Below are 46,462 nucleotides of genomic sequence, written 5' to 3' on the forward strand. Positions count from 1 at the left end.
TCTTCCGATCTCAGCAAAACGTCTCCCCGCAGTTTCGTTGCACCCCAGAAAGGCTGGGGTACCGTTCTACGCAGCGCACTCCTGGTTTCTCTTTGCACGGTGAGCCTCGCGGGCTGCGCCAATATGAGCCCCACCCAGCAGTCTGCCCTGAGCGGCGGGGCTATTGGGGCGGCAGGCGGCGCAGTCATCGGCACCATTGTTGGTGGCAGCCCGGCTTTAGGGGCAGCCATTGGTGGTGCTACCGGCGCAGCAGCCGGGGCTTTGTTGAGGAATGGGCGATGAGCGCGGCCTTTCAAGAGGGTTTCGATCTCATCGAACGGGTGCCGCAATTCTTACCCGACGTTGAGGGTTCGGTGATTACCGAAATGAGTCGCCTTGGTGCCAGCTTGGTCTATGTGTATGTGCCGCCGCGCGACGTTACCGGCGGACGTGCGACAACGGAGAACGACTCGCACACCTTGTTCTGGGATTTTCCCGGACTTTCGCAAACCTTTCTGCGCTCTTCCTTCACCTTGGCGATGTTTCTGCCGGTACGCTGGCTGCTCCGCGAAGATACCTTTGGGGTTTGGATGCACACCACAATCCCCAGGATTCCCAGCGAGCTGACGGGATATCCGGCAGCGGAGGCCATCCTCGAGCGCTTGGCCAAGAATGTGCAAGTTGCGTTTGACCGCGTCTGTGGGCTCTAGGCGGGGATCCTGTTGCCGTTTACCTACAGGCAAGCGCAGTACGCAAAAACCGGCGGACTAACCCTCCGCAAGGGGAGCCAGATTACGTCCGAACCCGTTACTGCGCGCAATGCAAATGGGCTGTTCCGCCATGGCGAGCATTTCGCGGTCACCACGACTGTTGCCGTAGGCATAAGCAAGGCGCTCTATGCCCAAGTCTTCGCGCAAGCGACGGGCCTTTTCCGGCCCCCAGCAATTTTCTCCGGCGAGTCGCCCGGTAATACGGCCTTGCGCGTCGGTCTCGATGCGGGTTGCGAGCACGGCAGCGAAACCCTCCTGTAGCGCCCAAGGTCGGGCGTATAGCTCCAAGGTGGCAGTCACCAACACCAAGGAATGGCCGCGGGCGCGATGCTCACGCAGACGCGCGAGAACCGCCGGACGCAAGAGCTGCGGCAGACCATGGCGGGCAAAGTGCTCAGCTGCCGGTGCAATTTCCTCCGGCAGCCTGCCGGCAAGGGCCAAACGCAGTGCCGTCTCCTTGGCTTGCACATTGCTGCGCCAGCCCATTCCGTAACCCACCAGCACCGGCGCAGTGCGCAGTAGCAGGCCAAGGGCAGGCAGATTTCCTTGCTGTGCCCAGAGAAAATAGAGCAATGTTTCCCTACGGGTCAGGGTTCCATCCAAATCAAAGGCGACCCATTGTTTCATTCGCCAACGACCTCCGTCGCTACCGCCGTGCGCCAACCATGCAGCTCCGTGTGCAAACGGTGCAGGGCCTCGAGGGCGGTTTCGGCAGGCGTTACCGTACCCAGCATACGTCGCCACAACTTGGCACCGGGATGACCATAATAAAGGCCATGCAGATGGCGGGTGAGGCGCGGCGCTGGCAGGGCATCGCCCCACTCGGCAGCGTAGGCAAGTAAACCATCCCAGACTTCTGCTAGGTTCACTCCCTCCTGCCGCCGTCCGAGGGCCAACTCCAACTCTGCGAGCAGCTGCGGAGAATGATAGGCGGCCCGGCCAATCATGACGCCGTCAACGTCCTCCCAAACCGCCAAAACGTCGGCAACGCTGCGTAACCCACCGTTCAGCTCGATACGTAGCTGCGGAAAATCACCTTTGAGGCGTCGTACCCAATCCCAGCGCAGAGGTGGTATTTCGCGGTTTTCGGCGGGATTGAGGCCCTTGAGCCAAGCATTGCGGGCGTGGACTACGAAATGCCGACAGGCGCCCTCGCTCACCGTGGCCACAAAACGCGCAAGACCCTCGTAGTCCTCCTCCCGATCAAGCCCCAAACGATGCTTGACGCTAACCGGCAGTCCGCTACCCGCAAGGGCGTCGAGAAGCTCACGTACCAGAGCCGGCTCGCGCATCAAACAAGCTCCAAAGCGCCCCTTTTGTACCCGCGGCGAGGGGCAGCCAACATTGAGATTGAGACCAGAATAGCCATACTCTCGGGCGACGGCAGCGGCGCGCGCCATGGATTCTGGGTCATCGCCACCAAGCTGCAGGATGAGCGGCTGCTCGGAGCCACTGAAATCGAGGTAGCGGTGCGGGTCGCGCCCGCGGAGAATGGCCGGGGTAGTAATCATCTCCGTGTACAAGACGCAACTCGGACAAAGCAGGCGTAAAAAGGCACGGCAATGGCGGTCGGTCCAGTCGAGCATGGGTGCAACCGACAGGGTCTTTTCTTTCGCTACCGGTGTAATCGTTTGTTGGTCCATAGGAGGGCATCTCGCATCACCCCGCAACCCTAGCGCATTCTGCTTGCGGGTAATAGCGGGGCGGGCGTTTTTCCGCGCGCGGATCATTGACGACGGCGAGTTTTTCCGGATACTAGATGCAACTTTGTTGCATTATCCGCTTTGGAGAGGTCCATGATCCCTGCAATAGCACTCGATAAACCAAGTAGTTACGCACTTATGGTCGATGCTGCTGCCGACCTTGCGGCGATCTATGATCCGGACGTGCAGTTGGTGGTCTGGCAACGGCCGCTGAATGCAGAGCTGCGCAGTTACTGGCAGCGCGCGGCCGAAGCAGGCAACGTCGGCCGGCGCATCGTTGCTCGTGACGGTGCCCTGCCCGAAGATCTATTGCCGGACTTGCCGGGCGTAGAGACGGCCTGGAGCGAGCTGCGCTTTGTGGACTGGTTGTTCCGCGACCTGTGCGAGGTACGTACCCTGGGCGTACGTATCGAATGTAGCCAGGATCGGGTTTGCCCACGTTTTCATGTCGACCACGTGGCGTTGCGGCTGCTTTGTACCTGGAAAGGGCCGGGCAGCGAGTGGGTAGACGACGCGCAAGTAGACCGCCGCTTTCTCGGCGCTGGCAGCCGGGGTCTACCCGATGAGCAATCGGGTCTACTGCGGCCGGGTGCAAAGATTTGGCAAATTCCCGAACAGGCGATTGCGCTGTGTAAGGGCGATGCTTGGGCGGGTAACGAGAGGCGTGGCGTGGTACATCGTTCGCCCGCCGTGGCGCCCGCAGATGGCGCGCGGGTACTACTCGCTCTAGACCTACTCGAAGACTAAAAGGAAAAACCATGCGTTCGCTGCGCAAATTCACCTTAGCCCTCGGCACCCTTACCGCTGCCTGTGGAAATTGTATCCATGCCGCCACCCTCAGCCAGTCTATCCCGGAAGAAAATCACGTCCATTGGTGGAACGGCCTTTCCCTCGTCAACCACCTCGATATAGAGGGCGTTGCCAACCTCAGCGGCGGCCAAACCCGCGGCAGTACCGCCACCGGACTCTGGAAGGGCGCCCTGGCCCTGCATACGGACAAGGCAGGCTGGTGGTCAGGAGGGCTCTTTCTGGTCGAAGGGCTGGTGGCTAACAGCGGCAATCCCAATGCCTATGTGGGCGACCTGCAGGGGGTTTCCAACCTCACCACACCCTTTGCCCACATCTCTCGGCTCTATAAGGCCTATTATCGCCAAACCAGCGGCCCCCTCACCGTGCGCGTGGGCCTGATCAACCCCAACGACTATTTCAATACGACCGGTGTTGCCGCCGATCTCTTCAATGCCTCCTATGGCATCTACCCCATCATCAGCCTCAACCTACCCTACACCCCGACCTACCCTTACTCGAGCCTGGGGGTTATGGCGAACTATCAAGTGGACGATACGACTTTCCAGGTGGGGATCTTCAATGCCGATGGCTACACCCCCTTCCGTCGCCCTTGGCTGAGCGACGGCCAAATCTACTATGGCGAAATCGACCAAGCCCTGCACTGGGGACCAGGCACGGTAACCCTCAAGGCAGGAAGCTATTACAACCATGTAAGCAGTGATTACCTGCAAAACGCCAACGACCCCAATGCTGCAGCCATCGGTATCGCGCCCTCGCAGGGGGGGTTCTATGGCGCTGCCGAATATCGCTGGAAGGCTGCAGGAATGGACTGGGGCAGCTTTGTGCAAGGCGGCGGGGCTCCCAACGACGCCTCGGTATCGCCGGTCAATGCCTATGTGGCCGCTGGCCTGCGTCTGCGTAATTTTGTACCCAACTCGCCCAAGTCTACCCTCAGTCTAGGCTTCGATCGCGCGTGGCAGCGGCAAAGCGGCGCAGAAACTGCGATCGAAATCAACTTTCGCCAGCCGGTATTCAAGGATTTCTACGTACAGCCGGATCTGCAATATGTGGTCAATCCCGGAGCCAATGCCGTAGGTGCACAAGTCCCCAATGCCTTGGTAGGTATTCTGCGCATCGGCTGGCGCGGGAGCCTGACCGGCTGAAAGTGCGTATCCGAGAGCCGAGAGCTATCACCACATCCCGCAAAGACAAACCCGCCGCTGGCGCGATATACTGTACAAAGTTTTTTGGATCAGCACTCGCGCCATGCAAGCAAGGAAATTGCCACCGGAATCTGTGGCATCGTTCACTGACTGCCTTACCCTCTTGACCAAAACGGCGCCGTCATTGCGCCGCTCGGCAAAGATTGCGGAGGCGGAGTTTGGGCAGAGGGAGGCGTAGCCATGAAGAAATGGGTCTATCTCGCCATTATCCTGCTCGTCGTCGTCCTGTCGGTTTTGCCTGCCTTCTTTCACCAAGGACCCTACGGCGGCAAAACCCAGGGCTGGTACGAAAACCATCCCACAGAAACCGCCAAAGAACTCGCCTGGTGCAGGGAGAAGCCTGAGCGGGAGAAAACCACTTCTTGCCAATTCGCGCACAACGGCGCGGTCGCCAGCATGGCGTCGGACTGACCCCCCACCCACGCCTACCGCAGCACAGTTCCCTTCACGGAAACGACTACAGAATCGTTGCAAGAATGATTCTCATTAGATATGATCTTTGTCGATCATTACAGCATATCGAAGGGGGCGTTCCCTACCATGCAATTAGAATCCACAAGCTGCACCTTGGGCAGCCTCAAAGCCGGCAGTCGCGGGCGTATCCAAAATATACGTGCACCAGAGGATGAGCGTCGGCGCCTGCAGAACCTGGGGCTTCGCCCTGGGTCTATCTTCACCCTGCGCCTGGGGCCAGACCGGCGCGGTGTGGTGCTGGAAAGTGGCGGCACCCGCGTTGCCCTTGGCAAAGAATGGCTGGACCAGATTTTGGTCGTACCCACGGCACCGGAGGCCATATGAGCGGTCACTGTGCAGCAAACACGCAACCCATCGGCAAGTTGGCTGCCGACGGGTTGCCTTTGGTCGCCCTGGTAGGTAATCCCAACTGCGGTAAAACGACGGTGTACAACCTGCTTACCGGCACCCAGCAAAGCGTTGGTAACTGGCCCGGGGTAACGGTAGAAAAACGCGAGGGCTTGGCGCGTATTGGTAATGGAAACCGCACCCGCATCGTCGACCTGCCCGGACTTTACAGTATCTTGGGTGGCGGCGGTGAAGACCAATCCGTCGCCCGTCGTTTTTTGCAGGAAGGCGACGCCGATCTCATCGTGCAAGTCCTCGATGCCAGCAACTTGGAGCGCCATTTGCTCCTCACCGCGGAGCTCTTGGATCTTGGTCGCCCTCTCCTTGTCGTCCTCAACATGATGGATGAGGCCGCCAATGCTGGCTGGAACTTGGATCCCGAGGCCCTCGAGAAATTACTCCAACTACCCGTAGTAACCATGGTGGCTCGCAAGGGTCGGGGCCTTGCCGAGCTGCGGCAGGCAATTGCGGCAGCACTGAGCGAAAAGCGAGCTGCCCAATCCATCCGCTGGGAAGAACCCATCGAGGGAATCTTGGCTGCGCTGGCCGAGCAATTCGATGGCCCGGCTTGTCGCTCCCAAGCTTGGCAGGCCCTGGCGGATCGCCGTAAAACCCCCGATGCCCTGGTGGCGGCGCGGGACTTGGCAGCAGCGCAACTCCAGGCAAGCTCCGGTGAGGAACCGGCAGACTTTCTCGCCAGCCTGCATTTCGATTGGGCAGCGCGGATTGCAGGCAGCGTCGCCCAACGCGCCGGTGCCGCCGGTTGGCGTAGCCGTCTTACCCAAGCCCTCGATCACTGGGTTTTACACGAGATTTGGGGCGTGCCCATTTTCTTATTGGTGTTGTACCTTGTCTTTGTGGTGAGTTTTAGCGGCGGCAACGTCTTTTTGGATTTCTTCGACCAGGCCTCTGCCGCTTTGCTGATTAATGGCTTCGGGCACCTCCTATTGCAAGCGGGGGCGCCGGGCTGGCTGGTAACGGCATTGGCTGGCGGCCTCGGAGGCGGGCTCAATCTCGTCATCAGCTTCATTCCCCCTATCGGGCTTACCTTTCTCTTTCTGGCCTTTTTGGAAGACTCGGGCTACATGGCGCGGGCAGCTTATGTCATGGATCGTCTCATGCGTCGCTTTGGACTACCAGGCAATGCATTGGTACCGATGGTCATTGGCTTTGGCTGCAACGTGCCGGCCATCATGGGCTCGCGCATCATCGAAGACCCTCGTGGGCGAGTCCTGACGGTGCTAATGCAGCCTTTTATGTCCTGCTCTGCCCGACTCACCATCTACATGGCCTTTGCCGTGGTCTTCTTCCGCAGCAATGGCGGGCAGGTGGTCTTTCTGCTTTACCTCACCGGTATCCTCATGTCGCTGTTTACCGCCTGGCTCTTGGGCAATACCGCTTTGCGTGGCAGCGCCCGCGCCTTTGTCCTCGAGTTACCACCCTATCGACTGCCCAACTGGCGCAGTGTTGGCCTGCAGGCTTGGCAACGACTCAAGGTCTTCGTCTTGCGGGTGGGTAAGGTAATCGCCGCCATTGGCTTTGTGCTGTTCATCCTTCCGGGTATCGGCTGGACGCAAGGGGGGCTGCGTGCCACCGATATCGACCACTCTCTCCTTGCCCAAGGTAGCCGTGCCCTTACCCCCCTGTTCGCGCCCATGGGGATTCATCCCGATAACTGGCCGGCGGTGGCTGGTCTGGTAGCCGGAGCTGCCGCCAAAGAAGTCGTCATTGGTACGTTGAATGGCATCTACCAGCGCCAAGCCGGTGCCGATGCACTGGCGAGCTATCGCCACCCAGATATTGGCGCCCAACTCCTTGCCGCCGTGGAGACCATCCCAGAAAATGCGAAAAAGCTGGTGACCAGCCTGCAGGACCCCCTGGGCTTCAGCGATCTTGGCAACAAGGAGGCGGCGATAAACGACTCCGGCGCGAGCAATGATACCCTGACCGGCATCGCCCGCGACTTCACCCCCCTCAGCGCCCTAGCCTATCTCCTCTTTGTGCTGCTCTATATTCCATGCGCCAGCACTATGGGAGCCCTACGCCGCGAGATCGGTATGGGCTGGATGCTCTTTTCCATCGCCTATGGGGTCGGCATGGCCTGGGCGATCGCTACTCTGGTCTACCAACTAGGGACAGCGAGCGAGCATCCGGAAACGACAGCCCTATGGACGGGGCTCATCGTCATGGCGTTTGCCGCTCTCTACCTAGGGCTGCATCGACACGGACGGCGCACCGGCCCGCAGAGTTTGGGAGCGAAGAAAGCGTGAGCAACGCCCTCTTTGCCGTGCGCGATCTGCTGCGGGAGGGGGCGACTCTGAGCAGAGAAGAGATTGCGCAGCGCCTTTCCTTACCGAGTAGTACGGTCGAGGCTGCCTTGGAGCATTGGCGATCGCGGCAAAAACTACAAGTGCTACAGCCGCTAGCCGCGGCACCCGCCTGCAGTTCTGGCGGTTGTGGCGGGGGTGCTTGTGGGTCTTGTGGGAGCCGCAAGCCAGCACCCCCAGCGACGCAGTACCGATGGCGAGATTGGTCCCCAGTACAGTAAACGTAATACCGCGAAAGCTAAACAAGAATCGCTGCTGCGCTCGTTAAGACAGCCAATCGGATAGCTCATGGAGAAACGTATTTCCGCAAATCGTCGGTTAGCCCCACCCCAATATCCACAGCAGGCGCAGCATACCCAGGCCGAGCAGTACCAAGACGATAGCGATGACGGCATAGCGGCGCATGGGGAGCCGACATTCTCCCGCCTCGATGCTCGCCTGCGTGCCCCATAATCCCCAAAAGGCGAGAAGTAACCATGCCAGCCCAAAGGCGAGGAAGATGCTGTTACTGCCGGCCAGACGGTGGAGCAAAGGAATTTGTACGTGCAGCAAGGCGGAAAACTTCCGCAAGAGAAAGTCGAATTTTGCGAGTACAAAGGCAAAGGCAATACTGCTCAGAGCCGCACGTATCCAAGAGAGAAAGGTGCGCTCGGCAGAAAAATGAACACGAGGATCGTCCATCTCCTTGGCGGATACGGAAGGGCCCTGGGCAACATAGCGGATATCCCGCCAAAACAGGGGGATCACGGCAAAGAGAACAAAAACCGCCGGAAAAGTGAGCGCCTGATATAACGCCATAAAGAAAGGATGCAGATTTTCCACATGGAAAAAGCGCAGCGCCATGGCAAATTTACGCGCCAGAATACCGGCACCAAAGGCGACAATGGCGAATTTGATCAGGGAAAGATAACTGCGCTCCATGCTGAGGTAGAGCCGTGGCTCACGGATAGGCGGCAGTTTTTTGCGTAGCAGCATGGATGGATTCTCGCGTCTCCCCAACGGGAGACGCGAAGGCAAAGCGAATTACAGCTCTTTGGCGTGTTCCGCCAAGTAGGCAGCCACACCTGCGGGGTCGGCCTTCATACCTGCCTTACCTTTTTCCCACTGCGCCGGGCAAACCTCGCCGTGCTCTTCGAAGAACTGCAAGGCATCGACCATACGAATCATCTCGTCGATATTGCGGCCGAGGGGCAGGTCGTTGATTACCTGATGGCGCACCACACCGCTACGGTCGATGAGGAAGGAGCCACGCAAGGCAACCGATTCGTCTAAGAGCACGTCATAATCACGGGCGATTTGCTTGGTAAGATCGGCCACCATGGGGATCTGGATGTTGCCGATGCCGCCTTTGTTTTCGGGGGTATTCTTCCACGCCAAGTGGGTGAAGTGGGAATCGATGCTGCAAGCGATCACCTCAGTCTTGCGCGCGTGGAACTCGGCCAGCCGGTGGTTGAAGGCAATGATTTCCGAAGGACACACAAAGGTGAAATCGAGGGGATAGAAGAAGAGAACCGCGTACTTTCCCTGAATGTGTTGATGGAAATGAAATTTTTCGTTGATGCTGTTGTCCGGCATGACAGCGGGGGCAACAAAATCCGGGGCTTTCTTGGCAACGAGAACGGCCATGTATCATCTCCTTGAAGTGAGCGGTAGAGGCTACAAGCATAGCCCAGAGCGAGGCGTCCTGTCTCTACTTCATCAGAATCTGTACTTGTACTAAACTTGGAGCTCCTACCTATGATGATGGAGCAAGCACAGATGGCACATTTTTTTGTGAATATCACCCATGGCGCCAACGATCTCGATCGTGCCACGGTCGGCTTGGTACTGGCGAAGAATGCCTTGAGCGAGGGGCATGAGGTAACCGTATTTCTCTCCCTCGACGGCGTTCATCTTGCCCGCCAGGACGCCTACCTGCACGGCCTGCACGAACCCACCTTCCCGCCCTTGCAGGAGCTACGCGATTTTCTCGTTGAGCGCGGCGCCAAAATTTGGGTTTGTGCCGGCTGCTACAAAAAGCGCGGTCTGGAGGAGTCCCATTTCCTGCCGCAGGCAAAAATGGTCAGCGCCGGTGAGGCCATCAAGACCCTAGCCTCGGGAGTCGTTCCCGTGTACTACTAACTGGCGGTAGGCAAGGCGGCGGCGCCTAGGATAGAATACGCGGCTTATCGAGGCGTTGCCCAATTCTTAGACCAGGAGCCCCTGCCCATGACCTATGTGGTTACCGAGTCTTGCATCAAGTGCAAGTACACCGATTGTGTGGACGTTTGCCCGGTGGATTGCTTTCGCGAAGGGCCCAACTTCCTTGTCATCGATCCCGACGAATGTATCGATTGCACCCTCTGCGAGCCCGAATGCCCAGCCGGAGCCATCTTCCGTGACGACGATCTGCCGGAAGGGCAGGAAGATTTCGTCGACATCAATGCGCGCTTGGCCAAAGTCTGGCCGCCAATCATTCAAAAGAAGGCTGCCCCTGCCGACGCCGATGAGTGGGCCAAGGTAGAGAACAAACGGGCTTTGCTCGAAGAGTGACTGCCACACGGCGGAGTTGGCTGCGCTCCGCCACTTTTCGGCGGTTTTTGCAGCTCCTGCGACCGCACCGGGGTGCCATCTTTTTGGCTCTGGCCTTTATGGCCGTATCCGGGCTAGCCAGCGGTGCCAGTGCCTACATCGTCAAGCCCATTCTCGACCGCATTTTCATTGCGCGCGACGCCGAGATGCTGCTCTGGCTGCCGGCGGCAGTCATCCTCATCTATGCCCTGAAAGGTCTCTCCGACTATGCCGGGGGGGTGCTTTTGGCACGCATGGAAGAAGACATCCTGCGCCAGTTGCGCGAGCAACTCTATGCCCACACCCTACGCCTGCCCTTGCCGACCCTGCTTGGGCACAGCCAAGGCAGCACCCTCTCGCGGATGAGCCTGGATCTGACCCTCCTGCAGCAGAGTCTTTCGGTACTGGCGCGATTTTTCCTGGCGGCGGTGCAGATTTGTGTGCTCATTGGTGTGGCTTTTTACATGAGCTGGCAACTCGCCCTGATCAGCCTCGGTACCCTGCCCATTGCCTTTTACCCCCTGATACGTTTTGGGCAGAGCCTGCGCCGACGCGGGCACGAACAGCAAGAGCAGATGGGCGACATTCTCGGGCAATTTTCCGAGAGTCTGCGCGGGGTGGAAGTCATCAAGAGTCAAGGCACGGAGGACTTCGAGGCGCGGCGCTTTGCCGGCCTTGCCGCGGAATATTTTCGCCTGATGATGCGTATCGTGCGGATTCAAAAAGCGAGCACGCCGATAATGGAGCTCATTGCCGCCCTCGGCATTGCCGTTACCATCTACCTGGGGGGCGAAGCCGTGGTCAGCGGCAACATGAGCACCGGGGCCTTTTTTGCCTTTCTCACGGCCTTGGCAATGGTCTACGAGCCCCTGCGCCAGCTGAGCGCCGCCAATAATCAGCTGCAGCAGGGGCTCTCGGCGGCGGATCGTCTCTTTCATTGGCTCGACCAAGCCCCGGAGGCAACGACCGAATTCACGGGTACCCTACCCCACCTTGCTTCCTGGCGCTGCAGCGGCCTCTGCCTACGCTATGGAGAGGACGCCGTATTAGACGACCTTTCTCTGTCGATTCCCCAAGGCAGCTTTACCGCCCTGATTGGCGCCAGCGGCAGCGGCAAGACGAGCCTGCTGCGCATCATGCTCGGACTGCTGCCCCCGAGTGACGGAAACCTGTGGATCGGCACGCGCAGCGCCAAGGAGATGTCTTTGGCAGAGTATCGCCGGCATTTTGCCTATGTGGCGCAAGAGCCCCTGCTCTTTTCGGGTACGGTGCTCGAGAATATTGCCTATGCCGATGTGCATCCCGATCGCGAGCGCGCCGCCGCTGCCGCTCGCGCCGCCCATTGTTGGGAGTTTTTGGAAGAAATTGGCGGCTTGGAGGCCCCGGTGCAGGGGCACGGCACCAATTTTTCGGGCGGCCAGCGCCAGCGCCTGGCCATTGCCCGGGCGCTCTACCAGGAGCGTCCGTTTCTGGTACTCGATGAGGCCACCAGCGCCCTCGACAGCGAGAGCGAGCAGCGCATACTACAAACCCTGGCTGAATTGCGCGGGCGAGTAACCATCATCGTTGCTGCCCACCGCGAGGCCAGCCTCGCCCTGGCGGATCAGGTCATCCGCCTCGAACGCGGAAAAATCGTTGCCACCAACGCCGCGGTAAATGACGCCTGAGCTGCGCTTCGCCAGCCGCGTCGGGCCGGGGACCATAACGCTGCTGCCAGAGCGCTTGCTGTAGTTCTGCACGCGCCTCGGCGGCAAGCGGAAGTTGTTGTAGCCAAGGCCTTTCCCGGCCGGGCCGCAGGTCCTCGAGACCAGCGCGGCGCAAGAGCCCGATGGCACGGCGACGAAAACGCGTGGCGGCATCTTCCGGCGCCAAGGCTCGGCGCCGCAGCTGCCACAACAGCAGCAATAAGCCAACGAGGGCGAGGTACAGCAAAGGTCGCGTCGACGTCTGCCAAGGAGTCGTGGGAGTCGTGGCAGGAGACTGCGGGGTATGCTGCAATAAGGAGCCCGCCGCCAGCCAAACCGAACGCTGCTTGCTGGGGCTGAAATTGATTACCCAATTCAGCCACTCCCACTGCAGCCAGCTCCAAATTTGGCTGCCTGCCGAAAGACTTGCCACTGCGGAGCTCGCGTCGGCGGAGCTCTGCCCTTCCGCCGTTCCCGGGGTGGCATCGAGCAAGACCCAGCGGCCATGCAGCCAAGCCTGTACCCAGGCATGGGCCATATTCTGCCGCACCACCCAAAAATCCCCCAGGGAGTCGTATTGGCCGCCGTGATAGCCGACCACTACCCGCGCCGGTACACCATCGAGGCGCAGCAGGGTCGCGAGGCCAGCGGCGTAGTATTCGCAAAAGCCGGTATGACTGTGCAGTAAAAAATCCGCCAAGCTCTGCCCATGGGGATAGGCGGGCGGGGTCTGCAGGCTATAGCGGAAGCTTGGACCACGCAGCCAGGCAAGAATCCGTTGCACCGTTGCCGCATGATCGGTGCCACGTAGGGAGTCCGCCAGGGCACGAATCTGCGGGTCGACCTCGGGCGGTAATTGCAAAGCAGCCGCACGCGCGGCCGCGGAAAAACAAGTATCCTGCGCCCCCGACCAGGCGGTGTAGCGATAGGCTTGGTCATCTTCCTGCTGCAGGCGCCAGCCGGATGCGTTTTGTACCGGGAGGCTACTTTGCACCCGAAGGGGGGTGGTCAAGGCAAAAAGGTAGCTATGGCGCCCCGGGCTCAAGAGAATGTGCTGTTCCCATAATGGGGATTCCTGGGGAGTGCAGTGCAAAGGAGGTGTACCGGGTTGCCAATGCACACCGCCAGCGTCCTGCCAGAGGACGGCACCAACCCAATACATCTGCGCCGACGCCAAGTGCGGACCCTGAATCTGCGCGCGGAAGGCGACTGCAGGATCGTTCTGCAGCGACTGGATCTGCGACGGATTCAGGCTGGCAGAAAAACCGCTGACCGCCGTACCCACACTCCCACCCCAGTGCCAGAGCGGGGTCGGAGTGCGCGGCAGCAGTAAAAACAGCCCCCCCATGATGGGCAAGAGCAGCAGCACAAAGCCGAAGGCAAACCCTGCAAGCCGCAGGTAATCGCGAAATTCCGGCGCCCTTTCCTCGGCCGCGCGGGCGTCGAGATAGCCCTGCCAAAGAAGGGCGAGGAGCAACAGGAAAAGCTCGAGGAGAAAGTAGATACCAAGGGAGAGGTCGACTTGAATCCAAGCGGCAAGCCCCATACCCAGGAGCAGCAACGCGGCAATCTGAAAAAGATCGCGGATACCGCGTAATTCGAGAATTTTGACCGCAAAGAGGACATAGAGACTGGCCGCACCCATCTGCAGCCAGTTTCCCCATCCCGCCGTGAAGTTGGCTAAAAACAATAGAAAAATGGTAATCACGAAGCGGGTGATCGGCGATAGGCCAGCGAGCGGCAACTGCCCGCCGCGGCCAAGCACCCACAATAGTGCCAGCAACCAAAGCAGCGTCGGCCATTGCCAGGCCAAGGGCTGCAGCGCCAGAAAAAGCAAGGCACCAACGATGAGCAGCAAGAAGGGAACGAGGAGCGCTGGTTTCATCGCCGCCACCAACGGCGCCGTTGTACCGGCTTTGGCGCCGGCACAAAGGGCGCTTGTCGGGCCAAGGCCCAAAGGGCATCGCGATAGCCAACCCGGCCCCGACCGGTCCAGTCACCTGCAGGCAGCCGCAAGCACCACGCCGCCCCCGCCTGGAGGGCATTGTCGAGGGCGGAGCGGAGAGCCTGCAGTCGCTCCTCGTGCCCGAGCGCGGCCAAGGCGGGATCATGGTAATCCAGTTGCAGAACGGGATCTCGCTCTTCTTCCCGCAGCAAGACCGGAAGACCCGGCGGCTGCAGAAAACCTTGGCGCCAATCGCTACGACGCCAGAGTACCCGACTCAGAGCCTCATTGGGCAGGCGCGGCCGCAAGGCAGCCACCGCATCCCCACCTGATCGGCGCTGGCGGGGACCGACGCTCGTTACCGTCGCGATCGTTTCGCCGGATCCCGGACCTCCCGCCGCTGGCGCCACCCAGGGGAGATCTTCGGCAGGCAACACCAAGCGCTGGCCGCGCCAAACGAAACTGAAGGGGAAAGCCGAGCCCAGCCGCAGCTCCGGTAGCTGCAGCGGGCCGCGTTGCATCGGCCGCCAGGGAAGGCGTAGCTCCACCGTCGCTCGCCCCGGTAGGCGGGCAATCTGTGCCCGCGCCGTGGGTAGGCGTAGCTCGAGCAGCCATACCGTCCACACGCGCGGATTGCTGACCTGCAGGCGCAGTTCACCATGGGCTGCCACCTGCAGTAATTGGCCCGGAACCAAGCGCACATCGAGATATTGTAGATTGAGCAGCGCCGCGAAACCCGACAGGATCATCAGCGCCAACATCATCGAGACCAGCAAAAACAGCATGTTATTGCCGGTATTGACGGCAGCAAAGCCGATTGCCAGGGTAAACACGATAAACAGCTTGCCGGCGCGGGAGAGCTTGACCTCCCGCTCCTCTACGCGCCGAAACCCCAACATTTCTGCAGTAACTGCCCAAGTTGCTGCTGGGCATCGCCGGGGTCGCGCCAACGGAGGCGATGCCCGAGAACGGCGGGGGCCACGGCGGGCAGGTCGTCGGGAACCACAAAATCACGCCCAGCGAGAAAGGCCCAGGCACGCAAGGCCGCCTGCAGGGCCAAGAGCCCGCGCGGGGAGAGACCAAAGCGCAGCGCCGCATGACGCCTGCTCTGCTCCGCCAAATCGAGCAAGAGATCGCGGATTTCCGGGCTGAGAAAAACACGGCGGGCAGACTCCTGCCATTCGCAAAGGGCGTCACTATGCGCCACCGGCTCCACGCCCTGGGCGGGCAGGGCTTCGCCCAACAATAGCCTTTCCTCCGCCGCCCGGCTGGGGTAGCCGAGGGAGAGGGAAAGCAAAAAGCGATCGAGTTGATTTTCTGGCAGGGGAAAAACGCCGTCGAACTCCTCGGGATTTTGGGTGGCAATGACAAAAAAGGGCGAGGGCAAGGGGTAGCAGGCCCCTTCCAGGGATACCTGCCCTTCTGCCATGGCCTCCATGAGAGCCGATTGCGCCCGCGGTGAGGCACGATTGATTTCGTCCACCAGCAAAAGAGAATGGAAGATCGGGCCCGGCCGAAATACAAAGGAGCGCTGTGCGGGGTCGTAGAAATTACTGCCGAGAATATCTCCCGGAAGAATATCGGCAGTCATCTGCACCCGCGCAAAAGGGAGTTCGAGGGAGCGCGCCAAGGCCAAGGCCAGGGTGGTCTTCCCGAGCCCCGGCAAGTCTTCGAGCAAGACATGACCGCCGGCGATAAGGGCGGTCAGCACCAGACGAATCTGCCCTTCCTTATCGAGAACGATGCGGGAAAGCTGTTCGAGGAGTTGCCCTGGACCCGATGCTGCCCTCATTCCGCCACCTGCAGGCGACGCGCAGCGAGGGTTTCGTCGACCCGCTGTACCGGCAGATTCTGCGGCGCATTGCGCAGCAGGTCGGGCTCTTCGAGAGCCTCGCGCCGAATCTGCGCCATGACCTCGAGAAAACGATCCAGGGTCGCCTTGCTCTCCGTTTCCGTGGGCTCGATCAGCAGACACTCCGGCACCAATTGCGGGAAGTAGACCGTGGGCGCGTGGATGCCAAAATCGAGGAGGCGCTTGGCGACATCTAATGCACGGATGCCACTGGCCTTTTGCAGATCCTGCACCGAGACGATGAATTCATGACTCGCCCGCCGCTCGGGATAGGCGAGTTGGTAACCCAGGCGCCGTAGCCCCTGCTGCAAGTAATTGGCATTGAGAGCGGCGTAGGTGGCAACCCGACGCAACTCGACCCTGCCGAGACGGCGAATATAGGCATGGGCGCGCAGCAAAACGGCGATATTGCCACCGTGGGCACTGAGTTGGCCGATACTCTCGGGGCGGTCGGCAAGGCTCTCCCAACGGTAGGCTCCGAGGGTTCCCGTCACCCGGGGCACGGGCAAATAGGGCACCAGCCGCTCGCCCACGGCAACGGCGCCGGATCCCGGCCCACCACCGCCGTGGGGCGTGGCGAAGGTCTTGTGCAGGTTCAGGTGCATGACGTCAAAACCCATGGTGCCGGGTTTGACCCGCCCAAGAATGGCGTTGAGATTGGCACCATCGTAGTAGAGCAAAGCCCCGGCCTGGTGGACGAGGGCGGCAACCTCTTCGATTTGCCGCTCAAAGACGCCCAGGGTGGAGGGATTGGTGAGCATGATACCCGCCACATCCGGCCCCAAGGCCGCCGCCAGGGCATTGAGATCGAGGTCGCCATCGGCGCGGTTGGGCAGTTCGGTAACGGTAAAACCAGCCATGCGGGCGCTGGCCGGGTTAGTACCGTGGGCCGCGCCTGGAATCAGCATGCGCTGGCGAGCGCTATCGCCACGGGCACGGTGATAGGCGCGGATCATCGCTACTCCCGCCAACTCCCCCTGGGCTCCAGCCGCTGGACTGAGGCTCACCGCTGCCATCCCCGTCAGTTCCGCCAACCAGTCCTGTAATTCCGCCAAGGTCTGCAACAGACCCTGGGCAGCCGCCGCCGGGGTCGCCGGGTGCAGGCGACTGAAACCGGGCAGGGTCGCCAACTCGTGGGCGATGCGCGGATTGTACTTCATGGTACAGGAGCCGAGGGGATAGAACTGGGTGTCAATGGAAAAATTCTTTTGGCTGAGGCGGGTATAATGCCGCAACACCTCGAGCTCGGACGGGTTGGGCAAAGGCAGGTCCCGGCGCAGCAATTCGGCGGGAATATCGAGTTCCGGCAGCGCTTCCTCGCGCTGGTGATCGTAGGCAAAGATGCTGTCTTCCATCAGGCTGCCTCCAATGCCCGGGCGAGGGCGTGGGTGTAGGCGTCGAGATCTTCGTCTTCGCTCAGTTCGGTGGCCGCTACCAGAAGATCGTGGGGATTGGCGCTGGGATCGAGCTCCTGCGCGGGCACCCCGGCGAGGATGCTATCCGCCAAGAGACGGTCGCGCACGGCAGCAGCGGGTTGCGGCAGGCGTAGGAGGAATTCGTTGAAGATCTGCCCAGCATAGGGAGAGGAGACCCCGGGCAAGGCGGTGAGTGCAAGCTGCAGCTTGCGCGCTTGCTGGTGCGAGCGAGCCGCGGCACTGCGTAGCCCCGCCGCCCCGAGGGCGGCCAGATGCACCGTTGCCGCGGTAACGAGCAGGCCCTGATTGGTGCAGATATTGCTCGTCGCACCCGCGCGGCGAATGTGTTGTTCCCGCGCCTGCAGGGTCAGGCAGTAGGCGGTCTTACCGCCAGCATCAACGGTTTTGGCCACCAAACGCCCGGGCAGCTGGCGCACGTAGGCGCGTTTACAGGTAAGAAAACCAAAGTATGGGCCACCACCAGCCAGGGGCACCCCCAAGGGCTGCCCCTCTCCCACGGCGATGTCTACCCCCTCGGCACCCCACTCCCCCGGGGGCTTCAAGAGCGCCAGCGCCAGGGGATTGACCACGGCAATGCGTAGCAACTGCCGCGCCTCCGCCCAGCGCGCCGCGGCATCGACATCTTCCAAGAGACCAAAGCGATTGCTTTGTGGGATGACCAGGGCGGCGGCCTCGGGAAATTCTGCCGCGGGAAGCTGCAATCGACCGCTCTGCGCATCTTGCGGCAAGTGGCGCAGGCGGATGCCTTGCAAGGAAAGCAAGGAGTCGAGTACCCGCTGCCAATGCGGCCAGAGCCCCGCGGGAATGAGGATTTCCCGCGCTTGCGGACGCAGGCGCAGCGCCATGAGGCAAGCCTCGACCAGCGCCGTGGCACCGTCGTAGAGGGAGGCGTTGCTGATTTCCATGGCGGTGAGGCGAGTCATGAAGCTCTGAAATTCGTAGAGCAGCTGCAAGGTGCCCTGGCTTGCCTCCGCCTGATATGGGGTGTAGGCGGAGTAAAATTCCCCGCGCCGTGCCACTTCCCAAACGATGGCAGGGATGTGATGAGAGTACGCCCCGGCCCCGGCAAAACAGCGCAGTGGCGCTTGCACCGCGGCGCGCTCTTCGAGCAAGCGACGCAGCCTCGCCTCGCTGCACGCCTCGGGAAGATCGAGACGCAAAGATTGCAGGGCGGCCGGGATCTCGTCGAAGAGCTCGTCGAGTTCCTGCACGCCGATTGCGGCCAGCATGGCGGCGGTCTCCGCCGCATCGTGGGGGATGTAGGACATGGTCAGCCAGCGATGCTCTTTTCGTAGGCTGCGGCATCGAGAAGCTTGGCGTACTCGCTCTCCTCCGCCTCGATCTCAAAGATCCAGCCCTTGTCGTAGGGTGCTTCATTCAGCCACTGCGGGTTGTCGTTCAGGGCTTCGTTGACGGCAACGATCTTTCCGGAAAGGGGCGTGTAGAGATCCGAGGCCGCCTTCACCGACTCCACCACCCCGCAGGCACCCTCGGCGCGGACTTCTTGCCCCAGTTGCGGCATCTCGACATAAACCACATCGCCCAAGAGTTCCTGGGCATGGTCGGTGATGCCTACCCGATAACGCCCGGCGTCGCGGGGCGCAACCCACTCATGGGTGCTGCTGTAGCGAAGAGATGCGGGAATCTGTGTCATTGCGGAACCCCCTCCTGTGTGGGATAAACGGCGCGACCATGGCGCCAAAATGGCGGCTCGACCACCCGCGCTGGCACTTGGCGCTGGCGAATCTGCAGAAACACCGAAGAATCCGAGCCGATGGCTGCATCGAGACGGGCAAGGGCAATACCCTGCCCGAGGCTCGGGGCGAAGGAACCGCTCTGCACCCGCCCCACGGGCTGACCGGCGGTATCGACAACGCGGTAACCAGCGCGCGGGATAGCATCGCGGGGCAAAAGCAGGCCCCACAGACGCTGCCGCGGTCCGACGCGACGCTCCGCCTCGACGGCTGCACGGCCGATGAATTGTCGCTCGGGATCGCGCAAATCGACGGTCCAGCCGAGGTGGCTACGGTCGGGGCTGTCTTCTGGCCCCATGTCCTGCCCGTAGAGATTGAGACCGGCCTCGAGGCGCAGGCTATCGCGCGCCGCCAAACCGGCCGGGCGCAGCCCCGCAGCCACCAGGGCATCTGCCAAAGCCGGCAGAGCAGCATTGCTGGTGAGGATCTCGACACCGTCCTCACCGGTATAGCCGGTGCGCGCTATGAAGAGATCAGTGCCGGCGCTCAAGGAGCGAAAGCTGCGCAATGCCGCAAGCTCCGCCAGCCCAAGGACGCCGGCCACGAGTTCGACCGCCCGCGGCCCCTGGCAGGCCAGGATTCCCCAATCATCCCGCGGCTGAAAGCTGACCGCCTTCCCGGCCGCGAGCTGGCGCAAGTAGGCGGTGTCTGCCCCTGCCCCGGCAGCATTGAGGACGACACGATAGCGCTCGGGAGCAAGAAAATAGACGATCAGATCGTCGAGAATGCCGCCATCTTCCTGCAACATGCAGGTGTAGAGGGCCCGACCCGGCTCTCGATCGAGGCGGGCGACGTCATTGGCCAGAGCGCGCCGCAGCAGGGCGCGGGCGTCGGGGCCAGAAATATCGAGGGGCCGCATGTGCGAAACATCGAAGATGCCGGCGTTCTGGCGTACCGCTTGGTGCTCCTGCAGCTGCGAGCCGTAGTGCAAAGGCATCTCCCAGCCGGCAAAAGGAGACATCCGCGCGCCCTGGGCAAGATGCCAGTCATACAAGGCGGTGCGCTGCAAAGCTGCGGTCATGACGCTGCATCCCGCGCCTGCCGGGCAAGGGCCGCCAGGGTTTGCCGCCAGCCCTGGGGGCTCGCCACCGGGTCAGCAAAGGACAAGCGTAGGCGCTGGCTGCCCGACTGTAGATCCGCACCCTCGGCATCGAGGGCGAGCAGGCGTACCGCTTCTGGCGCCGCGCTGCCCGTTGCCCAGCGCCAATAGTCGTGCAGGGCATCGGCATGGTCGGCATTCATGTGCGCTACCGCACCTGCCTCTGCGAGTTCCAACTCCCGCAGATCGCCGGCAAGCAGGATGCTTTCCTCCGGCCCCATCCAGCCCATGCTGCCAAAGCCACCAATCCAGCGAATACGGCGGATATCGAAGCGGTAAAAATGAAAGTCGGGCATGTCGCGGTAGCCATCGGCACCGGGCATGAGGCAAAGCAGGCGACCTTCCAAGGCCGGATCGGGGTGCACCCGATGGATATCTCCCTGCAGGGTCAGCCGCGGCAACTCCATGAGATCGGCGCCCGGTTCCCACACCAAAAACGCAGCACGGGCATCCTTGCGCAGGTACTGCTGGTGCACCGCGAGGTTGGAGAAAAGAAAATGGGGGCTACCGGCATGATCGCAGGCGTAATGGACGACGGCGGTGTACGGGGTGCCGTCGGGGTCGAGGACGGCGATGGCACCCTGGTAGTGCCCGCGCAGAAAGGCACGTAGGGAATCGGCGCTATCGTCCATGATCAATCCCGAAAATTCTGGAATTGCAGGGGCAGGTCGAAATCGGCGCCGCGCAGGACGGCAATGGCGCTTTGCAACTCATCGCGGCTCTTGCCAGTCACCCGCAGTTGATCGCCTTGCATGCTGGCCTGTACTTTGAGCTTGCCATCTTTCAGCAGCTTGATCATTTTCTTGCCAATCTCCGCGCTCACCCCCGCTTTCAGGGTACAAACCTGCCGCTGCATACCGCCGGCGGCATCCGTCACCTTGCCAATTTCCAAGGCCTTGAGGTCGATGCCACGCTTGACCAAGCGCTGCGCGAGCAAATCGAGCATCTGCCCCAATTTGTACTCGTCTTCGGCGAGCAAGACCAGTTCATGCTCCTTGCGCTCGATGCTCGCCTTGCTCCCCTTGAAATCGTAGCGGTTACCGATTTCCTTGCTCGTAGTGTGCAAGGCGTTGTCGACTTCCTGTAAATCGATTTCGGAGACTACGTCAAAACTCGGCAATTCGTTGCTCCTCCAAGACATCAGGATGGACATGACCATGCTGCGTTCCTGCCCGACAACCGGGGCAATCGGTAACCCAACGCGCGCCGTGTGGGGTGATTTCCTTCTTCCAAAAGGGCGCCGAGGTCTTGAGCACGTCGATGAGATACCGGCAGGCATCGAAGGCGGCGGCGCGATGTCGGGACCACACCGCCACCAGGACGATGGGATCTTGCGGCTGTAGGCGCCCGTAGCGATGAATGATGAGGCTGTCGAGAATCGCGAAGCGCCGCCCCGCCTCCCGGGCCACCCGCTCGAGCTCGCGCTCGGTCATTCCCGGATAATGCTCGATTTCCATGGCCAAAATATCGGCGGCGTCGCTGTAGTCGCGCACGGTACCCAGAAAACTCACCACGGCACCCGCCTCGGGCTGGGCATGAGCGGCAATTTCGGCACCCTGATCAAAGGCTTCACTCTGTACGCGCACGAGCACGGCTTTACCCCCCGGTAACCGGCGGGAAGAAGGCGATTTCGTCGCCATCCACCACCGGCTCCTGCAAGTGCACATGGACCTGATTGCGCGCTGCCAGCAGGTGCGAACCCGCTAGGGAGACCCCCGTGCGGGCCTCCACTTGCGCGAGAATTTCCGCGACGGTAACCGGGGTGGTCGACGCTGCGAGTTCGAGCTCCCCGAGCCCCAGGCGCTCGCGCACGCTGGCGAAGAACTTGACGTGAATCATCGGCACGCGCACCCTTTGCAATCCATCGAATGATGGTAGACGTTGCCTTCCAGCCTTGCAAGACGGGGTCTGCAAATGTTTGTCGCCTATCTGCTCTTCCTCGCCGAGACCGGTACTTTGCTGCTTGCCAGTTTCTTTCTGCTTGCGGGATTTTCTGTTTGGCGCAAGCGCAGTAAGGGTTCCCAATTGGAGATCGTCGACCTCGGTCAGCGCTACGAAGAGCGTGCAACGCAATTGCTGCGCGCCCGACTCCCCAAAAAAGCCGCCAAGCAACTGATCAAAAAGCGCAAAAAATCGCGACAGGAAGCGGAGCAGCAGGCAGACCGGGGCTGCCTGTACGTCATCGATTTCAAGGGTGACTTGCGTGCCTCGGCGGTAGAAACCCTGCGCCAGCAGATCGATGTCGTCCTGGCCGCACGGCAGGAAGGCGACCGCGTTTGTCTGCGGCTGGAAAGTGGCGGCGGCATGGTCAATACCTACGGGCTGGCAGCAGCCCAACTCTTGCGCCTGCGCGAAGCCGGCCTGGAGCTGACGGTGCTCATCGACAGCGTCGCCGCCAGCGGCGGCTACATGATGGCAGCGGTAGCCCAGCGCATCGTTGCCAGCCCTTTTGCCTTGGTGGGCTCCATTGGCGTCATTGCGCAAATACCGAATTTTCATCGCTGGTTGCAGGAGCACAAGGTCGATTTCGAGCAATTCACCGCCGGCAAGTACAAGCGTACGGTCACCCTCTTTGGCGAAAACACCGACGAGGGACGCCAGAAACTGCGCGAGGAACTGGCGGAAATCCATACGCAGTTTCGCGAGCTGATTGGCCGCTATCGGCCCCAGCTCGACCTTGAGAAGGTCGCTACCGGCGAGGCTTGGCTGGGAGAGAAAGCCTTGGCCTTGGGTTTAGTAGACGAGCTAGCGACGAGCGACGCCTGGATTCAGCGCGCTGCCGAGGAGCAGAAGGTACTTGCCCTGCACTTTGCCACCCGCCCAGGCCTAGCCCAACGCCTGGGACTCAAGGCCCAGCAAGCCTGGGACGGAATCTGGTCAGCGCCCCGGTTCTGAGCGGCAGCGCCAGAGTCCAAAAGCAAAGACAAGCCAAGACAGGATCATGGCACTGCCGCCAATGGGCGCCAAAAAGGCATACTGCCGCCCCAGAATAGCCACCAGATAGAGACCACCGCTGAAGAGCAAAAGTCCCAGCAACATTAGCACACCAGTCCAAGTCCAGAGCCGCCGCTCGCCCCATTGCGCTGCTGCCAAGCCCAAGACGATCAGGCCAAGCCCCTGATAAAACTGGAAACGATTGGCGATATCATAGACGTGTAGCGCTCTTGCCCCCACATCTTTGGCCACCAAATGGTCGCCAGCAGCGGCCAATATCACCGCAGCCGCGCAAAAAAATGCTCCCCAAGCGGCCCAAAGAACACCAGTCTTTTCGCTCTTCTGCATCCCTTTTCTCCTAATCGTTACATAAATTCCTACGATAATACGGGGAGCCCGGCCCGTGCTATCCTTAGGGCCAAAGGAATTTTCTAGGAGCGAATACCCCATGGCACATCGTATCGTCATTCTTGGCGGGTCTGGTTTCGTTGGCCGGCACTTGGCAGAGCGACTCTGCAGCCAAGGTCACCAAGTGCGCATTCTTACCCGTAACCGCGAACGCCATCGGGAAAACCTCCTGGTTTTGCCCGGCTTAGAGCTGGTGCAAGCCAACGTCCATGATCCCATCGAACTCGAACGACAACTGGTGGATCGTGACGTCGTCATCAACTTGGTTGGCATACTGCACGAGCGACGTCCCGGACGCAGCGATCTGCCCCCGGCTCGCCATGGCGATTTCGAAAAGAATCACATCGAACTGCCGCGCCTCGTGGCCAACACCTGTGCTCGCGTTGGGGTACCGCGTTTGCTACACATGAGCGCCCTCGGTGCCAACCCAGTGGGGCCGAGCGGCTACCTTCGTTCCAAGGGCATTGGCGAGGAAATCGTGCGCCAGTCTGGCGAAAATAGCGCCGCTCTCGGCCATTTCACCTACCTCAATGGCCCCAAGCTGCTGTGGGGGCGGGGTCTGCACGTGACCAGTTTTCGCCCTTCGGTGATTTTTGGCGACGGCGACAGCTTCTTCAATCAATTCGCCAAGCTACTGCGCTCAGTGCCGTTGGTAATTCCTTTGGCCAAGGCCCAGGCCAAACTGCAGCCGGTTTGGGTAGAAGATGTGGTGAGCGCCTTCGTGCAAGCCATGGATGATCCCAAAACCTATGGCAAGGCCTATGACCTCTGTGGGCCCAAGGTCTATACCCTCGCCGAGATAGTGCGCTATACCCAGAGCCTGGTCGGCAAACACCAAGCCATCATTCCCCTCTGCGATCTTTTGGCCACGGCACAGGCCATGGTCTTTGAGCGGCTGCCGGGAAAGATCATCACCCGCGACAATCTGCGCTCTTTGTCGGTTGACAACGTGTGTACCCGCAACGATCTCTTGCAGATTTTTGGCATCGAGGCGAGTTCGGTGGAAAGTATCGTGCCAGAGTACATCGGCGGCGGACGGGCAGGGCGTTTGGCGCAGTTACGCAACCGCCGCGCCGGCAGTGCCTGAAGCTAATGCGAGGGAGGCAGCGGAAACTGCCGCAGTAAGCGCTCGCGGCTTTCGGCATCCAGTTCGAGAAGCACGGCGTCGAGGCCTGCGCGCGCGCGCGCGTCGCCTTGCAGGGCGGCAAGACGAAAGAGCTCGTAGGCGTAGTCGAGATTCCGCTCCACCCCCTGCCCTTGGTAGAAAAGCAGTCCGAGATTGAATTGTGCCGGTGCATCACCCTGATCGGCGGCGGCACTGTACCACCGCGCTGCCTCGATCAGATCTCTTGGCACCCCCTGCCCCTCTGCGTAGCGCACGCCCATATTGAACTGCGCTACCGGATCACCCTCCTGCGCCAAGCGACGCAAAGTCTCCAGCTCGTCGCGCAGACCAGCCATCGCCATCAGGTCTATGTATTTTTCTGCCATGGCAGTAGGGTACTAGAGCAAACCCCAGGCCGCCAGTTTTTCTGGCTCATGTTGTGACCAGACGGCGCGGTGCAGGGTAAGCATGGCTTGGCGATCGCTAAGCAAAATGTTGCGCTCGCGTTGGCTCAAGCTCTGTGGCCCCATGGTCAGCGCCTTGTTGCAGAGGGCGGCAGTCACCCCCCAGAGCTTGGCACGGTCACGCTGCAAGGCAGCATGCACGGCGTTGAACTGCGGGTTGACCACCGTCGCAACAAAGGCATCGCCGGCCATCTTGGGGAGAAAATCGACGTACTCCGGGGCCAACTCGCGCAGCTCCCGCGGCACCTGGATTTCTTCCGGGATCAAAAACAAGCGGTGACGACGCGCCCACAAGCCCCAGGAACTACGACTGCTGAATACGGCAATCGGTACCGATAGCGCCAAACCGAGAAAAATGGGTAGCAGCCAGGCAAAATGCCAAAAGCCGAGAAAGGGCTGTGCGGCAAAAAGAAAAAGGCAACCAACCAAGCTCAAGGGGCCGAAGTTGCGTAGCGCTACTGGCCAGGGGGTCTCCTGATCGGCACGCACCTGGGCACCCCACTTCACCCCTCGTCCAGCCAAGGTCTGCAGGACGAAGAGGCTATGGAAAACCATCCGGACGGGCGCGAGCAGGATAGCAAAGAGGCTTTCCAGCAATACACCGGCGAGCAGAGCAAGCGTGCCACCGAAATAGCGCGCCTGACCCGACCAGTGCACCCAAAACATCGCCAGAAACTTGGGACCGAGGAGAAAGGTCAGAGTGACGGCGAAGAGCCAGATCGGCAGCGGATTATCCAAGCCATAGTGAAACATGCTCATGTCATTGCTGGCACCGTCAGGATTCCAGAACAGGAAGCCAGAAATTGCTCCCAAGATCAGGAATAAGCCCCAAAGGGGCGCCGCCAAAAAAGACATGGCGCCATTGATGAAGAGAAAGCGATGGGCAGATCGCAAGCCATCTGCCGCCAGGAGCCGCAGGTGCTGCAGATTGCCCTGAGCCCAGCGGCGATCGCGCTTGAGATCATCGATGAGGGTGGGCGGCGACTCTTCCCAACTGCCGCCCAAGTCGGGCAGGAACCAGACCTCCCAGCCGGCCCGCGCCATCAGTGCCGCCTCGACGAAATCATGGCTGAGCAGCTGCCCCCCCAAGGGCGCTCGCCCGGGCAGGATCGGCAGGGCGCAATGCTCGGTAAAGGGCGCAACCCGCAGCATGGCGTTATGGCCGATGAAATGCCCATCCCCCAACTGCCAGAAACGCAGACCAGCGCTGAACAAGGGGCCATAGAGACGCTGGGAAAATTGCTGCACCCGCGCATAGAGGGTGGAACGGTTGACCGACACCGGCTGGGTTTGCAGAATCCCGACCTGGGGGTTGCCCTCCATGATCTGCAACAGGCGATAGAGGGTGTCGCCACTCATTACACTGTCGGCATCGAGCACCACCATATACTCGTAGTGATTACCCCAACGCCGACAAAAATCTGCCACATTTCCGCTCTTGGCATGGTTGTTGACAGGGCGACGGCGGTAGTGGATACGACCAAAGGCGTTGAGTTCCTCACAAAGGCTCGCCCAGGCCAGTTCTTCGGCGATCCAGGCTTGGGGGTCGCGACTGTCGCTGAGTAGAAAAAAATCGAAATACTCGAGTTTGCCGATGCGCTGCAGGGAACGGTAGCAGGCCTGCAGGCCAGCAATGGTACGCGTCGACTCCTCATTATAGATGGGCATGATGATGGCGACCCGCACGTCTTCTCGCGGATTGGTGCGAAAGCGCTCGGGATCGCTGTCACCCAACCGTGACGTTCCCCGCATCATCACCCAAAAACCGGCCAAAGCAGTCCAGAAACCGGCAGAAATCCAAGCAAAAAGGAGAACAAAGATGCCGAGGGTAAGGATCTCGAGCCACAGCGGTTGCGACAGGGCCAGCTCATGCTGCAGCAACACCCCCAAGCCCGCAGCAGGAACGATGATCTGCACCGTAAGCCAGCGCCGGCGCCCCTGACTCAGGGTCTCCCAGATCCGTGCGGACCGTTCTTTCATTGCGCACTACCCCAAAAGGGCACCAAGCGCCGGCGCTGATTCCAGAATTGGCGTAGGCTATGCGCCTGCCGTTGCAAAAAGGCCAAGAAAGAGCGCTGCATGGGTAAAGAGGCCATGGAACGGCGCTGCACCGCAAGCTGGTGACCGCGCAACCAGCGGCTCGGTTGATCGATCTCGACCGGCAACACCGAACGCAAGGTCAATGCGAGGCGCGCTTCCCACTCATCGCCGCGATGCAAGGTAGCAATACGATTCTGAAGGGTTGCAAAGAGACGAGCGCTACGCTGCGCCGGATCGATCCGATCGAGCTGCCGCAATTGTAAGGCGAGTTCGGCACGCAACCAGAGTCGCTGCGCGTCGTCAAAGGGCAAGCTCGCCAGATAGGCGTCCATACGGGCGAGGAGTGTGACGTCTTCCGCAGGCACGGACTCCAATTCCAAAACGGGAAAATTCTCCGTTACCGGACCCGATTGCCATTGATCAACAAACATCAGCGACCTCCTTTGGCAGGTTGCAAGAGGAAGGTCCAGGTATCGGTCATCACCTGGCCATCCAAAGTAAGATAAGCGCGCAAATTACTTGGCGTACTGGCGGCGGTTTGCACCTCAGCGCTGAGACGCCAAAAATGTCCGTCAGGAGAAAATTGCAATTTTTGGTCACGCACCTGCGCCCCGTCGGCGGCACTGAAATGCGCCTGCACCGCCATCGATCGCGGCAACTTGGCAAGGGCGCCATCGGCAAAGTCGATAACCACATGCTGCCATTTGGGGTCTTTGGTATCGTAGCCAAGGTAGGTAGCCGTCGGATGCGCCAGCGGAATCAGCCCGTGCTGGCTATTGAAGAAGCGCAGCTGATACGCGTAATGGTAGGGCTGCCCGGGCTGCGGCTGCGTCGCCGGAACCCAGAATACATCGATATTGTCCATGTCCGGGTTGTTGGTCGGCAACTCGACCAAACGTACCTCTCCTTTACCCCAATCGCCCACCGGGCTTACCCAAACACTAGGACGCCGCTGGTACTGGGTAGCGATGCCCTGATAGGCAGAAAAATCCCGAGGCTGCTGAATGAGACCAAAGCCCTGTGGCTGCTGCATGCTGTAGGTCGTGGTCTGGATCTGCAAGGGATTGTCGAGGGGACGACTGATCCATTCTCCATTGCCATTGGCAAGGACGAGCTCGCTCGAGTCGTGCTGGGCGGGATGCCAATCGCCCGCCCGCACTCCTCGCCCGTGACCATGCCAAAACATGCTGGTAAGGGGGGCAAGCTCCAGCACCTGCACCGGCTTGCGTAGGTAGATCGTCGATTCGACATCAACGACACAGTCGGTGCCCGGATGGATCACAAAACGGTAGGCCCCCGTCACCACCGAACTGTCCATCAGGGCGTAGACCGTCATCTCACTGCTACCGGGCGCCGGCTTCACCAACCAGATATGACTGTAATATGGGAAGATTTCGCCGGAGGGCTGAGCGGTATCGATGCCAATGCCGCGCGCCGAGGTGCCATAAACCGCATCCTTGCCGACGGCGCGGAAATACGTGGCGCCGAGAAAAGAGATGAATTCGTTATAGTTCGGCGGGGTATTTAGAGGATAGAGCAGGCGAAAACCGGCATAGCCGAGATCCTGCGGCAAGGAATCGGGATGGAGATCCCCAAAGCTGAAATCTGCCAGACGAAAAGGAACGGGCTTGCTCTGCCCGTTTTCGACTACCGAAATTTTCTCTGGCCGCGGGAAATATGATCCAGGCAGGTAGAATTGGACCTGGAAAGGGCTATCGCTATCGGACCAGAGAGGATTCACATCCTGAATCTGGGCATATTGCTCCGGCGTAAGCTGGGTGAGGAAGGCAGGGACCGGGGCGGGAGCGCCGTCATACGGAGCGCGCGCCAGTTCCTGCGCTTTCTTTTCTACTTGCGCAAAATCGAAGTCGCCGGCCACCGCCGCGGCCGTGCCCAAAGCAAAAAGCGCCGCGCCCAACAGCAGCCTGCGCCAGGAAGGAAAAACGATGGTATCCATGCACTCCACAAAGCAATTGGCATGCCATAGCGCAACTCTTTGCTTTTATTGGATACGGTGCCGAATAGGGGAGGAAAGCGTCGCTCTTTCCCGACAAGCTGCCAACAAAACAGTGAAATCTGATGAATTTGGTCGCAGTCGAACTCGGAATTTTAGTACATTAGAAAAACACGTGATGATGAACTGCTAGATCAAGGACTTGGATTCCCGTGGAAAAGAAGAGACTGTCGCCGAATCGCGACAACCCCTCCTCGCCGGGCCGAGTTTCCGACTACCGTTGCTCCGCCGTGTAGCCCTCTTCGCGCAGCGCCGCCTGCAGGGCGCTAAGATCTGCACTGCCCTCGACGCGGGCAAAATCCGGCAAGCGGACTTCCACCTTCTCGACGCCGGGAACTGCCTGCAACGCCGCTGTCGCAGCACGCACGCAGTGCTCGCAAGTCATTCCCTCTACTTTCAACTCCATCGTTGCCATGCTGCACTCCTCAAGTTGCGGATATAGCGTACACCGTACAGTACCGGCAGAGGTCAAGCGCCCTCAGCTCTGTAGCATCGAGTAAATCTCTGCTGCCAGCACCCCCAGCAGGATCAGGATGCCCAGGGTCAGGCCACTGCGCAGGGGGAAAAACCAGCTCGGCCAAGGATAACCCTGCCGTTGCAAGCGCAAATCTGCCAACCATTGGGCGACGAAGCCGAGCATCAATAGGAGAGTGGCCAAGAGCGGCGACCACCAGAGGGCAAAGAAGCCCCAAAGGGCAGGAATCACGCTCCATAGCAAAAGCGGCCCGGTCTTGTCGGCACTTTGGCTACGGTCGAGGGCCAGACCCCAGTGGATTGCACCCAAGAAGCTCAGGATGATGGCGGCATAGATGTTACCCAAGCTGACCGCGACAAGACCATAACCTTTGACCGTGGCCACATCGGCAATGAGCAGGGGTAACAGGCCGGTGATGCCCAAAATCTGAGCTAGACGTTTGCTGCTGTTGTCATGCATGGGCTCTCTCCTGAGTGGGGTCGAAGATGCAGTGGTTGCGCGCCGACGAGTGCTCGATCATAGCACAGAGAAGCTCGGCGTCGCCGCCGAGGGCGAGACTGAAGCGCGAGCGGGCGCGAGTGAGTGCGGTGTAGAGGAGTTCGCGCTGCAAAAGCTCACGATCTTCTTCGCCGGCCAGAAAAGCGCAGTGCTGGTACTCGGAGCCCTGGGATTTATGCACGGTGAGGGCAAAGACCGTTTCCAGATCCTGTAAGCGCCAGGGCGAGAACCAGCGGATGCCGCCATCGCCGCTCCCAAAGGCGACCTGCAAGTGGCGCTGGCCATCGGCCAGGGTAACCGGGAGTGTCATCCCCACTTCCCCATTCATGAGGCCAAGGGAATAGCGATTGCGGGTAATCATCACCGGTCTACCAGCAAACCATTCGCGGCCCGCTGTGATCTGGCCGGCTGCTTGCAGCAATTGGGTGATGCGCAGATTGAGCGCTGTTACGCCCCAGGGGCCATCGCGACGGGCGCAGAGCAGTTGGAAGTTGGTATAGGCCTGGAGACAGCGTTGGGCCAGGGCGTCGGGATCGAGCCCGGCCTGCTGGCCAGCCCGCAGCTGAGCGAGATAGTACAGATAGCCGGGGGCGTCAGGGTCTCCTTCCCAGCCATGCAAGAGGAGTTGGTCGAGGGCGGGTGCGCCGATGCGGGTAAAGAGGCGCAAGTCGGCCGCCTCCCAGATCTCCGCCAAGCCTTGGCTCTGCCCTAGGCGTATCCGCTCCGCCAAGCGGCCGATACCGCTGCTCTGCGCAAAACGATAGCTGTGGCGTAGCAAGACCAAGGACTGCTCCCGCTCGCTTCCAGGTTGCTCTGGCGCCGGCAGGCTGCAGCCGCAGGTGGCGGCGATCCACTGACGTGTCGCTGTCGAATAGCGTGCTGCTTCGGCATGGGCGCAGAGTTGCGCCAGCACGGCGCCGGCCTCGACGGAGGCGAGCTGGTCTTTGTCGCCTAGCAAAATCAGACGAGCTGCGGGCGGCAAGGCGTCGAGAACCCGTGCCATCATCTCCTGGCTGAGCATGGAGGCTTCGTCAATGATCAACAGATCGAGGGCCAAGGGGCGATGACGGTGCTGGCGCGCGCTGCCGTCGCTGCGCAGGCCGAGGAGACGATGCACGGTCTCCACCTCTTGCGGCAAATAGGGCAGAAGCGCTTGATATTCGCGAAGGTCCGGCGCGGTCATGGCGGCCGTCAGGGTCTGACTGAGGCGTGCCGCCGCCTTGCCCGTGGGGGCGGCCAGTCGAATGCGCAACAGGCCCTGCTGGCCCGGCAGCAGCCCCGCCTGCGCTAAGGCCTGCAGCAAGAGCAAGAGCCGCAACACCGTGGTCGTTTTACCGGTGCCTGGACCGCCGCTGATCACGCCCAGGCGCCGCGGCAGCATCAGCGCACAGGCAATGCGCTGCCAGTCTGGCTGCAGCGTCGACTGCGCAAAGAGGCGATCCAAGTGGCGGGCGACCTCCCCCGCCGGCGGCTGGGGCAAGGCTTCCAGGCGTGCCAAGACTTCTGCTTCGATTTTGCGTTCGTCCATCCACAGGCGGCGCAGATAGAGGCGGCCAGGGCGTAAGACCAGCGGGGTGTTGCCTTCTCCCGCACTGCAGAGCTCCGGGGCCTTGGCGTACCAGTCTTGCCAGTCGTCAAAGCCCTGCCAGAGGCCCTTGCAGGGGGAGTCGCTGAATTCGGCGGTAAGATCGAGATAGACCTGCCCCCGCCCTGCCGCCCGGCTGCAGAGGGCTGCGGCAAAGAGGATCGCCCGCGGCGCTTGTGGCACCTGCTGGCGCAGAAAAAGGGCAAATTGCGCGTCCCAGAGCCGCAAACAGCCTGTCTCGACGGCAGCGCAGAGGGCGGCTCGCAAAGCATCCTTTGTTGCCCCACCGGCACAGGCAAGCGCCGGGATCATTGGCCAGCCTCGCCGGAGAAGTAGGGTTCGAGGGCGTCGAAGAAGGCTGCCGCTGGCGCGAGGGCAATGCTGGCAGCTGCGCCTGCGGTAATGCCGCGCAGAAAAAGGGCCAAAGCAGCGCCTACGGATGCCGTTGGTAGCCGCTTTTGCAGCAGACGCCGCAGGGCAAAAAGATAGAGAGCCAACTGCAAGTCGTAGCGCTGCGCCAAAGCCGCCGCTTGCAGCTGGCCCGGGGCATAGGCGCCGGCGTCGAGCCCCAGGAAATTGCTTTTATAATCGAGAAGATAATAAGTACCTTGCCAGTAAAAGGCGAGGTCGATGAAGCCCTTGAAGATACCCCCCAGACGACGATTGGCGAGGCTTGGCCGCGCCGCCTCGGGCCATAGATGGCGACGCACGATGGCATCGAGGTTGCGACTATCGATGCAGTCGAGGGGTAGCCAAAACTCCATTTCGGCGCTGTATTCTTGCAGATCCTGCAGTCGGCAGACATCGCCATTGGGAAGCGCCAAGGGATGGGCAAGAATCCGCAATAGCCAAGCGAACAGGAATTCTTCGCGCTGCTCGCCAACTTCGCGCCGACGGATCTCTTGGCGCAGGGGCGCGGCATCGGCAGCGAGTCGGGCAAAGCCATACTGGGCCATCCAACGCAAGCAGTCGTGGAGCAGGATGCCGGTCTGGGCGCCGGGGGCGAAGATGAGCTGCGCCGCGACTTCGGGCGCTGCCCAGGCATGCTCATCCTCCGCCAATCGCTCCCAGACCCCCCGATGGTGCAGGGCTGTGTAACTGGCAATCCACCAGTCTGCCTCTACCGCCCGCGCCTCGGGTAACTCCTGCGGCTGCCGAGCCGAAGACTCCGGCGGGAGTCTTGCCGGGGCATCTCCGAGGGCAACATCGTAGAGCTCGGTTTCCGGTAGATCAGCGACTAGGGCCGCGAGGCGCGAGCGCAATGCCAGCGGCTCGGCATCGGCAAGGACGAGCTGGCCAAAGACCGAGTTGGCTGCATCCTTCTGCGCCCCCATACCGAGCCAGAGATAAAACTCGGCGCGGGTGAGGGCGACGTACAGTTTACGCGCATCCTCCTGCCGGCGTTCGGCCTCCCGCTGGGCTTGCCCTTGGGCATCGAGGGGCAGCAAGGTCCCGTTGTCGATCTGGAACGCCGCCTTGGAGGCGCCGCGGGCATTGAGCAAAAACGGCACAAACACCAGGGGATACTGCAACCCCTTGGCGCCGTGGATAGTGACGACGCGGAGCAAATTCGCATCGCTCTCGAGGCGCAGCAAGGCCTCATCGCCGCCGGCGCCATCTTGGCGCTGCTCCGCAAGGAAGCGCAGCAGGGCATGTTCGCCAGCCAGTTGCCGACTCGCGGCTTGCAGCAATTCGGCAATCTGCAGCAGGTTGGTCAAGCGGCGTTCGCCCCCAGGGCTTTGCAGCAATTTGGCGGGCACGGAAAAATCCTGTAACAAGCGGAAAAGCATGGCCAGCACCCCACGCTCCTGCCAGAGTTTTCCGTAGCCATAAAACTGGGCGAGCAGCCGCTCTTGCAGTGCAGCATCCTGCCGCCACGCGGCCAACTCCGCGAAGGTGAGTTGCAGGAGCGGCGCCGCGAGGGCGGCCTGCAGGCGCGCCTCGTCGCTAGGCGCAAGACAGGCGGCAAGCAAGGCCTCGAGATCTTCCGCCTCGGCTGTGGCATACACCGATTCTCGCTCAGACAGGTAGACACTCGCCACCCCACGGCGACCCAGGGCAGCACGAATTGCTTCCGCCTCGCCAAAATCATTCACCAAAACGGCCATATCCGCGGCGCGCAAGGGGCGCAAATCGCCATCGCGATCAAAACCCGCCTTTTTACTGCGGGCCGCCAGCAGTAATTGCACGATCCGCTCGGCGCAGGCCTCGGCCACGGCGGCGGTAAAGTCGGTCTTGCTCCACGGTACATCGGCCGCTAGATAGGCAATCTCCACAGCCGGGAGCGCCGTGCCGGCAAGGGTTGGCCGCTCCTCGCGCCCGGCGGCGCCCACCGGCAAGTAGGGCATGGGATCGTCCTCGCCCCGCCGCAAGCCAAAGAGCCCATCCTTGGCCTCGCGGTCGAGGCGGGTGAACAGCGCATTGAGGGCATCGAGCAGCGCCGCGCTCGACCGGTAGTTGCAGGCAAGGCGATAGATATCATTGGCGCAGGCCTGGCGCGCCTGCAAATAGGTGGGCAAATCGGCGCCACGGAAGGCGTAGATGGCTTGCTTGGGATCGCCAATGAGAAGCAGGCCGGGGTCGTCGTTTTCGGGCCGATAGATGGTTTCGAGGATGGCGTACTGCTGGGGATCGGTATCTTGAAACTCATCGACCAAGGCCCAAGGGTAGCGGCGGGCCAACTGACGCGCCAATACCGCCCCGCCCTCCGCCGTCAAGGTGCTCTGCAGTCGTCGCAAAAGTCCCGAAAAATCGAACTCGCCACGCTCCTGCAACTGCCGTTTCCGCTCGGCAATCCATGCCAGGGCGTGACTGAGCAGCGCGCCATGGGCAAGGTGGCGGGCCTCGGCGAGCTTTTCCAGCCAATTCGACAGCTCCTCGAGCAAGCCAAGGAAGGGGTGTTCCAGGCGTAGATCATCTTGCTTTCGTGCCTCTAGCAAGCCCGCAACGCTGAGGCGCTTCCAAGCAGAATCCGTCCAGTCGGGACCGACAAGGCCATCATCGGCACACCAATTACGCAGAGCCTGCAGCCAGGGGCCGTAGTAGCGTTTATGCAACTTGCGGCCATCAACCAACTGCTGTGCACAGAGCTGATCCAGCCACTCGGCAAAGGTATCGATCTGGGGGGCAATTTTTGCCCGGAGTTGGCGGACTGCCGCCCGCTGCTCTGCCAGCAGGGCGTTGATGAGCTCCCCGGGCACGGGGCCGGCACGCAGTTCTTCGGCATGGTCGAGATACGCCTTTATCTCTTGGGCTATGCCATCCGGGGCGAGAAGCTCTGTATTCCAGCTTTGCAATTCGCGTAACTGCTCCGGCGCCAAGGGCTGTAAATAGAGCCGAAAATAGTCCTGAATCAACTCGGCGGTACGGCTGTGCGCATCCTGCACGAGCTCGAAGGTAAAATCGCTGTTGGCGGCAAAGGCATACTCCTGCAAAACCCGCTGCACCCAGGCATGGATGGTGTAGATGGCGGCTTGATCCATACCCTCCGCCGCCCATTCCAGACGCTGGGCGAGTTGCGGCCAGGCACTCTCTGCATACTCGCCGCGCAGGGCTTGCAAAAAGGCGTCGGTGCTCTCCACGCGCCCGGCAAAAAACTCTCCCGCCTCGTAGAGGCGCTGACGGATGCGGGCGCGCAACTCCATCGTTGCCGCATTGGTGAAGGTCATCACCAGCAATTCTTCGGGCAAATAGGGGCGCGCGCAGCCATGGCCGAGCACCAGACGGAGGTACAAGGCAGCGATGGTATAGGTTTTCCCCGTCCCGGCACTGGCCTCGATGAGGCGACGCCCGGCAGTGAGAGGAAAGTGCAAGGGATCGAGAATCGGCGGCTCGCGCATCAGCCCAAAGCCTCCTTCCCTTGGGTCAAGCACTCCACGAGAGGCATGGCGAGGGTCTGGTAGCACTCGTCTATGGCTTCGAGCCCCACGGCGAGCAAAGCGTCGGCATCCGGCCAAACGCGGCGCAAAAACCAGTCGTGCTGCGCCAATGCCGGGTAGGCTGCCCGCAGACGGTCCGCATCGACTCGGCCCCCCGTATCGAATACCTTGCCCGGTAGAGAAAGTAAAAAAGGCAGGGGCTGCAAACGCCCCCGCTCGGCCGCGCTGATGATCTGCTGCAATTGCCGCTCGGCCTGGTCCTGCGTCAGCGGCGCCAAGCAGAAGTGATTCGTTTGATCAAGCAGGTGGCTATGGAGGACAACACCGTCAGCATGCAGGGCAAGGTGCTCGATCCAGTAGGGCCAGATCTTGTCCAAGCGCTGGTTGCTGTCCTTTTTGAGATGGCTCGCGGACCAACGCGGGAGAATGAGGCTGCCCGAGGTATCCTGGCGCAGGCCGCTGATCTCGCCTTCCACTGTGCAACCGGCGATAGAGAGGCTCAGCCCATGGGATGGCAGCGCCTCGGTAAAACGACTACAGAGGGCAGCATAGCGTGCCAGGGGCGCCTGCAAATCCTGTTGCAGTTGCTCCGCCAACAGGTCGCCGAAGGCGGCGGCGGGTAAATCCCCGCGCCGTCGTTGCCGCCGGGTGTAGTCTTCGATTTGCTGGCGGGCTCGCTCGACGTCTTCCGGGCTGCGCTGGGCGGCCTCGATCAATTCCTGGCGAAGCTGCCATTGTTGCAAACCATCGAGAGCGAAGGGCTCGAGATCTTCCGCCAAGTCCTCCCCCGCCAACGCCGGATACAAGCCCAAACCCTGCTGCAAAAAATAGCGCGCGGGGTTTTTGCCCAAGGCCTGCAAGTCGCTGAGTCGCCAGCTGTGCAGCGGCTCGGCGGTGATGGCGCTTGCGGCAGGGAAAGGATTGCTGGGTTGCCACCACTCCCGCGCGTAGCTGCGCGCCTCGCCCGCTAGGTAACGGGCACTGAAGGGCTGCAGGGGATGCTGTTGGGTCAGGGCATGCAAAAACGCCGGCCCCCGCAGGATGCCCGCCGAGGATTCTGCGCACCAGACCCGCGCCAGATGATCGCGCAGCTGTGCAACCAAGACCGAAGGCGGCTCTTCGGCGTCCGTGCGCGGGTTGCGGCCACTCCAGTAGATGTGTAAACGCTCGCGCGCGGAGAGCAAGGCCTCGAGAAAAAGGTAGCGATCGTCCTCGCGCCGCGAGCGATCCCCCGGACGATAATCGCCGCGCAATAGATCGAATTCCGGCTGTAGCTGCCGGCGGGGATAGTCTTTCTCGTTCATCCCCAGCAGGTAGATGTGGCGAAAGGGAATGGCGCGCATGGGCATCAGGGTGGCAAAGGTAAGGCCGCCCGAAAAAAAACCTCCCGCCTGGGCCAGCGCTCCTTGCATCTTATCTTGCCAGGCCGGCGCTACGATCTCGATGGAAAGCGGGGTCGTGAGCTGCGCCGCTTCGCATTCCTCCATCCACTCCTGTAGCGCCTCGCGCGCCGCAACCAAGGCCGCCTCGTCGCTCGCATCAACCGGCAAAAAGAAGGAGTTGAGAAGATTCTCGAGTTGATGCCGCCACTGCGCCGGAGGCAGCGGGCGCTGCAAACGCTGCTGCCAGGTCGCCAAGGACTGCAGCAATTCGAGGAAGGGCGCCAGGCGTTCGCCCTCCTCCAAGGGTAGATAGGCGGCCTCGATACCCCAGCAGTCTGCCTCGCCGCCCAGGGCATAGCCAAGAAAGAGGCGCTGCAAGGCAAAGAGCCACGTGTGCGCAGTCTCCTCCCCAACACCGAGGTCCCGCCGCTGATCGGCATCCAGCCCCCAGCGCGCGCCAGCGGACTGTAAGGTGCTGCGCAACAAGGGGAGGTCTTCTTCGGCGATGCGGAAGCGACGCCGCAGGGCCGGCAAGTCGAGCAAATCCCAAAGCATACTGGCGGGAAGCCGCGACTGCGGCAGCGCCAGCAACTGCGCCAAGATGCGAAGAAAGGCGGTTTCCGACTGCCCGGCCGTATCGACGATGCGGTAAGGGAGAGCGCGCGGATCGGGGGCAGAATAGCGGCCAAAAATGGCGGCGATGCGCGGCGCGAAGGTCTCCATTTCCGGGACCATGATGAGGATGTCGCGCGGGTGCAGGCTAGCATCGCGGCGCAGCGCCTCGAGGATTTGGTCTTGCAAGACCTCGAGCTCGCGCAGCGGACCATGGGCGACATGAAAGCGCAGGGAGTCATCGCCATCGACCCGCACCGGTGGCCACAAGGCCCGGCTCTCGCTGGCCGGGCGCAGTTGCAGAATATCGTCTTGTAACTGCTGCAACAGGGTTTGCTGCGGCCCGGGGCTAAAGAGCTCGACGCGCTCCTCGCCGCCCAACTCGCTGGCACTGATCTCCAGGGCGGCGAGATAATCGCGACCGGTCTTGCCCCAGGCAGCCAAGAGCGGGTGGCCGTATTCTGCCACGCTCGGCGCCTCGCTCGCGCTGTGCCGCCCCGGTTTGCGTCCGCGCGCCGCACGGCGCAGCAAATCGTACCCGCTGACGATATCCCCCCAATAGTAGAGGCTGGGGTCGAGGACCAGAATCAATACCGGCATCCGCCGCGCCAGGGCGGCAAGGGCCTGCAGGGTCTGCTGCGGCAGGGAAGAAATCCCGAAGACCAAGAGGCGCTGCGGCAAGCCACCGAGTTCGGCGCTGGGCAGGCGAGCCAAAAACTGCTGATGGATTTCGCCGCGGGAGACCCCGGGTGTGGCGGTTTTTTCGAGATCCGCACGCAAGGCACGCCAGAGCCTGGGCTGCCAGAGCTGCTCTACCGGCACGGGCTGGGCTTGCCCGTCGAGGCCGGGGAGGAGATTGCGCCCAGCCTCCCAGGCGCTCAGCCAGTCGGCGCGGTAGACCTGATACTGATCGAAGAGATCGGCAATACGCTGGGCGAGCTGAAAGCGCCGGCGACCATCGGCATCGCGCGCCAGATAGCGCTGCAAAGGCGCGTACTCGGGCGCCGAGAGCTCGTCGAGCAGACGAAAGATCCGCCAGCGTAAGCGCTCCTTGTCGAAAGGCGAAGTCTCCGGCACGGCGTCGATGCCCAAGACTGCTCGATAGGCACGCCAGAGAAACTGCGCTGGTAACAAAAATTCCAGTCCAGCGGCAATGCCCTGTTCGGCAAAGCCCAACTTCAACCACTCGGCAATGCCGTTGCTCTGCACCAGAATGGTCTCCGTCGCCAAGGGCGGCAGGGGCCGCCGCTCGCACCAGGCGCAGAGCAGCTGCCGCAAATCCTCGGCCCGCTGACTGTGCACCAGGGAGAGTCCGGGCGCCAGCATCTCAGCGGCCGGCAGCCTGCTTACCGGTGAGGCTCGGCCAGGCGGCACGTAGGTAATCGACCATGCTCCACAAGGTCATCCCCGCCGCCAAAACGAGCAGAATGATACCGACCTCCCGCGCCGCGATACCCCCCGCCAAAGGGCCGGCATACACCAGAAAGAGGATGGCAAGCATCTGCAGGGTGGCTTTGATTTTTCCCAGCCAAGACACCGAGACCTTCTTGCGCTCACCAATTTCTGCCATCCACTCGCGCAGGGCCGAAACGGTAATTTCCCGACCGACGATGATGCTGGTGAGGATGCCGGCGAGGGCAACGGGCATTTCGCCACTGGTGGAGATGAGGATCAAGGCTGTGGCCACCATGAGCTTGTCTGCCACGGGATCGAGAAAGGTGCCAAAGGGCGAGACGCCGTGATAGCGGCGGGCGAGATAGCCATCGGCCCAGTCGGTGAGGGCGGCAAGGGCAAAAACCGCCGTCGCCCCATAGCTACGCTCGGCGCCGCCGAGAAAAAAGAGCAGGACAAAAACCGGGATGAGCAGGATCCGCAACATGGTCAAGAAATTGGGCAGGCGCGTCATCACGTCCGTGCTCCGGTATGGAAATGATCGTAGATGCGCTGGGCGAGCTCGCGGCGAATGCCCTCCACCCGCTGCAGATCCTCGACGCCGGCATCGCGAATACCGCGCAAACCGCCAAAGTGCCGCAGCAAGGCGCCGCGGCGCTTGGGGCCAATACCGCCAATGGTATCCAACTCCGATTCCTGTCGCGCCTTTTGCCGTCGTGCCCGATGACCGCCAATGGCAAAGCGATGCGCCTCGTCGCGGATCTCCTGAATCAAGAGCAGGGTTGGGTCATCGGCAGCGAGTTGGCGCGGCGCCGGCCATTGCGGGGCATGTAAGGATTCCAGGCCAGGACGGCGACTGCTGCCCTTGGATACCCCGCAGAGCTGGATGGTGTCGATACCCAAGTCCCGCAGCGCGGCGGCGGCGCGTGCCAGCTGTGCCGGCCCACCATCGATGAAAACGATGTCGGGTAGGGTTTGCCCCTCCTCCAGCAGGCGCCCGTAGCGCCGCGCCACCGCCTGCTCCATGGCAGCGTAGTCGTCGCCTGGGGTAATGTCGCGGATGTTGAAACGCCGGTAGGCATCTTTGCGCGCACCATCGCCGTCAAAGACCACACAAGAAGCCGTTGCCGCCTCGCCGCGGGTATGGCTGATGTCGAAGCATTCCATGCGCTGCGGCGTCTCCTCGAGGCCAAAGAGTTCCTGAAGCAGCCGCATCCGTCGCCGTCCCTGTTCGCTGCTTTGCTGGCGCGACCGCAGGGCGAGGCGGGCATTGGTTTCAGCAAGCTGCATCCAGCGCTTGCGCGGCCCGCGCTGGGGCTGGTCGATGAGCACCCGGCGCCCGGCCAACTGGGCGAGCGCATCCTGCAGGGCCTGCCGATGGCGTGGCAATACATTGAGCAGCAGGTTGCCCGGGATTTCGCGATCGGCATAGTACTGCCCGAGAAAGGCTGCCATCATCTCGGCGGCACGCACCCCCTCGGCATGGCGGGGAAAGAGGGCGCGTCCACCGAGTTGGCGCCCGTGGCGCAGAAAACTCAGGTAGACGCACCACTGGCCACCCTCCTCCACCGCCGCCAGCACATCGAAGTCGCCACCGCCAGACTGGGCGACATATTGCCGCTCCTGCATCTTTGCCAGAGCAGCAATCTGGTCTCGCAGCCGCGCCGCCTCCTCGAAGGCAAGTGCCTCGGCGGCCGCCTGCATGCGCTGCTGCAAGGCCTGCAAGACCTCGTCGCTACGCCCCTGCAGAAATTGCAGCGTCGCCTGGACATCGGCGGCATAGTCGGCAGCACTGATATGCCCCACACAGGGACCGCTACAACGACGAATTTGATAATGCAGACAAGCGCGACTGCGGTTTTTGAAGACACTGTCTTCGCAGGTACGCAAGCGAAAGGCCTTTTGCAGCAGGACCATGCTCTCGCGCAATGCAGTCACCGCCGGGTAGGGCCCAAAGTACTGGCCCTTGGCCCGCTGCGCCCCGCGATGAAAGGCCATACGCGGAAATTCGCTGCCGGTTTCGATGAGCAGGTAGGGGTAACTCTTGTCGTCGCGCAACAGGATGTTGTAGGGCGGATGATGGCGCTTGATGAGCTGCGCCTCGAGCACCAAGGCCTCGGTCTCGGTGTGGGTGTGGATGACCTCGACCCGCACTACCTGCTGCAGCATGGCAACGGTCTTGGGGCTATGACGATTTTTGTGGAAGTAGGAGCCGACCCGACGCTTGAGATTACGCGCCTTGCCGACATACAAGATCTTCCCCGCCGCGCCGAGCATCTGGTACACGCCGGGGCCAGTGCTGAGTTGGCGTAAAAAATCCGGCAGAACGAAGGGCGAGTCTGCCTGCGGCAGCAGTTCTAGCGCTGCGGCTTCGTCATTCTGCGCTGGCAGCATCGAGGCGACGCAGGTATTCCCAAGTATAGATGCCGGTTCCATGTCCATCGCTGAAGTGTAACTGTACGGCGTAATTGCCAACAGGCTGGATATCCACCAGATCGATGTCTTCCTTGCCGGTAATCTCCTGGGCCTGGTCTGGGGTATGCCCCTTGCACTCGGCACAGGGGCATTCTACCCGCAGCAGCTCGAAAGAAAGACGACTGGTATGACCGTCGCTCCAGGCAATCTCCATCACCTTGCTGCGCATCAGCGGATGTATTTCGAGGGGCTGGCTTACCATCGTGGCCTCACTGGTCAGGATAAGGGCTCTAGGGTACAATCCGCGCCCAGCAAAGGGAATGCTTTACAGGACCGACCATGAAAATCTCCGCCTTCGATATCCGCCCCGGCAACATCCTGGAATACGACAAGGGCCTCTGGCGCGTGCTCAAGACCGATTTTGTCAAACCCGGCAAAGGCGGCGCCTTCATGCAGGTGGAAATGAAAAATATCGAAACCGGCACCAAAACCAACCAGCGCTTCCGCTCCGAAGAAAAGATGGAAAAGGCGGTGGTGGAACCGCGTAAAATGCAGTACCTCTATAATGACGGCAGCGGCTATATTTTCATGGATAACGAAAGCTTCGAGCAGATGACCCTGAGCGAGGACCTCTTGGAGGGCCAGATTGGTTATCTGCTACCCAATACCGAAATTCAAGTCAACATGCATAACGACCGCCCCATTGGCGTCGAATTGCCGCCGGTGGTCATTCTGGAAGTGGTCGAGGCCGAGCCCTCCATCAAGGGCCAGACGGCGACGGGCTCCTACAAGCCGGCGCGCATGGAAACCGGCATTACCGTACAGGTGCCACAATTCGTCAATAACGGCGAAAAAATCCGTGTCAACACCGTCGACGGCAGCTACATCGACCGCGCCTGATCGCGCCACGCTAGCCAAGAAAAAAGCCCGCGAAATGCGGGCTTTTTTGTAGGTAGACGAAGTGGTTTCAGGAGTTGCTGGGTGCCGAGCGGGGAATCACCCAAACAAAAATCTCGTTTTTGCCCACCAAGCCCAAGTTACGCCGCGCCAAACCCGATACCGCACCAGCATCATTCTGCAGGCTCAATACCTCGGCAGCAAGTTTGTCGTTGCGCTCTTGTAGTTTTTGCACAGCACTCTGCCGCTGTTCCAATTGCGTGTGCAACTGCGCGACAGTCCACCAGCTTCCCGTACCAAACCACAAGAAATACTGCAGCAAGAAAAGCAGCGCGAGAAGCGCGAGATCGACACGGCAAAGACCGCCTATGCAAGAGGCCACCGCACGCGCCGAACCCAAAGAACCCTCCCACACGACAGCCATAAAGCCCCTTGCTACAAAACGTTACTCAATGATCTGGACTTTTAGTCCAAATTGTAAAAAGCTGCAAGTCCCGGGAAGCGCGCGGCATCGGCAAGCTCCTCTTCAATACGCAGCAAGCGGTTATATTTGGATACCCGGTCGGTACGCGACAGCGAACCGGTTTTGATTTGTCCACAGCCGGTAGCGACCGCCAAATCAGCCAAGGTAGTATCTTCGGTTTCGCCGGAACGGTGCGAAACGATAGCCGTATACGCATGGGTCTTGGCCATTTCGATCGCCGCCAGGGTCTCGGTCAACGTGCCAATCTGATTCAATTTGATCAGAATACTGTTGCCCACCCCGCGATCAATTCCTTCGCGCAGGATGCTGGTATTGGTAACGAAAATATCATCGCCAACCAGCTGCAGACGATCACCAAGACGGTCGGTAAGTTGTACCCAGCCTTCCCAGTCATTTTGGTCCATACCGTCTTCAATACTGAGAATGGGATAACGATCGACGAGGTCGTTGAGATAATCCACAAACTGGCCACTATCGAGGGTTCGTCCTTCGCTGTGCAACTGGTACTTGCCGTCTTTGTAGAATTCGCTCGACGCCGCATCGATGCCCAGCCAGATGTCTTCGCCTGGGGTATAGCCTGCCTGGGAAATGGCCTCGACCAAAAGCTCGAGGGCAGCCTCGTTGGAAGACAGATTGGGAGCAAAGCCACCCTCGTCGCCAACGGTAGTGGCCAAACCACGGCCATGCAGTACCGCCTTGAGGCGGTGGAAGACCTCGACCCCCATCTGCAGGGCCTCGGAGAAGCTCTCTGCCCCCGCAGGAATGATCATGAACTCCTGCATATCGATGGCATTGTCGGCATGGGCGCCGCCGTTGATGACGTTCATCATCGGCACCGGCAACTGGATGGGACCCAAGCCTCCGATGTAGCGGTAGAGGGGCTGGCCGAAGGACCGCGCTGCCGCATGCGCACAAGCCAAAGAGACGCTGAGGATGGCATTGGCGCCCAGGCGGGATTTGTTGGCGGTGCCGTCGAGGGCGCAGAGCTCGGCGTCGATTTCTTGCTGGTTTTCGACTTCCATGCCCAGGAGGGCGTCCTGGATTTCTCCGTTGACGTTCTCTACTGCCTTGCGCACCCCCTTGCCGGCATAACGCTCGCCGCCATCCCGTAACTCGACGGCCTCCCGCTCACCGGTGGAGGCGCCGCTCGGCACGATGGCTCGACCCATGGCACCATTTTCGAGGGTTACCTCGGCTTCGACAGTGGGATTGCCCCGGGAATCGAGCACTTCCCGGGCATGGATCTGAACGATGGCGGTCATGGTAACAACTCCTCTGGATGGTTTTCGGGAAAATCTTGTGCTTTTACGGCCGTATCGATGCGCTGCAACACCCGCAACAGGGACTCCATTTGCCCCAGGGGCCAAGCGTTGGGACCGTCGGAGAGGGCACAGCGCGGGTCGGGGTGGGTTTCCATGAACAAGCCCGCCACCCCCGCGGCCACCGCCGCCCGCGCGAGCACGGGCACGAACTCGCGCTGGCCGCCGGAGCGATCCCCCTGTCCTCCCGGCAACTGCACCGAATGGGTCGCGTCGAAAACGACCGGGCAGCCGGTCTTGCGCATTACCGCCAGGGAGCGCATGTCGGAAACCAGATTGTTGTAGCCAAAGCTCACGCCTCGCTCGCAAACGAGGATCTGCTCGTTGCCGGTGGCCTTGGCCTTGGCAACCACGTTGACCATGTCCCAGGGGGCGAGAAACTGCCCTTTTTTGATGTTGACCGGCTTGCCCGCCGCTGCCACCGCCTGGATGAAATCCGTCTGCCGACACAGAAAAGCCGGGGTCTGCAGGATATCTACCGCCTCTGCGACTGCCGCTACGTCTTCTTTTTCGTGCACGTCGGTAAGCACCGGTACGCCGATCTCCGCACGCACCTTTTGCAAAATCCGCAGCCCCTCCTCCATCCCCGGCCCGCGAAAACTACTTCCAGAGGAGCGATTGGCCTTGTCGTACGAGCTTTTATAAATCAGCGGGATGTGCAGTCGGTCGCAGATTTCGCGCAGGGTGGCGGCGCTACGTAAGGCGAGCTCTTCACTCTCGATGGCACAGGGGCCGGCAATGAGGAAAAAGGGCTGCTGCAGGCCAACCGAAAAACCAAGAAGTTCCATCAGCGTCCCTCCCGGAGGCGATACTCTAGCGCGGCAGCAACAAAGGCGTCGAAGAGGGGATGCCCCTGGCGCGGATTACTGGTGAACTCCGGGTGAAACTGACAACCCAGAAACCACGGATGGTCCGGCAACTCTACCACTTCGACCAGGGCACCATCGGCAGAACGCCCCGAGAAGCGCAAACCCGCTGCTGCCAAGGGCTGCAGGTAGCGGTTGTTGAATTCGAAGCGATGACGATGGCGCTCCTCGATTTCCCGCCGCCCATAGGCGCGCTCGGCGAGGCTGCCGGGTTCGAGCACGCAGGTTTGCGCTCCCAGACGCATGGTGCCGCCCAGATTTCCCCCCTCCTCGCGGTAGGTAATCTGGCCGCCGGGATCGGTCCAGCGCTGCATCAGGGTAATGACCGGTTCGGGAGTGGCGGGATCGAGCTCGGTGCTGTTGGCAGCCGGCAAGTGCGCACAATGGCGGGCAAATTCCACCACCGCCAATTGCATGCCGAGGCAGATGCCGAGATAGGGGATTTTCTGCTCGCGAGCATGGCGGATTGCGCGAATCTTGCCTTCGGTCCCGCGCCCGCCAAAACCGCCGGGTACGAGGATGGCATCTGCTGCCGCCAAGCACTCCGGCCCCTTCTCCTCGATTTCTTCGGCATCCACATAGAGAAAACGAATCTTGCGCCGCGCCCGCAGCCCAGCGTGCAGCAGCGCCTCCGACAAGGACTTATAGGACTCCGTGAGGCCCACATATTTGCCGACCAAGGCGATGCACACCTCGCCCTCGGGGTGCTCCAGGGCATCGATGATCCCTAGCCAAACCGAGAGATCGGGCTGGTTGGCCTGCAGCTGCAGTTCCTCCACCACCAGGTCGTCGAGCCCTTGGGCATGAAAGAGCAGCGGGATGCGATAGATGCTATCGGTGTCGATGGCGGAAATCACCGCCCGATCGCGCAGATTGGAAAAGAGGGCGATCTTGGCACGGTGATCTTCCGGAATGGGACGATCGGCGCGGCAAAGCAAGACGTCGGGCTGAATACCAATGGCGCGCAGCTCGCGCACGGAATGCTGGGTCGGCTTGGTCTTCATCTCCCCCGCCGAGGGCAGGTACGGCACCAGGGTCAGATGCAAAAACAAGCTGTTACCCCGCGCCTCCTCTACCGCCATTTGGCGGATGGCCTCGAGGAAGGGCTGCGATTCGATGTCGCCCACCGTGCCGCCGATTTCGACAATGGCAACGTCTACTCCTGCCGCTCCCAGCCGAATTCGCCGCTTGATCTCATCGGTAATGTGCGGAATGACCTGCACCGTGCGCCCGAGGTAATCGCCGCGCCGCTCTTTCTCGATTACTGTCTGGTAGACGAGACCGGTGGTGAAATTGTTGCGCTTGCTCATGCGCGTGGAAAGGAAACGCTCGTAGTGGCCGAGATCGAGATCGGTTTCGGCGCCATCGGCGGTGACGAAGACTTCGCCATGCTGAAAGGGGCTCATGGTGCCCGGGTCGACATTGATGTACGGGTCGAGCTTTAGCATGGTCACCCGCAGCCCGCGCGCCTCGAGCAGCGCCCCCAGCGCTGCCCCGGCAGCCCCCTTGCCAAGCGAGGAGACGACTCCGCCGGTGACAAAAATATACTTGGTCATCGTGCCCCCCGGCTGCGCTGGAAAAACGCCTGCATGGTAGCCAATTCAGGCCGCACAGACAATGCGGTGTATGCGTCCACCACCTTTGGCACTGTGGTAGATGTTGGAGGAGGAAGGATAGCGGTGGTTTCTGTCCGAGTCGATGGTGTGGCCGTTCGGCGTTGT

46 protein-coding genes are annotated in these 46,462 nt (G+C 61.2%); 14 read left to right on the top strand and 32 right to left on the bottom strand.

Features of this window, described 5'->3' with window-relative positions; all coding sequences use genetic code 11:
* Both RTI30_RS03030 and RTI30_RS03035 read left to right on the top strand, forming a co-directional pair.
* Positions 1-282: hypothetical protein (locus RTI30_RS03030; protein ID WP_312283369.1), on the top strand; the 282-nt coding region annotated here is incomplete at its 5' end.
* Positions 279-689: a hypothetical protein gene (locus tag RTI30_RS03035; protein WP_312262122.1), complete on the top strand. Its 411-nt coding sequence runs from the start codon at positions 279-281 to the stop codon at positions 687-689. The genes RTI30_RS03030 and RTI30_RS03035, both read left to right, overlap by 4 nt.
* 57 nt (positions 690-746) lie before the next feature.
* On the opposite strand, the gene RTI30_RS03040 is transcribed toward RTI30_RS03035, so the two are convergent.
* Together RTI30_RS03040 and dusA are read right to left on the bottom strand one after the other, a co-directional pair.
* Positions 747-1,376, bottom strand: coding sequence for an HAD-IB family hydrolase (locus RTI30_RS03040; protein ID WP_312262121.1), 630 nt, complete (start codon positions 1,374-1,376; stop codon positions 747-749).
* A complete protein-coding gene (gene dusA / locus RTI30_RS03045) occupies positions 1,373-2,392 on the bottom strand; it encodes a tRNA dihydrouridine(20/20a) synthase DusA (protein WP_312262120.1) in 1,020 nt (339 codons plus the stop codon). Before dusA ends, RTI30_RS03040 begins: the two co-directional genes overlap by 4 nt.
* Positions 2,393-2,545: 153 nt before the next feature.
* Here dusA and RTI30_RS03050 point away from each other — a divergent pair, with 153 nt between their 5' ends.
* The 6 genes from RTI30_RS03050 (at position 2,546) to RTI30_RS03075 (ending at position 7,873) form a co-directional block, all read left to right on the top strand.
* Positions 2,546-3,199, top strand: coding sequence for a DUF1826 domain-containing protein (locus tag RTI30_RS03050; protein WP_312262119.1), 654 nt, complete (start codon positions 2,546-2,548; stop codon positions 3,197-3,199).
* A gap of 11 nt (positions 3,200-3,210) precedes the next feature.
* The gene (locus tag RTI30_RS03055; RefSeq protein ID WP_312262118.1) at positions 3,211-4,404 is read left to right on the top strand and encodes a carbohydrate porin; all 1,194 of its coding nucleotides are present in this window, start codon (positions 3,211-3,213) and stop codon (positions 4,402-4,404) included.
* A gap of 240 nt (positions 4,405-4,644) precedes the next feature.
* A complete protein-coding gene (locus RTI30_RS03060; protein ID WP_312262117.1) occupies positions 4,645-4,875 on the top strand; it encodes a hypothetical protein in 231 nt (76 codons plus the stop codon).
* A gap of 129 nt (positions 4,876-5,004) precedes the next feature.
* Positions 5,005-5,262, top strand: a complete 258-nt coding sequence (locus RTI30_RS03065) for a FeoA family protein (protein WP_312262116.1) — start codon at positions 5,005-5,007, stop codon at positions 5,260-5,262.
* Complete coding sequence (gene feoB, locus RTI30_RS03070) at positions 5,259-7,595, top strand: ferrous iron transport protein B (protein ID WP_312262115.1); 2,337 nt, start codon at positions 5,259-5,261, stop codon at positions 7,593-7,595. The genes RTI30_RS03065 and feoB overlap by 4 nt, the downstream gene beginning before the upstream one ends.
* Entirely contained in the window at positions 7,592-7,873 is a 282-nt protein-coding gene (locus tag RTI30_RS03075) for a FeoC-like transcriptional regulator (RefSeq protein WP_312262114.1), read from the top strand. Before feoB ends, RTI30_RS03075 begins: the two co-directional genes overlap by 4 nt.
* Before the next feature lie 97 nt (positions 7,874-7,970).
* On the opposite strand, the gene RTI30_RS03080 is transcribed toward RTI30_RS03075, so the two are convergent.
* Both RTI30_RS03080 and RTI30_RS03085 read right to left on the bottom strand, forming a co-directional pair.
* Entirely contained in the window at positions 7,971-8,627 is a 657-nt protein-coding gene (locus RTI30_RS03080) for a DUF202 domain-containing protein (protein WP_312262113.1), read from the bottom strand.
* A 48-nt stretch (positions 8,628-8,675) separates the two neighbouring features.
* Positions 8,676-9,278: a peroxiredoxin gene (locus RTI30_RS03085; protein WP_312262112.1), complete on the bottom strand. Its 603-nt coding sequence runs from the start codon at positions 9,276-9,278 to the stop codon at positions 8,676-8,678.
* 111 nt (positions 9,279-9,389) lie between these two features.
* On the opposite strand from RTI30_RS03085, the gene RTI30_RS03090 reads away from it, so the two are divergent.
* The 3 genes from RTI30_RS03090 to RTI30_RS03100 all read left to right on the top strand — a co-directional run bounded on the left by RTI30_RS03090 (position 9,390) and on the right by RTI30_RS03100 (position 11,869).
* On the top strand, positions 9,390-9,773 hold the full coding sequence (locus RTI30_RS03090; RefSeq protein WP_312262111.1) for a DsrE family protein: 384 nt from the start codon (positions 9,390-9,392) through the stop codon (positions 9,771-9,773).
* 87 nt (positions 9,774-9,860) lie between these two features.
* Positions 9,861-10,184, top strand: a complete 324-nt coding sequence (gene fdxA, locus RTI30_RS03095; RefSeq protein WP_312262110.1) for a ferredoxin FdxA — start codon at positions 9,861-9,863, stop codon at positions 10,182-10,184.
* Positions 10,181-11,869, top strand: a complete 1,689-nt coding sequence (locus RTI30_RS03100) for an ABC transporter ATP-binding protein (protein ID WP_312262109.1) — start codon at positions 10,181-10,183, stop codon at positions 11,867-11,869. The genes fdxA and RTI30_RS03100 overlap by 4 nt, the downstream gene beginning before the upstream one ends.
* Here RTI30_RS03100 and RTI30_RS03105 read toward each other — a convergent pair.
* Genes RTI30_RS03105 through RTI30_RS03155 form a run of 11 tightly spaced genes read right to left on the bottom strand, consistent with a single transcriptional unit; the run spans position 11,811 to position 21,824 of the window.
* Positions 11,811-13,772, bottom strand: coding sequence for a DUF3488 and transglutaminase-like domain-containing protein (locus RTI30_RS03105; RefSeq protein ID WP_312262108.1), 1,962 nt, complete (start codon positions 13,770-13,772; stop codon positions 11,811-11,813). The two genes, RTI30_RS03100 and RTI30_RS03105, sit on opposite strands and share 59 nt — an antisense overlap.
* Positions 13,769-14,731, bottom strand: a complete 963-nt coding sequence (locus tag RTI30_RS03110) for a hypothetical protein (protein WP_312262107.1) — start codon at positions 14,729-14,731, stop codon at positions 13,769-13,771. Before RTI30_RS03110 ends, RTI30_RS03105 begins: the two co-directional genes overlap by 4 nt.
* Positions 14,710-15,624: an AAA family ATPase gene (locus RTI30_RS03115; RefSeq protein WP_312262106.1), complete on the bottom strand. Its 915-nt coding sequence runs from the start codon at positions 15,622-15,624 to the stop codon at positions 14,710-14,712. The genes RTI30_RS03110 and RTI30_RS03115 overlap by 22 nt, the downstream gene beginning before the upstream one ends.
* Entirely contained in the window at positions 15,621-17,039 is a 1,419-nt protein-coding gene (gene gcvPB / locus RTI30_RS03120) for an aminomethyl-transferring glycine dehydrogenase subunit GcvPB (RefSeq protein WP_312262104.1), read from the bottom strand. Before gcvPB ends, RTI30_RS03115 begins: the two co-directional genes overlap by 4 nt.
* On the bottom strand, positions 17,039-18,388 hold the full coding sequence (gcvPA, locus tag RTI30_RS03125; protein ID WP_312262103.1) for an aminomethyl-transferring glycine dehydrogenase subunit GcvPA: 1,350 nt from the start codon (positions 18,386-18,388) through the stop codon (positions 17,039-17,041). The genes gcvPB and gcvPA overlap by 1 nt, the downstream gene beginning before the upstream one ends.
* Before the next feature lie 2 nt (positions 18,389-18,390).
* Positions 18,391-18,774 (bottom strand): glycine cleavage system protein GcvH, encoded by a 384-nt coding sequence (gcvH, locus tag RTI30_RS03130; protein ID WP_312262101.1) that lies wholly within the window; start codon positions 18,772-18,774, stop codon positions 18,391-18,393.
* Entirely contained in the window at positions 18,771-19,895 is a 1,125-nt protein-coding gene (gcvT, locus tag RTI30_RS03135; RefSeq protein ID WP_312262099.1) for a glycine cleavage system aminomethyltransferase GcvT, read from the bottom strand. The genes gcvH and gcvT overlap by 4 nt, the downstream gene beginning before the upstream one ends.
* Entirely contained in the window at positions 19,892-20,605 is a 714-nt protein-coding gene (locus RTI30_RS03140; protein WP_312262097.1) for a DUF2470 domain-containing protein, read from the bottom strand. Before RTI30_RS03140 ends, gcvT begins: the two co-directional genes overlap by 4 nt.
* A gap of 2 nt (positions 20,606-20,607) precedes the next feature.
* Positions 20,608-21,093 (bottom strand): YajQ family cyclic di-GMP-binding protein, encoded by a 486-nt coding sequence (locus RTI30_RS03145; protein ID WP_312262095.1) that lies wholly within the window; start codon positions 21,091-21,093, stop codon positions 20,608-20,610.
* Positions 21,080-21,613 (bottom strand): molybdenum cofactor biosynthesis protein MoaE, encoded by a 534-nt coding sequence (locus tag RTI30_RS03150; protein WP_312262093.1) that lies wholly within the window; start codon positions 21,611-21,613, stop codon positions 21,080-21,082. The genes RTI30_RS03145 and RTI30_RS03150 overlap by 14 nt, the downstream gene beginning before the upstream one ends.
* Positions 21,570-21,824, bottom strand: coding sequence for a MoaD/ThiS family protein (locus tag RTI30_RS03155; protein ID WP_312262091.1), 255 nt, complete (start codon positions 21,822-21,824; stop codon positions 21,570-21,572). Before RTI30_RS03155 ends, RTI30_RS03150 begins: the two co-directional genes overlap by 44 nt.
* 63 nt (positions 21,825-21,887) lie before the next feature.
* Here RTI30_RS03155 and sohB point away from each other — a divergent pair, with 63 nt between their 5' ends.
* Complete coding sequence (gene sohB, locus RTI30_RS03160; protein WP_312262090.1) at positions 21,888-22,868, top strand: protease SohB; 981 nt, start codon at positions 21,888-21,890, stop codon at positions 22,866-22,868.
* Here sohB and RTI30_RS03165 read toward each other — a convergent pair.
* Entirely contained in the window at positions 22,851-23,255 is a 405-nt protein-coding gene (locus tag RTI30_RS03165; protein ID WP_312262089.1) for a DUF423 domain-containing protein, read from the bottom strand. The genes sohB and RTI30_RS03165 overlap by 18 nt on opposite strands.
* Positions 23,256-23,355: 100 nt before the next feature.
* Between RTI30_RS03165 and RTI30_RS03170 the strand changes: the two genes are divergently transcribed.
* The gene (locus RTI30_RS03170; RefSeq protein ID WP_312262088.1) at positions 23,356-24,402 is read left to right on the top strand and encodes a complex I NDUFA9 subunit family protein; all 1,047 of its coding nucleotides are present in this window, start codon (positions 23,356-23,358) and stop codon (positions 24,400-24,402) included.
* Between the two features lie 2 nt (positions 24,403-24,404).
* On the opposite strand, the gene RTI30_RS03175 is transcribed toward RTI30_RS03170, so the two are convergent.
* From RTI30_RS03175 to RTI30_RS03230, 12 genes are all read right to left on the bottom strand, one after another.
* Positions 24,405-24,806, bottom strand: a complete 402-nt coding sequence (locus tag RTI30_RS03175) for a tetratricopeptide repeat protein (RefSeq protein WP_312274629.1) — start codon at positions 24,804-24,806, stop codon at positions 24,405-24,407.
* A gap of 12 nt (positions 24,807-24,818) precedes the next feature.
* On the bottom strand, positions 24,819-26,864 hold the full coding sequence (gene mdoH / locus RTI30_RS03180) for a glucans biosynthesis glucosyltransferase MdoH (RefSeq protein ID WP_312262085.1): 2,046 nt from the start codon (positions 26,862-26,864) through the stop codon (positions 24,819-24,821).
* Positions 26,861-27,355 (bottom strand): hypothetical protein, encoded by a 495-nt coding sequence (locus tag RTI30_RS03185; RefSeq protein WP_312262083.1) that lies wholly within the window; start codon positions 27,353-27,355, stop codon positions 26,861-26,863. Before RTI30_RS03185 ends, mdoH begins: the two co-directional genes overlap by 4 nt.
* Positions 27,355-28,881: a glucan biosynthesis protein gene (locus RTI30_RS03190; protein ID WP_312262081.1), complete on the bottom strand. Its 1,527-nt coding sequence runs from the start codon at positions 28,879-28,881 to the stop codon at positions 27,355-27,357. Before RTI30_RS03190 ends, RTI30_RS03185 begins: the two co-directional genes overlap by 1 nt.
* A 271-nt stretch (positions 28,882-29,152) precedes the next feature.
* Complete coding sequence (locus RTI30_RS03195; RefSeq protein WP_312262079.1) at positions 29,153-29,353, bottom strand: heavy-metal-associated domain-containing protein; 201 nt, start codon at positions 29,351-29,353, stop codon at positions 29,153-29,155.
* A 63-nt stretch (positions 29,354-29,416) separates the two neighbouring features.
* A complete protein-coding gene (locus RTI30_RS03200) occupies positions 29,417-29,872 on the bottom strand; it encodes a DUF3429 domain-containing protein (protein WP_312262077.1) in 456 nt (151 codons plus the stop codon).
* Positions 29,865-31,808 carry an exodeoxyribonuclease V subunit alpha gene (gene recD / locus RTI30_RS03205; protein WP_312262075.1) on the bottom strand — a complete coding sequence of 648 codons (1,944 nt, stop codon included), beginning with the start codon at positions 31,806-31,808 and terminating at the stop codon, positions 29,865-29,867. The genes RTI30_RS03200 and recD overlap by 8 nt, the downstream gene beginning before the upstream one ends.
* Positions 31,805-35,335, bottom strand: a complete 3,531-nt coding sequence (gene recB / locus RTI30_RS03210; protein WP_312262073.1) for an exodeoxyribonuclease V subunit beta — start codon at positions 35,333-35,335, stop codon at positions 31,805-31,807. Before recB ends, recD begins: the two co-directional genes overlap by 4 nt.
* Positions 35,335-38,694, bottom strand: coding sequence for an exodeoxyribonuclease V subunit gamma (recC, locus tag RTI30_RS03215; protein WP_312262071.1), 3,360 nt, complete (start codon positions 38,692-38,694; stop codon positions 35,335-35,337). The genes recB and recC overlap by 1 nt, the downstream gene beginning before the upstream one ends.
* A gap of 1 nt (position 38,695) precedes the next feature.
* Complete coding sequence (pgsA, locus tag RTI30_RS03220; protein ID WP_312262069.1) at positions 38,696-39,274, bottom strand: CDP-diacylglycerol--glycerol-3-phosphate 3-phosphatidyltransferase; 579 nt, start codon at positions 39,272-39,274, stop codon at positions 38,696-38,698.
* Positions 39,274-41,154, bottom strand: coding sequence for an excinuclease ABC subunit UvrC (gene uvrC, locus RTI30_RS03225; RefSeq protein WP_312262067.1), 1,881 nt, complete (start codon positions 41,152-41,154; stop codon positions 39,274-39,276). Before uvrC ends, pgsA begins: the two co-directional genes overlap by 1 nt.
* Positions 41,135-41,437, bottom strand: a complete 303-nt coding sequence (locus RTI30_RS03230; RefSeq protein WP_312262065.1) for a DUF971 domain-containing protein — start codon at positions 41,435-41,437, stop codon at positions 41,135-41,137. Before RTI30_RS03230 ends, uvrC begins: the two co-directional genes overlap by 20 nt.
* A 77-nt stretch (positions 41,438-41,514) precedes the next feature.
* Between RTI30_RS03230 and efp the strand changes: the two genes are divergently transcribed.
* Positions 41,515-42,075 (top strand): elongation factor P, encoded by a 561-nt coding sequence (gene efp / locus RTI30_RS03235; RefSeq protein WP_312262063.1) that lies wholly within the window; start codon positions 41,515-41,517, stop codon positions 42,073-42,075.
* A gap of 67 nt (positions 42,076-42,142) precedes the next feature.
* On the opposite strand, the gene RTI30_RS03240 is transcribed toward efp, so the two are convergent.
* Genes RTI30_RS03240 through RTI30_RS03255 form a run of 4 tightly spaced genes read right to left on the bottom strand, consistent with a single transcriptional unit; the run spans position 42,143 to position 46,297 of the window.
* The gene (locus tag RTI30_RS03240; RefSeq protein ID WP_312262061.1) at positions 42,143-42,496 is read right to left on the bottom strand and encodes a septum formation initiator family protein; all 354 of its coding nucleotides are present in this window, start codon (positions 42,494-42,496) and stop codon (positions 42,143-42,145) included.
* Positions 42,497-42,537: 41 nt separating this feature from the next.
* Positions 42,538-43,818 (bottom strand): phosphopyruvate hydratase, encoded by a 1,281-nt coding sequence (gene eno, locus RTI30_RS03245; protein WP_312262059.1) that lies wholly within the window; start codon positions 43,816-43,818, stop codon positions 42,538-42,540.
* Entirely contained in the window at positions 43,815-44,663 is an 849-nt protein-coding gene (kdsA, locus tag RTI30_RS03250) for a 3-deoxy-8-phosphooctulonate synthase (protein ID WP_312262058.1), read from the bottom strand. The genes eno and kdsA overlap by 4 nt, the downstream gene beginning before the upstream one ends.
* On the bottom strand, positions 44,663-46,297 hold the full coding sequence (locus tag RTI30_RS03255; RefSeq protein WP_312262057.1) for a CTP synthase: 1,635 nt from the start codon (positions 46,295-46,297) through the stop codon (positions 44,663-44,665). Before RTI30_RS03255 ends, kdsA begins: the two co-directional genes overlap by 1 nt.
* Positions 46,298-46,462 lie beyond the last annotated feature (165 nt).

The sequence above is a fragment of the Candidatus Igneacidithiobacillus taiwanensis genome, assembly GCF_031962545.1.
Taxonomy (GTDB): Bacteria; Pseudomonadota; Gammaproteobacteria; order Acidithiobacillales; family Acidithiobacillaceae; genus Igneacidithiobacillus; species Igneacidithiobacillus taiwanensis.

What these genes read in the sequence shown, in the direction of transcription:
- RTI30_RS03035 (WP_312262122.1), top strand. Translation starts at nt 279, where the DNA reads ATGAGCGCGGCCTTTCAAGAGGGTTTCGATCTCATCGAACGGGTGCCG.
- RTI30_RS03040 (WP_312262121.1), bottom strand. Translation starts at nt 1,376, where the DNA reads ATGAAACAATGGGTCGCCTTTGATTTGGATGGAACCCTGACCCGTAGG.
- dusA (WP_312262120.1), bottom strand. Translation starts at nt 2,392, where the DNA reads ATGGACCAACAAACGATTACACCGGTAGCGAAAGAAAAGACCCTGTCG.
- RTI30_RS03050 (WP_312262119.1), top strand. Translation starts at nt 2,546, where the DNA reads ATGATCCCTGCAATAGCACTCGATAAACCAAGTAGTTACGCACTTATG.
- RTI30_RS03055 (WP_312262118.1), top strand. Translation starts at nt 3,211, where the DNA reads ATGCGTTCGCTGCGCAAATTCACCTTAGCCCTCGGCACCCTTACCGCT.
- RTI30_RS03060 (WP_312262117.1), top strand. Translation starts at nt 4,645, where the DNA reads ATGAAGAAATGGGTCTATCTCGCCATTATCCTGCTCGTCGTCGTCCTG.
- RTI30_RS03065 (WP_312262116.1), top strand. Translation starts at nt 5,005, where the DNA reads ATGCAATTAGAATCCACAAGCTGCACCTTGGGCAGCCTCAAAGCCGGC.
- feoB (WP_312262115.1), top strand. Translation starts at nt 5,259, where the DNA reads ATGAGCGGTCACTGTGCAGCAAACACGCAACCCATCGGCAAGTTGGCT.
- RTI30_RS03080 (WP_312262113.1), bottom strand. Translation starts at nt 8,627, where the DNA reads ATGCTGCTACGCAAAAAACTGCCGCCTATCCGTGAGCCACGGCTCTAC.
- RTI30_RS03085 (WP_312262112.1), bottom strand. Translation starts at nt 9,278, where the DNA reads ATGGCCGTTCTCGTTGCCAAGAAAGCCCCGGATTTTGTTGCCCCCGCT.
- RTI30_RS03090 (WP_312262111.1), top strand. Translation starts at nt 9,390, where the DNA reads ATGATGATGGAGCAAGCACAGATGGCACATTTTTTTGTGAATATCACC.
- fdxA (WP_312262110.1), top strand. Translation starts at nt 9,861, where the DNA reads ATGACCTATGTGGTTACCGAGTCTTGCATCAAGTGCAAGTACACCGAT.
- RTI30_RS03105 (WP_312262108.1), bottom strand. Translation starts at nt 13,772, where the DNA reads ATGAAACCAGCGCTCCTCGTTCCCTTCTTGCTGCTCATCGTTGGTGCC.
- RTI30_RS03110 (WP_312262107.1), bottom strand. Translation starts at nt 14,731, where the DNA reads ATGTTGGGGTTTCGGCGCGTAGAGGAGCGGGAGGTCAAGCTCTCCCGC.
- RTI30_RS03115 (WP_312262106.1), bottom strand. Translation starts at nt 15,624, where the DNA reads ATGAGGGCAGCATCGGGTCCAGGGCAACTCCTCGAACAGCTTTCCCGC.
- gcvPB (WP_312262104.1), bottom strand. Translation starts at nt 17,039, where the DNA reads ATGGAAGACAGCATCTTTGCCTACGATCACCAGCGCGAGGAAGCGCTG.
- gcvPA (WP_312262103.1), bottom strand. Translation starts at nt 18,388, where the DNA reads ATGTCCTACATCCCCCACGATGCGGCGGAGACCGCCGCCATGCTGGCC.
- gcvH (WP_312262101.1), bottom strand. Translation starts at nt 18,774, where the DNA reads ATGACACAGATTCCCGCATCTCTTCGCTACAGCAGCACCCATGAGTGG.
- gcvT (WP_312262099.1), bottom strand. Translation starts at nt 19,895, where the DNA reads ATGACCGCAGCTTTGCAGCGCACCGCCTTGTATGACTGGCATCTTGCC.
- RTI30_RS03140 (WP_312262097.1), bottom strand. Translation starts at nt 20,605, where the DNA reads ATGGACGATAGCGCCGATTCCCTACGTGCCTTTCTGCGCGGGCACTAC.
- RTI30_RS03150 (WP_312262093.1), bottom strand. Translation starts at nt 21,613, where the DNA reads ATGGCGACGAAATCGCCTTCTTCCCGCCGGTTACCGGGGGGTAAAGCC.
- sohB (WP_312262090.1), top strand. Translation starts at nt 21,888, where the DNA reads ATGTTTGTCGCCTATCTGCTCTTCCTCGCCGAGACCGGTACTTTGCTG.
- RTI30_RS03165 (WP_312262089.1), bottom strand. Translation starts at nt 23,255, where the DNA reads ATGCAGAAGAGCGAAAAGACTGGTGTTCTTTGGGCCGCTTGGGGAGCA.
- RTI30_RS03170 (WP_312262088.1), top strand. Translation starts at nt 23,356, where the DNA reads ATGGCACATCGTATCGTCATTCTTGGCGGGTCTGGTTTCGTTGGCCGG.
- RTI30_RS03175 (WP_312274629.1), bottom strand. Translation starts at nt 24,806, where the DNA reads ATGGCAGAAAAATACATAGACCTGATGGCGATGGCTGGTCTGCGCGAC.
- mdoH (WP_312262085.1), bottom strand. Translation starts at nt 26,864, where the DNA reads ATGAAAGAACGGTCCGCACGGATCTGGGAGACCCTGAGTCAGGGGCGC.
- RTI30_RS03185 (WP_312262083.1), bottom strand. Translation starts at nt 27,355, where the DNA reads ATGTTTGTTGATCAATGGCAATCGGGTCCGGTAACGGAGAATTTTCCC.
- RTI30_RS03190 (WP_312262081.1), bottom strand. Translation starts at nt 28,881, where the DNA reads ATGGATACCATCGTTTTTCCTTCCTGGCGCAGGCTGCTGTTGGGCGCG.
- RTI30_RS03195 (WP_312262079.1), bottom strand. Translation starts at nt 29,353, where the DNA reads ATGGCAACGATGGAGTTGAAAGTAGAGGGAATGACTTGCGAGCACTGC.
- RTI30_RS03200 (WP_312262077.1), bottom strand. Translation starts at nt 29,872, where the DNA reads ATGCATGACAACAGCAGCAAACGTCTAGCTCAGATTTTGGGCATCACC.
- recD (WP_312262075.1), bottom strand. Translation starts at nt 31,808, where the DNA reads ATGATCCCGGCGCTTGCCTGTGCCGGTGGGGCAACAAAGGATGCTTTG.
- recB (WP_312262073.1), bottom strand. Translation starts at nt 35,335, where the DNA reads ATGCGCGAGCCGCCGATTCTCGATCCCTTGCACTTTCCTCTCACTGCC.
- recC (WP_312262071.1), bottom strand. Translation starts at nt 38,694, where the DNA reads ATGCTGGCGCCCGGACTCTCCCTGGTGCACAGTCAGCGGGCCGAGGAT.
- pgsA (WP_312262069.1), bottom strand. Translation starts at nt 39,274, where the DNA reads ATGACGCGCCTGCCCAATTTCTTGACCATGTTGCGGATCCTGCTCATC.
- uvrC (WP_312262067.1), bottom strand. Translation starts at nt 41,154, where the DNA reads ATGCTGCCAGCGCAGAATGACGAAGCCGCAGCGCTAGAACTGCTGCCG.
- RTI30_RS03230 (WP_312262065.1), bottom strand. Translation starts at nt 41,437, where the DNA reads ATGGTAAGCCAGCCCCTCGAAATACATCCGCTGATGCGCAGCAAGGTG.
- efp (WP_312262063.1), top strand. Translation starts at nt 41,515, where the DNA reads ATGAAAATCTCCGCCTTCGATATCCGCCCCGGCAACATCCTGGAATAC.
- RTI30_RS03240 (WP_312262061.1), bottom strand. Translation starts at nt 42,496, where the DNA reads ATGGCTGTCGTGTGGGAGGGTTCTTTGGGTTCGGCGCGTGCGGTGGCC.
- eno (WP_312262059.1), bottom strand. Translation starts at nt 43,818, where the DNA reads ATGACCGCCATCGTTCAGATCCATGCCCGGGAAGTGCTCGATTCCCGG.
- kdsA (WP_312262058.1), bottom strand. Translation starts at nt 44,663, where the DNA reads ATGGAACTTCTTGGTTTTTCGGTTGGCCTGCAGCAGCCCTTTTTCCTC.
- RTI30_RS03255 (WP_312262057.1), bottom strand. Translation starts at nt 46,297, where the DNA reads ATGACCAAGTATATTTTTGTCACCGGCGGAGTCGTCTCCTCGCTTGGC.